This window comes from Bacillus sp. 0102A (assembly GCF_036765155.1).
Classification (GTDB): domain Bacteria; phylum Bacillota; class Bacilli; order Bacillales; family Bacillaceae; genus Bacillus; species Bacillus subtilis_G.
On the sequence record NZ_JBAIZW010000005.1, the window covers coordinates 1 to 57671 of the forward strand.

The window sequence follows — 57671 nt, forward strand, 5'->3', positions numbered from 1 at the left end:
AAAACAGGGCGTTTTTTACGGCTTCGGCACATATTTAAAAATCTCTTCGCTCTCAAAAAACTCAATCAAACGGCCGAGCCAATGATAATAATCGAGCCATTCCTTTAATTCCTTCAGCAGCTCATTCACTTTTTCTTCCGCTTCAGGGGCAAGCTCTTCATCCAAGACGCTGAGCAGCTCCCGATTGAGTTTTTTATGCATCATTTTGTTTTTGCTGACGACTTTGCTCCAAGTGGCTGTAAACAGCGTGATAAACGTTTGGTAGTAATCCTGCTCCACCTCATATAAATCTTTTCGCACGCCCTTTTCAAATACCTTCTCGGCAATGTTGGCATCAAGCATTTCCCGCACAACCTGGCTCATGCGAGTTTTGCTCATGCCGGTCGCTTCAGACAATTCGGTCAGCGTCATCGGTTTTCGATTCATATAAATAATGCCCAGCACACGTCCGACGGTAGAGGGCATTCCAAATGCATGCATGTTTTCCGCGATTCTTTCTACTACATGGTCTTCAGCTTGTTCAATGATCGTTAACGGATCTTTCTCCAACGGTTTCAATCCTTTCAGCTAACAATTCAGATGTCAATATACCACATTTTTGATACGGCGGAAATGCTGTAACAAGAGAATTTGGCAGGAAATTGGAGCAATAAGGAGATCATCGCAGGTCAATGGGGGTAAATCAGCATTTATACATACTTTATAAACAATATGAACAAATTGTAAACTTTTTATTTTATAAACTTTATTCTATAATGGGAAGCATTCAATTGTCTGAAAAATTAAATATAAACTGAACGAATTGAATAAATTTAATTTTGGAGGTGCGATGTTTGCTGACATTAGAAAATGTCTCGAAAACATACAAGGGCGGCAAAAAAGCCGTGAATAACGTGAATCTTAAGATTGCAAAAGGCGAATTTATCTGTTTTATCGGCCCGAGCGGCTGCGGAAAAACGACAACAATGAAAATGATTAACCGATTAATTGAGCCTTCCGCCGGCAAGATTTTCATTGACGGCGAAAACATCATGGAACAGGACCCTGTCGAGCTTAGGCGTAAGATCGGCTATGTCATTCAGCAGATCGGCCTGTTTCCGCATATGACCATTCAGCAGAACATCTCACTTGTTCCGAAACTGCTGAAATGGCCTGAGCACAAGCGGAAAGATCGGGCGCGTGAGCTTCTAAAATTGGTCGATATGGGACCAGAATATTTGGACCGTTACCCTCATGAATTAAGCGGGGGACAGCAGCAGCGAATTGGTGTATTACGGGCACTTGCCGCGGAGCCGCCGCTTATCTTAATGGATGAACCGTTTGGGGCGCTCGACCCGATTACGAGGGATTCCCTTCAGGAAGAATTTAAAAAACTGCAAAAAACCTTACATAAAACCATCGTATTTGTTACCCACGATATGGATGAAGCGATTAAATTGGCAGACCGGATTGTGATTTTAAAAGCGGGAGAAATTGTTCAAGTTGGAACGCCCGATGACATTTCGAGAAATCCGGCTGACGAATTTGTTGAGGAATTTATCGGCAAGGAGCGGCTGATCCAGTCATCCAGCCCGGATGTTGAACGGGTTGACCAGATTATGAACACGCAGCCTGTAACGATCACTGCGGATAAAACGCTTTCTGAAGCGATTCAGCTGATGAGGCAGGAACGTGTCGATTCGTTGCTTGTCGTTGATCATGAGCACGTTCTCCAAGGCTATGTGGATGTTGAAATTATTGATCAATGCCGGAAAAAAGCCAATCTCGTAGGAGAGGTGTTACATGAAGACCTATACACAGTATTGGGCGGCACATTGCTGCGCGACACGGTCCGCAAAATTTTAAAACGGGGTGTCAAATATGTCCCTGTTGTGGATGAAGACCGGCGCTTAATCGGAATTGTGACGAGAGCGAGTCTGGTCGACATTGTGTATGACTCCCTTTGGGGAGAAGAAAAGCAGCTCGCGGTATTGTCATAGGGAGGCGATAAGTCATGCATCATATTGTTCAATTTTTGCAAACCAACGGGGGAGAGCTCCTTTATAAAACATATGAGCATATCACGATATCGCTCATTGCTGTCATCTTAGGCGTAATCGTTGCCGTACCCCTCGGGGTTGTGCTTACCAGAATGAAGAAGGGGGCCGGCGCGATTATCGGTATTGTCAATATTATTCAGACGCTGCCGAGTCTGGCGATTCTCGCTTTTTTTATTCCGCTCTTAGGTGTCGGAAAAGTTCCGACTATTGTGGCCTTATTTTTCTATTCCGTTCTGCCGATTCTGCGCAACACGTATACTGGCATTCGTGGTGTCAACAAAAATCTGCTCGAGTCTGGTAAAGGCATCGGAATGACGCCGGCTGAACAAGTCCGTTTGGTGGAACTGCCGCTTGCCGCGCCTGTCATCATGGCGGGAATCAGAACATCGACGATTTACTTAATCGGCTGGGCCACGCTTGCTTCCTTTATCGGAGGCGGCGGATTGGGTGATTACATTTTTATCGGCCTGAATTTATATCAGCCGGAATATATCATTGGCGGCGCGGTGCCCGTCACGATATTGGCGATTGTGATAGATTATGTGCTGGCGGTGGCTGAACGAAAACTGACACCTGCCGGCATGCAGAGATTGAAGGAAATTTCATAAGGAGGCGGCTCATGAAAAGGAAATATCTCAAATGGATGATCGGTTTAACGCTCGCAGCCATGATGACGTTGAGCGGCTGTTCGCTTCCGGGCCTCAGCGCCGCTTCAGACCAGACCATTAAGATCGGCGCGCAAAGCATGAGCGAATCAGAAATCATCGCCAGCATGCTTGGCCAGATGATCGAACACTATACTGATCTGAAAACAACAACCATTAAAAATCTCGGTTCCAACGCGGTGCAGCAGCAGGCCTTAATGAACGGGGAAATTGACATCGCGGCCACAAGATATACCGGAGACGCGCTGACAGGCACGCTGAGAATGGAACCGGAAAAAGATCCGGACAAAGCGCTGGCGCTGACACAGCGGGAGTTTAAAAAAAGATACGATTTAAAATGGTATGATTCCTACGGGTTTGATAATACGTATGTCTTTACGGTCAGCCAACAGCTTGCGGATCAATATCACTTAGAAACCGTATCAGACGTTAAAAAATGGGCGCCGCAATTAAAGCTGGGCGTCGATAACTATTGGATGAAGCTGAAGGGGAATGGCTATGAGGATTTTACAAAAACCTACGGCATGGCATTCGGCGGCACGTATCCAATGCAGATCGGGCTTGTGTATGATGCGGTGAAAAACGGGAAAATGGACATTGTGCTTGCATATTCCACGGACGGAAGAATCAAGTCCTATGGGCTCAAAATGCTAAAGGATGATAAACAATTTTTCCCTCCGTACGACTGCTCTCCGGTTGTTCCGGAACATGTCCTGAAAGAACATCCTGAACTGGAAGGCATCATCCAGAAAATGATCGGGAAAATCGGCACAGCCACGATGCAGGAGCTTAACTACGAAGTCGACGGCAATCTAAAAGAACCGTCTGTTGTTGCCAAGGAATATTTAGAAAAGCATCACTACTTCGAATCGTGAAAGGGGGACGAAGCCAATGAACGTGCTTGAACAGTTAATGACGTACTATGCGCAAAACGGCAGCTACGTCATGGAAGAATTCGGCCGACACTTTCTCATGTCGGCTTACGGCGTCTTGTTTGCCGCCGCCGTCGGAGTTCCGGCCGGAATCCTTATTGCGCATTTTCGCCGCTTGTCAGCTTGGGTGTTTGCCGTAACAAATGTTATTCAGACAATCCCGGCGCTTGCCATGCTGGCCGTCTTGATGCTTGTTATGGGGCTCGGCGCAAACACCGTGATTGTATCATTATTTCTGTATTCCCTCCTGCCGATTATCCGAAACACGTACACAGGCATTGTCAGCATTGAACACGCCTACTTAGAATCGGGAAAAGCAATGGGCATGACGAAATTTCAGGTTCTCCGGATGATTGAGCTTCCGCTGGCGCTTTCTGTCATTATGGCAGGCTTGCGCACGGCTCTCGTCATTGCCATCGGGATTACAGCGATCGGCACATTTGTCGGCGCCGGGGGTCTCGGGGATATGATCGTCCGCGGATCAAACGCGACAAACGGAACTGCGATTATTCTCGCCGGCGCAATCCCGACTGCGGTGATGGCGGTAGGAGCCGATTTGATAATGGCCTGGCTGGAGCGGGCATTAAGTCCGGTCAAGAAAAAAAGAACCAGAGCGAAACGCGTTCAAACAGCGGCATAGAATAGAAAAAGAGGCTTGGATGACTCCAGCCTCTTTTTTTTATTTAAATTGTAAACTGATCCATTTTCTCATTAAGCTTCTTCGCCAGCTGCTCAAGCTCTTCGGCATTCTGGAGCACTTGATCCATAGAGTGGGCGGATTGCTCGGTAATCGAAAATGTTTCTTCAATCCCTGCGGCCGACTCTTCAGATACAGAAGCGATATTTTCAATCGATTGGTTGATGGTAATTGATTGGTTTGTTAACTGCTTCAGGCCATCTGTTACTTCTTTAATGCTGTCTGCAACGTGAGTGACGGATTGTTTGATATGCTGCATAGTCTGGCCGGTGTCTGTCAGGTTCTCTGTTCCTCTTTCGACTTCTGTAAAGCTGCTTTCTAAGTATTCAATGACGATGTGGATTTCCTGCTGTGTGCCGCCTACAATCCGGGTAATATCCTGCACGGAATCAGAAACGCCGTCAGCCAGCTTTCTGACCTCTTCTGCCACAACGGCGAAGCCTTTGCCGCTTTCTCCCGCGCGGGCAGCTTCAATGGCGGCGTTAAGGGAAAGCAAATTCGTTTGCACGGCAATGCCGTTGATGACCTGAACGAGCTTGTTGATATCCTGAGAATGCTGCTCCAGCGACTTCACTTTATGAACGGCTTCCTGAACGATATGATGGATGGTTTTCATTTGCTGCAATGACGTATCCATATTTGTGTTTCCGCTTACCGCGAGTTCGAGAACGTTTTGAGACGTATCGCTGATGGTCATGCCATGATTATAGGCTTTATCAATGCTTTCGGTGAATTCATTCATCGACTCGGCAATCGTCACGGCGTCTTGGGCCTGCTGTTCAGAGCCCTCAGCCATTTCGTTCATCGTTTCGGTAATATGTTTGCTGCCGGATCTCGTTTCATTTGTTGCGTTTGCCAGTACTTGTGAAGAAGAAAGAACCCGGCTTGAGATTTCTTTGGAGTATCCGACAATATCTCTCAGATTAACGACCATTTTTTGCAGCGCTTCGTTCAGATCGCCCAGCTCGTCTTTTGAGTTGAGAGGCTCCATGTCATTCGACAGATCTCCCTCGGCAATATGATTGGCAGACTCCTTCATGCGAATGATAGGCTTTACAATGTTTCGAGTGATATAAAGCCAGATGACAATACTGATAATAATCGAAGCTGCCAGAAGCAAAGCAGTGTAAATAAGCCCTTTATGATAGACGTCCTTCGTTTCTTTTACCGCTGTGTTGCTGCCTTCTTTATTAAAGTCAACAAGCTGAGTGAGTGATTTTTTCATATCCTCAAAGCTGGCTTCAGTCTGAACCAATAAACCTCTTGCTTTGTCCATATCATTCGTGCGGCCGCTTTCTATAATTTGCGCATGAATATCAGTATAGGTGTTCACTTCAGTTTGAAGCTGCTCGAACAGCTTTTGCTCTTTATCATTTGAAATCGTTTTTTGGTAGCTGTCAAGCTTTTGTTTGATGTCTTCAAGAATCTGATTCATTTCTTGATCAAGCGTATCCATTTTGCTTTTTTCTGTGTAAATCAGAAAATCCTTTTCTTTAGAAGACAGGTGCTCGGTCAAATAATTAACCGATGTAATTTCTTTGATGCCGTCAATCCATTTTGTGTTGATTTCATCTGTCTTTTGAATGATATGCTGCATATTTAAAGCGCCTATTCCGCCTACAAGTAAGTTGATCAGGATCAGTGTCAAAAATACCAGGCTGAATTTGCGGGAAATCGTCAGTCGCATATAGTGGTCTCCTTTAAAAACGTAATGTGTGGTTGTACTATATATCGGCTGAGAAATCGTTTTTTCACCTGAAAATGAAAAATAAAAAAACGGCCCTTCTCCCGACTTTGAGATCAGAACCGTTTTAGCAGTTAGTCAAGAAAGGAAGGGTCAATCCAATCCGTCGCCCATTTTGAAATCTCACCCAAAATGGGTGCTAACGCCTTTCCTTTATCGGTCAATGAATATTCGATGCGAACCGGAGTTTCCGGGATGACATCCCGCTTCACCACTCCTTCAAGCTCAAGTTCTTTCAGCCGTTCTGACAGAACTCTGCCGCTTAGATTTGGAAGTGCTGCTTCAATTTCGCTAAATCGCTGCGACCCGTTCAAGAGCTGAAATACGATCAAAGCGACCCAGCGTTTACTCAAGATGTCGACTGCTTTTTCAAATCTAGGACACATTTCTGATTGGTTCATACTTTTCACCTCGTCTGTCACTATTATAACGCAAATAACGAGGGAAGGTATGGAAGCGTGATTGATAAAATGCAGAAAGAGAAACAGGGGATTATGAAGAGGAGGCGCGCTTTTTCGCTTCCGAAGCTAAAAAATCAAAGTACTTGCTGAGATTTTCAATATCCTGCTTTGAGAGAAGTTCCCATTTTTCGCTATTGAAAATCGGGAGGTGCTCCGCTCCGCGAGTGACAGCCGTCTGGTAAATGTCATAAACGGACTGATAGCTTTCCGAAGCTTCGCGGATTTCTGCTGGAAAGGCCCGTATATGGCCTGCGGCAGCCATCAGGTTTTCGTAGGGCACTTTCAGTACGGCCGCCAGTTTTTTTATGGTTGCAGGTTTTGGCGTGCCCCGCTTGCCGTTTTCAATTTTTGAAATGGTGGCCGAGCTGATGCCTGAGTACACCGCAAGCTGATTCACTGTCAGTTTGCGGGCGCGGCGCAGCTCCCGTAATTGCTGTCCGAATGATGACATGGTGATCGCCTCGCATTTCTATCAAGAGTTAGTCATCAGCTGACCGTTTTTTGGCTTCGTCTGAAATAAATGAAAAATAATGATCCAGCATGAGCAGGTCTTCTTTATTGAGATACTGCCACTTTTCAGTCTCAAGAAGAGCAAGGTTTTTCAAGTCATAGGCCTCTGCTTTTTCAAGCAGCTTGCACTTCGTTTCATAAGGAGCCCTTGCTTCATGTGCTTCTTCGATGTAACCAGCCTTATACATAAGGCCTTCATAAGGAATTTTTAAGGCCTCCGCCAGTTTTTTGATAGTGGCGGGTTTTGGAACACCCCGTTTGCCGTTTTCGATTCTGGAGATGCCGGCCGCGCTTACGCCTGAATAAGTTGCCAGCTGGTTGACTGTTAATTTTCTCTCTTCACGCAATGCCCGCAATTGTTCGCCAAAGTTTTCCATTTGTCTCACCCCGTCCCTCACTGTTACTCATATTTTAGTATGTTTATTGACTAAAGGGAATAGGTAGGCTGGAAATGTATTGACAAAAGTTAACATAAGCCGTAATGTAAAAGTATAGAAAAAAGTTTTTTCAAGAACGGAAGGTGAGGAAAGTGCCAGTAGAAAAGATACAGATTAGACGTGATTATGTCTTGCAGTATATGGTCAATAACGATTATTCCCTTAACCAGCTTGCGCTGGAAATCGGAGTCTCACCCGCCACACTGAGTCGCGTGCTGAATGGAGAAAGACGGCCGGGACAGCTAGTGATCGGTAAAATGCTTCACTATTTTAATTTGAAATTCGAGGATCTTTTTTACTATGATTTCGTTGACAAAAGTCAATAGGAGATAGAAAACGCAAGGAGACCGAGCGTTTTCTATCCTAAGAATGATGTGTCAGCACAAACCCTGTCACCAGTTCGTTGCATGTTTTCCATTGTTTTGTAGGCAGCTGATGCCCCTGATATTCCAATCTGAAAAATTCGGCATGGCTGCAAGCTTTGCGGTAATAGCCTGAGGCTGGGAAGGTCCAGTCCCGCAGGCCGCCATACATAAACAGCATCGGCATGTGTAAATGAGGCAGCTGTTCAATGCAGTTGTAACGGAGTGAATCCTGATAATATTGATGCCAATGAGCCAGGTCTGCTTTTTTCATATGGCCTGTCAATATGGCTCGAAGCTCTTTGTTTTTTGTGTGGCTTGCGGCGAGGATTCGAATGAGTAAACCGGCGTTTTTCTCGAGCAGATACATCCCGGTCTTGTGAATTTTCTCCCCGATTACGTTATGAACAGCAGGATAAGCGCCGGACAGAACAAGATGCGACACTTTGTCCGGGTGGGTAAAGCCGATGTGCTGCGCGATTAAGCCGCCGGCGGAATACCCGAATAACACAGCCTTATCAATGTCCAGAGCATCCATGAATTGCACAATCTCGTTTGCATAATAAGGGATGGAGGCTGGCTGATCTGCATGATCGCTGTCACCGTGGCCGCTTAAATCGGGAAAAATCACCCTGAAATGCTCGGAGAGAAGGCGCTGATAATAAAAAACCTTGCGTCCCATGCCTGGCGGGTGGATAAAAATGATCGGAATTCCCTGTCCATATTCCTCATAATAAAGATGTTTTCTGCTGGCTATGCTGATAAGGGGCATTATTTTTCTCCTTTTGACTTTTTATATGAATAGGGTAACCAAGATAAAACGCCTTATCCCGTCTTTTGGCGTCTGATACAGCGTGACATGCCAACCCTTTTCATGTAAAATAGAAGTAATGTAGGCCAGTGAGTCTGGAGGTGTATGGGATGCACGCGGTTTTGATTACCTTATTGGTTATCGTCAGCATTGCACTTATTATTGTCGTTTTGCTTCAATCCAGTAAAAGCGCCGGATTGTCTGGTGCGATTTCAGGCGGAGCGGAGCAGCTCTTCGGGAAACAAAAAGCAAGAGGTCTTGATTTGATTTTGCACCGCATCACGGTTGTGCTGGCAGTCTTGTTTTTCGTGTTAACGATTGCGCTTGCTTATATCCTATAGGGCAATGTTTGTATAAGGTCTGATGTGAAGTCAGGCCTTTTTCACGTTTCTGGCTGATATTCAGAGCGTTTTTTTCTGATCAAACTGTGGAAAACTAAAATGATCGTGCAGATAGAAAAGGAGACATGAGCATGAAAGTTGTGACACCAAAACCATTTACATTTAAAGGCGGAGACAAAGCGGTGCTGTTGCTACATGGCTTTACAGGAAATACAGCGGATGTCAGAATGCTGGGGCGTTACTTGAATGAACGGGGCTATACGTGCCACGCGCCTCAATATGAAGGACATGGCGTTCCTCCTGAAGAACTTGTACATACGGGGCCTGAAGACTGGTGGAAAAACGTCATGGACGGCTATGAATACTTAAAATCTGAAGGCTATGAGAGCATTGCTGCCTGCGGACTGTCGCTTGGCGGGGTTTTTTCGCTGAAATTGGGTTACACTGTACCCATAAAGGGAATTGTCCCAATGTGCGCGCCGATGCATATTAAGAGTGAAGAGGTCATGTACCAGGGCGTCCTTTCATATGCTCGCAATTACAAAAAATTCGAGGGGAAAACCTCGGAGCAGATTGAAGAGGAAATGAAGGAATTCGAGAAAACGCCAATGAACACGCTCAAGGCGTTGCAAGATTTAATTGCCGATGTACGGAACAATGTCGATATGATTTATTCACCGACATTCGTGGTGCAGGCCCGTCATGATCACATGATTAATACCGAAAGCGCCAATATCATTTACAACGAAGTGGAGACTGATGATAAACAGCTGAAATGGTATGAGGAATCAGGCCACGTCATCACGTTAGACAAAGAACGGGACCTCGTCCATCAGGATGTGTATGAATTTTTAGAGAAGCTCGATTGGTAATTAACAGGAGGTTGGATAATGGAAAAAGAAGCATTTATGGAAAAGCTTCTCTCGTTTATGAAGGAAGAGGCGTATAAGCCTCTGACCGTTCAGGAACTTGAGGAGATGTTAAATATTACGGAAGCCGAGGAGTTTAAAGAGCTCGTCAAAGCGTTAGTCGCCTTGGAAGAAAAAGGGCATATCGTACGGACGAGAAGCGACCGCTACGGCATTCCTGAGAAGATGAATTTAATAAAAGGAAAGATATCAGCACATGCAAAAGGATTCGCCTTTTTGCTGCCTGAGGATACATCGTTAAGCGATGTGTTTATTCCGCCTAATGAGCTGAATACAGCAATGAACGGCGATATCGTCATGGTTCGGCTGAATTCACAGTCAAACGGCTCCAGGCAGGAAGGAACCGTCATCCGCATTTTAGAAAGAGCGATTCAGCGGGTTGTCGGTACGTATACAGAAACAAGAAACTTCGGCTTTGTCATTCCGGACGACAAAAAAATCACGAGTGACATCTTTATCCCGAAAAATGGGAAAAACGGAGCTGCCGAGGGGCATAAGGTTGTTGTCAAGCTGACAAGCTATCCAGAAGGCCGCATGAACGCAGAGGGCGAGATTGAAACCATTCTCGGCCATAAAAATGATCCGGGCATTGATATTTTATCGGTCATTCATAAGCACGGCCTGCCGGGAGAATTTCCTGCCGACGCCATGGAACAGGCATCAAATACGCCTGACACCATTGACGAAAAAGATCTGAAAGACCGCCGTGATCTCCGTGACCAGGTGATTGTCACTATTGATGGAGCGGACGCGAAGGATTTGGATGATGCGGTTACCGTGACGAAGCTTGATGACGGAAGCTATAAGCTCGGCGTTCACATTGCCGATGTCAGCCATTACGTAACTGAAAACTCGCCGATTGACAAAGAAGCGGTTGAGAGAGGGACGAGTGTGTATTTGGTTGACCGTGTCATCCCGATGATTCCGCACAGACTGTCAAACGGCATCTGTTCCTTAAATCCAAAGGTTGACCGCTTGACCCTTTCTTGTGAAATGACAATAAACAGCCAGGGGCAGGTGACGGAGCACGAGATCTTCCAAAGTGTCATCAAAACAACGGAAAGAATGACGTATTCAGATGTGAATCAAATTCTTGTTGACGATGACGAAGAGCTGAAGCAAAAATATGAGCTCCTCGTTCCGATGTTCAAAGACATGGAGCGTCTCGCAGAAATTCTGCGTGAAAAGCGGATGAACCGCGGCGCTGTTGATTTTGATTTCAAAGAAGCAAAGGTGCTTGTCGATGACGAAGGAGCGGTTAAAGACGTTGTCATCAGAGAACGCTCTGTCGCCGAGAAGCTGATTGAAGAATTTATGCTTGTGGCGAACGAAACGGTAGCGGAGCATTTCCATTGGATGAACGTACCGTTTATATACCGGATTCACGAAGAGCCGAACGCTGAAAAGCTGCAAAAGTTTTTAGAATTTGTGACGACATTTGGCTACGTGGTGAAAGGAACCTCGGGAGATATTCATCCGCGCGCGTTGCAAAGCATTTTGGACGCTGTGCGTGACAAACCTGAAGAAACAGTTGTATCTACTGTCATGCTCCGTTCGATGAAACAGGCGAAATACGACCCGCAAAGCTTAGGGCACTTCGGTCTGTCAACGGAATTCTATACACATTTCACATCGCCGATCCGCCGTTACCCGGACTTAATCGTCCACCGTCTGATCAGAACGTACTTAATCAACGGCAAAGTCGATGAAGCGACACAGGAAAAGTGGGCTGAACGCCTGCCGGATATCGCCGAACATACATCAACGATGGAGCGCCGCGCAGTTGACGCCGAGCGTGAAACGGATGATCTGAAAAAAGCGGAATTCATGATTGATAAAATCGGTGAAGAGTTTGACGGCATGATCAGCTCTGTGACAAACTTCGGGATGTTCGTCGAGCTGCCGAATACAATCGAAGGCCTCGTGCATGTCAGCTTTATGACAGATGACTACTACCGCTTTGACGAACAGCATTTTGCGATGATCGGCGAGCGGACAGGAAACGTCTTCCGCATTGGAGATGAAATCACGGTCAAGGTGGTCGATGTCAATAAAGACGAGCGCAATATTGATTTTGAAATCGTCGGCATGAAAGGCTCTCCGCGTCGTCCAAGGGAACTGGACAGCAGCCAGAGCAGAAAACGCGGAAAGCCTGCCAGAAAACGCGTCCAAAGCACCAATTCGCCCGTTTCTCCAGCTCCATCTGAGGAAAAAGGGGAATGGTTCACGAAGCCGAAGCCGAAAAAGAAAAAACGCGGCTTTCAAAACGCGCCGAAACAGAAACGGAAAAAGAAAAAATAACAGCTCAACCAGCAAATAGGGCCGCAGTGCTCTATTTGCTTTCTTTCGGAAACAGCTTTTCATTGTAGCGGTACGTGACATTTGATAAAATAGAGCGTATCGCAAAAGGTGGACAGTTTTTCCTTAGAGAGAGGAGGAGGTTCTGGCATGCCAAAAGGGTCAGGAAAAGTATTATCTCAAAATAAGAAAGCCAATCACGATTATTTTATAGAAGAAACCTATGAAACAGGTATCGCGTTGCAAGGAACCGAAATCAAATCGATTCGCGCCGGCCGCGTAAACCTTAAGGATTCCTTCGCCAAAATCGAGCGAGGAGAAGTGTTTCTCCACAATATGCACGTCAGCCCGTATGAGCAGGGAAACCGTTTTAACCACGATCCGCTTCGGACGAGAAAGCTGTTAATGCACCGCAAGGAGATTAATAAGCTGATCGGGCTTACAAAGGAAAAAGGCTATTCTCTCGTTCCGCTGAAGCTGTATTTAAAAAACGGCTTTGCCAAAGTGCTTCTCGGCCTTGGAAAAGGGAAGAAGAACTATGACAAACGGGAAGACCTGAAGCGGAAGGACGCGAAGCGGGAAATCGAAAGAGCGTTCAGAGACAGTCAAAAAGGCTTCTAAAGGCATCGTGCTTGATTCAAAAATCAGGCCTGTGCTATACTGTGTACACGATCAGATCACAACGCTATTCATTTGAAGGATTTGACAATTGAAAAGAGCCGTGATCATGTTATAATAAGACTGTAGCCAGTTTGAGTGAGAGCTTGATTATTTTCTCCCGTATTTCCCTTATACCAAGGGGACGTTACGGATTCGACAGGGATGGATCGAGCTTGAGCTGCGAGCCGAGAGGCGATCTCGTAAACACGCACCTAAATATAACTGGCAAAACTAACAGTTTTAACCAAAACGTAGCATTAGCTGCCTAATAAGCGCAGCGAGCTCTTCCTGACATTGCCTATGTGTCAGTGAAGAGCACATCCAAGTAGGCTACGCTTGCGTTCCTGTCTGAGAACGTAAGAAGAGATGAACAGACTAGCTCTCGGAAGGCCCGCCCGCAGGCAAGAAGATGAGTGAAACCATAAATATGCAGGCTACGCTCGTAGACGCTTAAGTAATCGATGTTTCTGGACGTGGGTTCGACTCCCACCGTCTCCATACATATTAAAAATAAAGCAGAACCTCTTAAGGGGTTCTGCTTTATTTTTTCTCCAGATCATAGGTACCAAAAAGTACGCACTTCTATTTCAATCCCAGCTGTTTCATACTGATTGCAGAGCAGATGTTTCACCAAACGCATTTCTATCAATCAATAAAAGGAATCAAAAACGGAGGGATGGACAAATGTAGTTGAATTTACAAGGAAAAAGCGCACTGGTGACCGGTTCGGCATCGGGGATTGGGAAAGCCATTGCCTCTTCGTTAGCCGAAGAGGGCGCGGCAGTGATCAGTACGGTCATGCCTTAACAGAGGGAAGGGAAACCATGCTGAATTCGCTTTATCCCGTTGAAAATCTGACTGTTCAAGAAGCTGAGGCACATTTTATGAAAGAAAACCGGCCGACACCCAACGTTCAAATACTGATCCGTCCGGAAGAAATCGCCCACTTCGTTACATTTTTAAGCAGCTCACTTTCCTCCGCGATCAATGGCGCGACGCTTCTGGCTGACGGCGATTTGGTCCGCAGTGTTCTTTTAAACCTTTCCCAATGGGAGAGGTTTTTTTATAAAACCTTTGTTTTCAGAAAAGTAAAACGATATAATATGTAATATATTGCATATTAATTGTCTGGAGGGTGTGCGTTGGCGACTCAAAAACAACGGATGTACGGTTTTTTTATGGTCATTGTCGGAGCTGCCTTTTGGGGATTGTCGGGAACGGCTGCCCAGCATTTGTTTGAAACAAGTGATGTGTCGGTGGAGTGGCTTGTCACCGTACGTTTGCTTTTATCAGGTCTGCTTCTGCTGATCATCATATCGGCCGGTAACAACAGACGTGCGGTGTGGGCGATATGGAAGGATCCAAAATCGGCTATCCAGCTGATTGTTTTCGGGATTGCAGGCATGCTGGGCGTTCAGTATACATTTTTAGCTTCGATCGGAACCGGAAATGCTGCTGTGGCTACGCTGCTACAGTATTTGGCGCCCGTTTTGATTATGATGTTTTTGCTTGTGACACGGAAGAATTCCTTTCAGTTAGCGGATATTTGCGCGCTTGTGCTGGCTTTGGGAGGCACTTTTTTACTGCTGACCAATGGTAGCGTCAATCATTTAACCGTTTCGTCCTTGTCTATTATATGGGGGCTGCTTTCTGCCGCGGCTTTGGCCTTTTATACGCTGTACTCCAGCTCTCTTTTGAAAAACTGGGGATCTGCTCTCGTGATTGGCTGGGGAATGCTGATCGGAGGCATTGGCATGAGCTTTATCCATCCCCCATGGGACGTTAATGTACAGGGATGGACGATGTCTGCGAGCGTTTTAGTCGGTTTTATTGTTATATTCGGAACGCTGTTGGGTTTTTATATGTATTTGACCAGTTTGAAATATTTATTTCCGCAAGAAGCGAGCATACTTGGGTGCACTGAGCCGGTTGCCGCAGTGGCATCTTCTATTCTGTGGCTCGGTGTGTCCTTCGGATTATACCAAGCGGCAGGGGCGGCGTGTATTTTGGTGATGATTTTTGTTTTATCGCAAAAAAAGAGTGCCGGCAAAACAGCGGCGTTAAAAAAACAAACCAATATTCAGAGGTGATGCTTTTATGCCAATTCCGTCAAATATCTCGAAGCCTGTCAGACAAACTGCTAAAACGATTGCATTGGAACAAATTCAAAAATGGATCGTAGAAGGCATTCTTGCTCCCGGAGAAAAAATCAACGACGACGAGTTAGCGAAAGCGCTTGGCGTCAGCAGAACGCCAGTCAGAGAAGCTCTGCAATTATTGGCGGTACAAGGTTTTGTTGAAATGTCACCGGGAAGAGAAACAAGAATCTCACAAATTGAAAAAAACGATGTTTTCAAGGTGTATCCGCCAATGGCGGCTCTGCAATCCACCGCTGCCGAACTGGCTATCGAAAACATTCAGTCATCGCACTTGGAGGAGATGGCTGCGATCAATCAGCAAATGAAGATGGCGATTGACCGAAATGAAATCTATGAAGCGCTTGGGCTTGATAAAGCGTTTCATGATGTCATGATTGATGCGGCCAATAATGAATATATCCGCAATTTCACATCTGTTCTTCATATGCATATTCTTCGACTCGAATATCTTTTTTTCAAATCGCCGCAAAATTCGATTGAAGAACATGAACAAATGATTCAGGCGTGTAAAGAGAAGAATCGGAAAAAAGCGGCCGAGCTGACATACAGCAACTGGATCAAGCCGATTCAGGATATTGCGGATAAATTGAGGTAAAGCAGGCAGAGACGGTACGGTCTCTGCTTTTTTCCGTTTTTGGGGCATACTATAGCAGATAAACGAGAAGCGTTCCGTACATTCATAGAAAAAGATTTTGTCAATGAACAAAACTGCTGGGAACAATCAAAGAACCATGCCAAGCATCGTGAAGGATGCTTTTCGCATTCATGACATCCATTTCCTTTGAAAAAGGCAATCGGATCAGGCATTTCTTCGGGGTTTCCTGTGCTGATCGGGGCATTGGCGGATCACACGGATTATGGTTTAACTGCAAGCATCGGGGGTTTTGTTATTAAGTTATATGAGGACGTTTTAAACAGGCTGAGAAATCCGCTTTGATGAAAAGGATGCCGGCGGACAACAAGTGCCGCATGTTCTTATTACCCGCAGATCAGCAAAGAGCTCTCCGCCTGTATTTCAGCTTGCGGACAGATTTTGAAAAGTAAGCTGTTTAAAGGGTTAAACAATCTTTAATTAAAGATGTTTTACTTGAAAGTAATTTTCACTATCTCTATAATAAAGACTAAGAGAGACAGAATAATCATAATGCATCTGTATGATAATAATTGATGTGTAATTTTAAAAAACGAAAGGGCTGGTAAATATGGCAAAAGTATTATATATCACTGCTCACCCGCATGATGAAGCAACTTCTTACAGTATGGCAACAGGTAAAGCGTTCATCGAATCTTACAAAGAAGCGAACCCAAATGATGAAGTTGTACATATCGATTTGTACAAAGAAAATATCCCGCACATTGACGCGGATGTATTCAGCGGCTGGGGAAAGCTTCAGTCAGGCACAGGCTTTGAAGAGCTTTCTGAAAGTGAAAAAGCGAAAGTCGGCCGTCTGGGAGAGCTTAGCGATCAATTTGCATCTGCTGATAAGTACGTATTCGTGACTCCTTTATGGAACTTCTCATTCCCGCCAGTGATGAAAGCGTATCTTGATTCTGTGGCGGTTGCAGGAAAATCATTCAAATACACTGAACAAGGACCTATTGGCTTGTTAACTGATAAAAAAGCGATTCATATTCAAGCGCGCGGCGGCTACTATTCAGAAGGCCCTGCGGCTGAAATGGAAATGGGCCACCGTTACATCGGCATCATGATGAATTTCTTCGGCGTTCCATCCTTCGATGGCATTTTTGTCGAGGGACATAATGCCGAGCCTGATAAAGCACAGCAAATTAAAGAAGATGCGATCGCGCGTGCGAAAGAAGCAGGAAAAACATTCTAATGAAAAAGCCTCCCCTGATAAAAGGGGGAGGCTTTTGTTTATTGCTCCAGCATAATGGTCCGTTTTTCATCGCTGCTTTTCATCGCGGCTTCAATGATGCGGATGACATCAATACCTTCTTCAGCAGTGACAGGCAGCGCGGCGCCTTCCCGTATGCTTTCCGCTATTTTGCGGTAATAGGTAAGGTAAGAGCCATTTACCGATGGAATGGTTTCTGTTTTTTTGTTCTCGCCATGAATGGTTGTCAGCTGTCCGTAAAAAGCGGGGTCATCCGCACCCCAGCTGTCATCCTCCGGTTTGCTTCCCGCTCTGAGTGCGTCTTCCTGTGCATCGATTCCGTATTTGATAAAGCTGGAATGCTGTCCATGGATTTGATAACGGGGGCCGTTTGCCGGAACGATCGATCCTCCGTAAAGAATGGCTTGGAGCTTGCCGTAATCCATTATCAAATGAAAATAGTCAACGGCTCTGGCGTTTTCACGCTGGGTCATCACGTTTGCCGTAACAGCTTTCGGCATTCCGAACAAATGGAGGGTTTGGTCTATGATGTGAGAGCCGAGATCATACAGCGTACCAGTGGCAGCGCCTTCTTTTTCCCGCCACCGTGCTTGAACCTCAGGACTGTAGCGGTCATAGGAGACTTGATATGTATTGATATCTTCAAGGGATCCATCAGCGATCAGCTTTTTAATCGTTAAAAAGTCGTTATCCCAGCGCCGGTTATGATAGACACTTAACAATACGCCTTTTTCAACGGCAGCCTGCTTTAATTTTTCCCCTTCTTCAGCTGTCGCTGTCATCGGTTTTTCCATTACAACGTGTTTTCCGGCCTGAATGCATGCCATGGCATGCTCGTAATGAAGGCCGCTCGGGGTGGTGACAATGACAAGTTCAATGGCCGGGTCATTTGTCATTTCCTCAAGCTCATGTACAACTTCTGCATCCGGAAAATCCCGTTTCACTTCTTCTGTCCGCGATGTCATGACTTTACTGATGTGATACTCATCCAGAACAGCAAGAAGCGGCGCGTGAAAAACCGAACCAGACAGCCCGTACCCTAATACCCCAACCTTTATCGTATCCACTTTTCTTCTCTCCTTTAAAAGCGTTTTCATAAAAGGTATATACCCTCCTGATCAAATGGTAAAACCTAACTGATCATTTTTTTGCCGCGTCAAGCTTAGACAACAGTTTGGACAATCAGTATAATGGGAATTAATATAAGAAACAGGGGTGTGCACATGGAGCATAACGAACATAAAACATTAAACCATAAAAGCTCAAAAGAAAAGGATCAAATCACAAACCGGCTGAAGCGGATAGAAGGCCAAGTGAGAGGTATTCAAAACATGGTGGAAAACGATAGGTATTGTGTAGATATTCTTGTGCAGATATCTGCTGTTCAAGCGGCAATGCAAAAGGTGGCTCTCCACTTGCTTGAGGACCACACCCATCATTGTGTAGCGGATGCCATCAAAAGCGGAGACGGGGACCAAGCCATTTCTGAGCTATTGGACGTATTTAAAAAGTTCACAAAATCATAAAGTCTTTTTATATTGTAATACCCTACGGGGGTATGGTAGCATGAAAACAGAAAGAACAAACAGGAGGAATTCATATGGACCAAAAAACATTGCAAGTTGAAGGAATGTCATGTCAGCACTGCGTGAAAGCAGTAGAAACGAGCGTGGGAGAACTGGATGGGGTCAGTGCTGTGCATGTCAATCTGGAAGCGGGAAAAGTCGATATTTCGTTTGATGCTGACAAAGTATCAGTCAAAGACATTGCGGATGCGATAGAAGATCAGGGCTATGATGTAGCCGATTGATTTAAGGTATCGCGCCTTTATGAAGGCGCGGTATTTCTTTCATTTTTATATACCCCCCTGGTGTATATAAAGGAGTGAGTATGTTGAGTGAACAAAAGGAAATTGCGATGCAGGTATCTGGTATGACCTGTGCGGCATGTGCCTCCAGAATTGAAAAAGGCCTCAAGCGGATGCCGGGTGTCACGGATGCCAATGTCAATATGGCAACGGAAACCTCAAATGTCACCTACGATCCTGCTGAAACAGGAGCTGCAGCGATTCAGGAAAAAATTGAAAAGCTGGGCTATCACGTCATAACAGAAAAAGCTGAATTCGATATTGAAGGCATGACGTGTGCGGCTTGCGCCAATCGGATTGAAAAGCGGCTTAACAAAATAGAAGGCGTCACAAATGCTCCTGTAAACTTCGCATTAGAAACGGTTGCGGTCGAGTACAATCCAAAAGAAGCGTCTGTCAGCGAGTTGAAAGAAGCGATAGATAAACTAGGATATAAGCTTAAGCTGAAAGGCGATGAACACCGGGATTCCGCAGCTTCTAAAAAGAAAGAAGAACGGAAGCAAACGGCGAGACTGATCTTTTCAGCGGTTCTATCATTTCCGCTACTTTGGGCGATGGTGAGCCATTTTACATTTACCTCGTTCATTTGGGTGCCGGATATATTTCTTAATCCGTGGATGCAGTTTGCGCTGGCGACTCCAGTGCAGTTTCTGATCGGCTGGCCGTTTTATGCGGGTGCGTATAAGGCGCTCAGAAACAAAAGCGCCAATATGGATGTGTTGGTCGCGCTAGGAACGACGGCTGCTTATGCTTACAGCCTTTATATTACGATCCAAAGCCTCGGTTCCCATGGCCATACAGCCGGCCTTTACTATGAAACAAGCGCGATATTGCTGACGCTGATTTTGTTAGGGAAGCTGTTTGAAACAAAGGCAAAGGGCCGTTCTTCGGACGCCATTAAAAAGCTGATGAAGCTTCAAGCGAAAACAGCGACTGTCGTAAGAGACGGACAGGAGCAAATCATTCCGATAGACGAAGTGCTTGTCAATGACATTGTTTACGTCAAACCGGGCGAACGAATTCCTGTCGATGGAGAAGTGATTGAAGGCCGCTCGGCTGTAGATGAATCGATGATTACAGGAGAAAGCCTTCCAGTTGATAAAAATCCGGGTGACAGCGTGACAGGCGCAACCGTTAACTCAAACGGATTTCTGAAAATCAAAGCTGTCAACGTCGGAAAGGATACCGCGCTTTCTCATATCATTAAAATCGTCGAGGAAGCACAAGGGTCAAAAGCGCCGATCCAGCGTCTCGCTGATCAGATATCTGGCATTTTTGTCCCCATTGTATTGGGGATTGCCGTTCTCACTTTCCTCATTTGGTATCTCTGGGTGGCTCCCGGTGATTTTGCAGAAGCGATCAGTAAGGTTATTGCGGTGCTCGTCATCGCCTGCCCTTGTGCGCTGGGCCTTGCCACTCCGACGAGCATTATGGCTGGATCTGGCCGCGCGGCTGAATTCGGGATTCTCTTTAAAGGCGGCGAACATTTAGAAAAAACACATCGTCTCGATACGATTGTTCTCGATAAAACCGGAACTGTGACAAACGGAAAGCCGCGATTGACAGATGCCATTCCATTCGGCCATTTTGAAGAAACAGAACTGCTTCAGTTTACGGCGGCAGCTGAAACGGGATCGGAGCATCCGCTCGGTGAGGCGATAGTCGCCGGCGTGAAAGAAAAAGGGCTAGAAATACCGAAGCTGATCCGCTTTGAAGCAAAGGTAGGCGCAGGCGTTTTGGCTAAAGCCGGAGGCAAAACCATTCTCGTTGGCACAAGAAAGTTAATGGAGAGCGAACAGATCGAACATGGGGATCTTCTTGCCCAAATGGAAGAACTTGAGGCAGAAGGGAAAACGGTTATGCTTGTCTCTATTGATGGTGAAGCCGCGGGGCTTGTAGCTGTTGCCGATACGATAAAAGACACGTCACGAGAGGCAGTGGCCCGTCTGAAAGCGTTGGGCTTGGATGTCATCATGATGACAGGTGACAATCGCAAAACTGCAGAAGCCATCGCGAAGGAAGCGGGAATTACGAGTGTCATTGCGGAAGCCCTTCCTGAACAAAAGGCGGCAGAAATTTCCCGCCTGCAAAAAGAAGGGCGCCAGACGGCCATGGTAGGCGACGGAATTAACGATGCGCCGGCGCTAGCTACAGCCGATATTGGCATGGCGATTGGAACAGGCACGGATATTGCCATGGAAACAGCGGACATTACGCTTATACGCGGCGATTTGAACAGCATTGCCGACGCAATCCGCATGAGCAGATTAACAATGAAAAACATTAAACAAAACTTATTCTGGGCGCTTGGCTATAACAGCCTCGGCATCCCGATCGCAGCGCTCGGATTTTTAGCGCCATGGATAGCGGGAGCAGCAATGGCATTCAGCTCCGTTTCCGTTGTTCTGAATGCGTTGCGTCTGCAGAAAGTAAAATAAATATGCCGGTTTTTCAGCTTATCGACAAACCCTCGCATTCGTTGTCAGGCCTGCGCGTTGGTGCTCAATGAAAGAATGGAACGGCAGTTAAATTCCAGACGTCCTGTCTAAAGGCCGCCGTCATCACACCCTGTGAAAGTCTGCTCCAATGCTCGTCCTTTCTAGATTTCAAGGGTGTTCAATCATGTTGCAACAATCGAAAAACCGGCGATATGCCGGTTTTTGTTTATCATTGACACTTTCTTGGTAAAAGCCATATAATAAATGTAATCAACTATATGATTATATGCTCATATATATAATTTCGTTGCCGACACTCATTGATACGCTTTGAAGAGGGAACCCTAAATCGGAAGGTAAGGTGAGACTAGTGAAACAGGAATACATTCTGGACGGTCTGGATTGCAGCAATTGTGCCCAAAAAATTGAAAACGGAGTTAAAGGCATAAAAGGCATTGACGGATGCGCAGTAAATTTTGCGGCAAGCACCTTGACTGTCTCAGCCGGTGGGAAAGAAGAGCAATGGGTCGCCAATAAGGTGGAGAAAAAAGTAAAATCAATCGATCCGCATGTAACGGTTCGCCAAAAGCATAAAAAGAAATCAGCTGAAGACAACTATCGCAATCGAATGATCAATATGCTGATCAGAATGGCGGTTGCTGTCATTTTAGGAGCAGCGGCATATGTCGTTCATTCCGGAACAATCGAATTTTTCCTTTTCCTCGCTGCCTATTTGATCATCGGCGGTGATATTGTCATCCGGGCAATCAAAAACATCAGCCGCGGTCAGGTGTTTGATGAGCATTTCTTAATGGCCCTTGCCACAATCGGCGCTTTTCTGATTAAGCAATACCCTGAAGGTGTTGCCGTTATGCTGTTTTACCAAATCGGTGAGCTTTTTCAAGGAGCCGCGGTCAGCCGTTCCAGAAAATCAATCAGTGCCTTAATGGACATACGGCCTGATTACGCCAATGTCAAAACAGAGAACGGCATCGAACTGGTTTCTCCGGAGGACGTAAAGATAGGAGACATCATTGTGGTCAATCCCGGAGAAAGCATCCCCCTTGACGGTAAGGTCGTACAGGGATCAGCGATGGTTGATACGTCTGCTTTGACAGGTGAGTCTGTTCCAAGAAAAGCTTCAGAAGGACAAGATGTGATGTCAGGCTTTATCAATCAAAACGGCGTTCTGCATATTGAAGTCACAAAGGGCTATCAGGAATCTGCAGTATCAAAAATATTAGATTTGGTTCAAAATGCGAGCAGCCGTAAAGCCCGGACAGAAAACTTTATCACGAAGTTTGCCAAGTATTATACACCTGCTGTCGTGATCATCGCGGTATTGCTGGCCTTTGTCCCGCCGCTGGTTATTCCCGGCGCCGCACTTTCCGATTGGGTGTACCGCGCGCTTATTTTCTTAGTGATTTCTTGTCCATGTGCGCTTGTTGTCTCTATACCGCTCGGTTTCTTCGGCGGAATCGGCGCAGCCTCTAAGGCCGGAGTGCTTGTGAAGGGAAGCAATTATTTAGAAGCCTTGAATCAAGTTAAATACGCGGTGTTTGATAAGACAGGAACATTAACAAAAGGCAGTTTTGAAGTGACAGAAATTAAACCCGCAGAAGGATTTACAAAGGAAAAATTACTTGAAGCGGCGGCATATGCTGAGCTTCATTCCCAGCACCCGATTGCCGAATCTGTGCGTAAAGCTTATGGGAAAATGCTCTCCTCTGACGCAATAGAGTCATATGAGGAAATATCCGGCCGCGGCATTTTTGCAAAAGTAAACGGAACAGAAATCCTTGCTGGGAATCAGAAGCTCATGGAAAGAGAACAGATTAAAGGCGTCCCGGATCAAAAAGCCGGAACAATCGTACACATTGCTGTTGATCAACATTATGCCGGAGCAATCATCATAGCGGATGAAGCAAAAGAAGACGCGGCACAGGCGATTGCTGATCTGAAGTCGCTTGGAATCAAACAGACAATTATGCTGACAGGTGATTCAAAACAAACGGGAGAAGCCGTCGGAAAACAGCTTGGCATCGACGAGGTATATGCGGAGCTGTTGCCGCAGGATAAAGTCGCGCGGGTTGAAGCATTAGAAGCCAAGCTTTCGCCAAATGAAAAACTCATTTTTGTCGGTGACGGCATCAATGATACGCCGGTGCTTGCGCGCGCGGATATCGGAGCAGCCATGGGCGGCCTTGGCTCAGACGCCGCGGTAGAAGCAGCAGACGTCGTGCTGATGACAGATCAGCCTTCAAAAATAGCCGAAGCGATTCGGATTGCCAAACGGACACGGCGAATCGTGTGGCAAAACATCGGCTTTGCTTTAGGCGTGAAAGCGATCTTTCTCATTCTTGGAGCATTCGGAATTGCAACCATGTGGGAAGCGGTTTTCTCAGATGTCGGCGTCACACTGCTCGCTGTGGCAAACGCCATGCGCGTTATGCGTCTCAAAAACAGGTAAATTGTCGGAGAGAATTCATTTTTTCGGGCTTTTCTTATCGGCGCTTGTCTTGTTAAAATAAAGAAGCGGGTCAATTGCGATCCGCTTCTTTTTTATAATTTTAAAACGATGAGGTGTCGGAGTGAAAAAGAAACAGCAGTCTTCTGCGAAATTCGCGGTCATCCTTACGGTTGTGGTTGTTGTCTTGTTAGCAGCCATTGTCATTATTAATAACAAAACGGAACAAGGCAATGAAGCGGTTTCTGGACAGCCGTCTATCAAAGGCCAGCCTGTGCTCGGCAAGGATGATGCACCGGTAACTGTAGTTGAATTCGGAGATTACAAATGTCCGTCTTGTAAAATGTTTAACAATGACATCTTCCCCAAAATACAAAAAGACTTTATTAATAAGGGCGATGTGAAATTTTCATTCGTGAACGTCATGTTCCATGGAAAAGGTTCAAGGTTAGCGGCTCTTGCATCAGAAGAAGTATGGAAAGAAGATCCTGACTCTTTCTGGGCATTCCATGAAAAGCTGTTCGACAAACAGCCGGATACAGAACAGGAATGGGTGACCCCGGGCGTTCTCGGTGATGTTGCCAAAAGCACCACAAAGGTCAATCCTGAGACGCTCAAGGACAATCTTGATAAGGAAACATTCGCTTCCCAAGTGGAAAGAGATTCCGAACTTAATCAAAAAATGAACATAAAAGCAACCCCGACGATTTACGTCAATGATAAAGTGATCAAAAAATTTGCGGATTATGATGAAATCAAAGAAACGATAGAAAAAGAGCTGAAAGGGAAGTAAATCATATGAAAAATAGAATTGTATGTTTATATGCTTCCTGGGTTGTCGCTCTTACCGCTATGCTCGGCAGCCTGTATTTCAGTGAAATCAAAAAGTTCATTCCATGTGAACTGTGCTGGTACCAGCGTATCCTCATGTATCCGCTCGTCCTGATTTTAGGAATCGCCACCTTTCAAGGGGACACACGCGTGAAAAAATATGCGCTTCCGATGGCGATTATCGGGGCATTTATTTCGATCATGCATTACTTAGAGCAGAAAGTGCCGGGCTTTTCCGGCATTAAGCCGTGTGTAAGCGGCGTGCCGTGCTCAGGCCAATATATTAACTGGTTCGGTTTTATGACCATTCCATTTCTGGCCCTGATTGCTTTTATCCTGATTATTGTTTTTATGTGTCTGCTGAAAGGCGAAAAATCTGAATAACCAAAAAGCGTCCGCGTATGCCGGGCGTTTTTTCATCTGTAAATGACAGCTCAATAGCGTTTGGTGTACTCCCTCTAGATTTATCTTTTTTTATCGTGAAAATGTTATTGATTTTACGCTTGAGCGATTATAAAATCTAGAGGTCGTCAGAAAATTTAACAAACATAAAGGGAGTCATCAGAATGGCTTGGGAGCTGCTCAGTGTGATTGGCATCATTGCGTTTGCAGTCAGCGGCGCAATTGTTGCGATGGAAGAGGAATATGATATTTTAGGAGTTTATATATTAGGGATTGTGACAGCTTTTGGAGGAGGAGCGATCCGCAATTTGCTGATCGGTGTTCCGGTGTCGGCATTATGGGAGCAGGGCGCGTACTTTCAAATCGCCCTCCTCTCCATTACGATTGTGTTTCTGTTTCCGAAGCTGCTGCTGAGGCATTGGAACAAGTGGGGCAACTTATCAGATGCGATCGGTCTCGCGGCCTTCGCCATCCAAGGCGCATTGTATGCCGTCAAAATGGGCCATCCGCTTAGTGCCGTGATCGTGGCTGCGGTTCTGACGGGAAGCGGCGGCGGAATCATCCGCGATCTTCTTGCCGGACGCAAGCCGCTTGTGCTGAAAGCAGAAATTTACGCGGTCTGGGCGGCTCTCGGCGGTTTAATCGTCGGCTTGGGCTGGCTGGGAAACTCATTTGGCTTGTACGTTCTGTTTTTCGTGCTCGTTGTTTGCCGCGTTTGTTCCTATATGTTTAATTGGAAGCTGCCAAACCGTTCTTTTCGCTTAGATAACTAACATCATAAAAAAAACCGATTTCAATTTGAAATCGGTTTTTTTGCATATAAATAACCCAAACCTTGATTGATATTGGGTAAATGTGCTAAGATAAATTGTATTTGCTTGTTTTTATCATATTTATAATATATATCCAATTTTATTTTACAGTATTTCATCTGAATTTGTCAACTATTTTCTGGAGGTGCCGTCCATGAATCAGCAGGATAAGGAATGGAAGGAAGAACAGTCAAGAATAGATGAGGTACTGCAGGAGCTCGGCCGAAAAGAGCGGTTTCTGGAAACGTCTGCAGGCGGGTTAAAGCATGATATTATCGGATTAAGAAAAAGCTTTTGGGAGGATGTTACGGTCAATCTTGATGATACCCATGAAGCGGTTGAAACAATGGCAAGCATTAAGCAGCAGGCGGAGCTGCTGTCTGATCGGGAACGAAATCATCGGCGTATGGATCAGCAGCTCAAACGAATTCATCAATTAAAAGCATCGCCTTATTTCGGCCGGGTTGATTTTATTGAAAACGGCGAGGAACAGGCAGAGCGAATTTATATCGGCTTAGCTTCTTGCATGGATGAGAAGGAGGAACACTTTCTGATCTATGACTGGAGGGCGCCGATATCTAGTATGTACTACAATTATTCCCCAGGAAAAGCGGAGTACGAAGTGCCCGGCGAAACGATAGAAGGCGAAATGGAGCTGAAACGCCAGTTTATCATTAAAAACGGCGATCTCAAGGCGATGTTTAATACTGATATGACGATCGGTGATGAAATGCTGCAAGAGGTCTTGAGCCATCAATCTGATACCCAAATGAAAAACATCGTGTCTACAATTCAGAAAGAACAAAATCAGATTATCCGTAATGAAAAAAGTAAATTTCTGATCGTGCAGGGAGCAGCTGGCAGCGGGAAAACATCGGCAGCACTCCAGCGTGTCGCTTATTTATTATACAGGCACCGCGGCGTTATTGATGCCGGACAAATCGTTTTATTTTCTCCAAACTTTTTATTTAACAGCTATGTCTCCTCTGTTTTGCCTGAGTTAGGGGAAGAGAATATGGAACAGGTGACGTTTCAGGAATATATCGAGCACCGGCTTGGCCGCAAGTTCCTATGTGAAAGCCCCTTTGATCAGCTCGAATATTGCCTGACCGAATCAACGAAAGGCGGTTTTCCGTCAAGACTTACGGGAATCACATGGAAGGCGGGCTTATCTTTTCAGCAATTCATTGATGAATACGTCAGCCGGCTGTCCTCCGAAGGGATGATCTTTAAAAACATCGTCTTTCGCGGACAAAAACTAATTGCAAAGGAACAAATTCATTCCTATTTTTACTCACTGGATCAACGCCAGTCCATTCCGAATCGGATGGAGCAAACGGCAAAGTGGCTGCTGAGTGAACTTCATACATTTGAGAAAAAGGAACGGCGTAAGGATTGGGTCGTTCAGGAAGCTGAGCTGCTCGACAAAGAGGATTACCTAGACGTGTACAAAAAACTCCAGGAAAGGAAACAGTTCAGTGAGAGCACGTTTAACGATTATCAAAGAGAGCAGCAACTGCTTGCCGCCATCATTGTGAAAAAGGCGTTCAACCCGCTCAAACAGGCGGTCAGGCTCTTTGCGTTTCTGGATGTCAAACAGCTGTATTTGCATTTGTTTTCCAGCTGGCGAGGGAAATTTCAGCATGCGGAGATGGCAGCGATAGGAGCGCTGACCCGATCGGCATTTGCGGAAAATAAATTGCTCTATGAGGATGCGGCGCCATTTCTTTATATGCAGGATTTGATCGAAGGCAGAAAGAAAAATACGAAGATCAAACATCTTTTTATCGACGAAGCTCAGGACTATTCACCGTTTCAGATGGCTTACATGAGAAGCATTTTTCCGGCCGCCAGCATGACAGTGCTCGGTGATATCAATCAGTCCATCTACGTCCATGCCATACATGGCGCAAAGCATATGGATGCGTGCTTTGAAGGTGAGCCGGCTGAATATGTTCATTTAAAGAGAACGTACAGATCGACAAGGCAGATTGTCGATCTAACAAAAGCGATGCTTCAGGACGGAGCGGATATTGAGCCTTTTAACAGAAACGGGGAAATGCCTCTCGTTTTCAAAACCGAAGGACGTGAGGACCTTTGTCAAAAGCTCACGAAAGAAATAGAACGGCTCAAGAAGCAAGGGCATGAAACGATCGCCGTCATTTGTAAGACTGCCCAGCAATGCATACAGGCGCACGCTTACATAAGCGAATATATAGATATCCGGCTGATTTATAAAGAAAATCAAACATTTCAAAAGGGAGTTTGTGTCATTCCGGTTTATTTAGCGAAGGGAATTGAGTTTGACGCAGTCCTTGTCTATGATGCATCGGAAGAACATTATCAAACAGAACACGACCGCAGGCTCTTATACACTGCCTGCACCCGGGCGATGCATACGCTGGCGGTGTTATATACAGGTAAGGCAAGTCCGTTTGTAACGGCCGTGCCGCCTCACTTATATCAGAATGTTGAGTGAAGAGAAGGGGAGCCTTCTCTTTTTAGCGTGCCGACAAACCCTCGCATTTGTTGTCAAGCATGCGTATTGGTGCTCACTTGAAAAAACTCAGCGGCTAAATGCTCGAGATCCTGCCCAAACGCCGCTGTCACCCCATCCTGCGGAAGTCTGCCCTAATGCGCGTCCTTCCAGAATTCAAGGGTTAAAGATGACAAAACCCTAAAGCTACGTTTAGGCTTTTGTCTGCAATTTGTGTAGAGAAGGACGTCCTTCTCTTTTTCTATTTAAATGAAAGAAACAAAGCGGTTTTATCATTAGGAATCTTAATAGTTATCATCATGTAAATATATTTTACTTAAACCTAGTATTCCGGTAAAGTTCAATTAGATGCAATTTTCGATCAGTTTATAACTTTGTGAGGTGGATACGTTGCAACTTCAAGTAATGAACAGTCCGTTTAATCAGGAGCAGGCAGAGCTCCTTAACCGCCTTCTGCCAACTTTGACCGAATCTCAGAAAATCTGGCTGAGCGGATATTTATCCGCGCAATCCGTTTCCGCCCAAGAAACCGCGGGGGCCCCTGCGGCTGCTGTGTCTGCAGAAGCGGCGGCACCGGCCGTTTCAAAAGAAGTGACCGTTCTTTATGGTTCACAGACAGGAAACGCACAGGGGCTTGCAGAAAATGCCGGAAAGCAGCTTGAGGAGCGCGGTTTTCACGTCACTGTCTCATCCATGAGCGATTTTAAGCCGAATCAGCTGAAGAAAATCAACAATCTTTTGATCGTCGTCAGCACGCACGGTGAAGGCGAGCCGCCTGATAATGCGCTGTCGTTTCATGAATTTCTGCATGGAAGACGGGCGCCTAAGCTTGAAGACCTTCGTTTTTCTGTTTTGGCGCTTGGTGACAGCTCGTACGAATTTTTCTGCCAGACAGGGAAGGAATTTGATCAGCGCTTAGAAGAAATCGGCGGCAAACGAATTTCTCAGCGCGTTGATTGCGATCTTGACTATGATGAGCCGGCGGCTGAATGGCTTGAGAGTGTATTTGAGGGCTTAAGTGAAGCCGGGGGCGGAAGCGCCGCACCTGCGCCAGGAGCAGCTTCGCCTCAAATCGGTGAGTCTTCTTACTCCAGAACAAACCCGTTTCGGGCTGAAGTGTTAGAAAATTTAAATCTGAACGGCCGAGGATCAAATAAAGAAACACGCCATGTCGAGCTGTCTCTTGAAGGATCTGGCCTGGCTTATGAGCCTGGTGACAGCCTCGGCGTCTATCCGGAAAACGATCCGGAGCTTGTTGAGCTCCTGCTTAAGGAAATGAATTGGGACCCCGAAGAAATTGTGACCCTTAATAAGCAAGGTAATGTACGCCCGCTTAAAGAAGCGCTGATTTCTCACTATGAAATTACTGTTCTCACAAAACCGCTTCTTGAACAGGCTGCCCAGCTGTCAGGGAGCGATGGGCTTAGAGAGCTTTTAGCCCCGGGAAATGAGGGGAGCGTAAAAGCATATCTTGAAGGACGCGATTTGCTTGATCTCGTTCGTGATTATGGCCCGTTCAGCGTATCGGCGCAGGAGTTTGTTTCGATTCTGCGAAAAATGCCGGCCCGACTCTATTCAATCGCGAGCAGTTTATCCGCTAATCCGGATGAAGTACATGTAACGATTGGCGCAGTCCGCTACGATGCGCACGGCCGTGAACGAAAAGGCGTCTGCTCGATTTTATGCGCGGAGCGTCTGCAACCGGGAGACACACTGCCTGTTTATGTCCAGCATAATCAAAACTTTAAGCTTCCGAAAGATACTGAAACACCGATTATCATGGTCGGCCCTGGGACAGGCGTCGCGCCGTTCCGTTCCTTTATGCAGGAGCGTGAGGAGACGGGAGTGGAAGGCAAAGCATGGATGTTCTTTGGCGATCAGCATTTTGTCACGGATTTCCTTTATCAGACAGAGTGGCAGAATTGGATCAAAGACGGTGTGCTGACAAAAATGGATGTGGCGTTCTCACGTGATACGGAAGAAAAAGTATATGTGCAGCACCGCATGCTTGAACAGAGTGCAGAATTGTTCGAATGGCTTCAAGAAGGCGCGGCTGTTTACATTTGCGGTGATGAAAAACACATGGCGCATGACGTCCATCACACATTACTTGACATTATCGAGAAAGAAGGCAATATGAGCCGCGAAGAAGCAGAAGCTTATCTTGCCAATATGCAGCAGCAAAAACGCTATCAGCGTGATGTATACTGATTTGACTTGAAAGGAGTTTTTCAACATGGTGACCAAAATCTTAAAAGCACCGGACGGCTCTCCAAGTGATGTTGAACGCATTAAAGAAGAAAGTGATTATTTGCGCGGCACACTGAAGGAAGTGATGCTGGACCGGATCAGTGCCGGAATTCCGGATGATGACAACCGCCTGATGAAACACCACGGCAGTTATTTGCAGGATGACCGTGACCTCCGCAATGAACGCCAAAAGCAAAAACTTGAACCGGCCTATCAGTTCATGCTGCGCGTACGTATGCCAGGAGGCGTCTCAACACCTGAACAATGGCTTGTCATGGATGACCTTTCCCAGAAATACGGGAACGGCACATTAAAACTGACGACACGTGAAACATTCCAAATGCACGGAATTCTGAAATGGAACATGAAGAAAACCATTCAGACAATCCACTCAGCTCTTTTGGATACGATCGCAGCCTGCGGAGACGTAAACCGCAACGTGATGTGCGCATCGAACCCTTATCAGTCTGAAATCCACTCAGAGGTATACGAGTGGTCTAAAACATTAAGTGACGATCTGCTGCCTCGGACGAGAGCTTATCATGAAATCTGGCTTGATGAGGAAAAAGTGGCCGGCACGCCTGAGGAAGAAGTCGAGCCAATGTACGGCCCGCTCTATCTGCCGCGGAAATTTAAAATCGGTATTGCCGTTCCGCCATCTAATGATATAGACGTCTTTTCACAAGATCTCGGATTCATTGCGATTGTCGAAGATGGCGAACTGATCGGTTTTAACGTGGCAATCGGCGGCGGAATGGGAATGACGCATGGCGACACAGCGACATATCCGCAATTAGCCAAGGTAATCGGGTTCTGCCGGCCTGAGCAAATGTATGACGTTGCTGAAAAAACGATTACGATTCAGCGTGATTACGGAAACCGTTCTGTCCGCAAAAATGCGCGATTCAAATACACCGTTGACCGCCTCGGTTTAGAAACTGTAAAAGAAGAATTGGAAAACCGTCTCGGCTGGAGCCTGGAAGAAGCAAAGGCGTATCATTTCGATCATAACGGCGACCGCTACGGCTGGGTGGAAGGCATTGAGGATAAATGGCATTTTACGCTGTTTGTCGAAGGCGGCCGTGTGACGGATTACGATCATTATAAACTGATGACAGGCTTGCGGGAAATCGCCAAAGTTCATACAGGCGAGTTCCGTCTGACATCCAATCAGAACTTGATTATTGCGAACGTTTCAAGCGACAAAAAAGATGAAATCAGTGCATTAATTGAGCAATACGGATTAACTGACGGCAAGCACCATTCAGCGCTCCGCCGCAGCTCTATGGCGTGTGTGTCGCTTCCGACCTGCGGATTGGCAATGGCTGAAGCAGAGCGTTATTTGCCGACCCTTTTAGATAAGGTTGAAAAGATCATTGACGAAAACGGCCTTCGTGATCAGGAAATCACCATTCGCATGACAGGGTGCCCGAACGGCTGTGCACGCCATGCACTCGGTGAGATCGGATTTATCGGAAAGGCGCCGGGCAAATATAATATGTATCTTGGTGCTGCATTTGATGGTAGCCGTTTAAGCAAAATGTACCGTGAAAACATCGGTGAAGAAGACATTTTAAGCGAGCTGCGCGTACTTCTTTCACGTTATGCGAAAGAACGCGAGGAAGGCGAGCACTTCGGTGACTTTGTCATTCGCGCAGGCATCATTAAAGCAACAACTGACGGCACGAATTTTCATAGCTGATAAAGAAAGACGAGAGACAGGGGTAGCTCCCTGTCTCTTTTTGCCTGAAATTTGCCCTGCTACAAAAAAATTCACTATGAGCATATCGTGAGAAATAATACCCTGAAAAGGGTACTATAAAAGAAGACAAGTGTGGAGGGAACTCGTGCTGACATCACATATCGGATGCAAGGCCGTCCCAGCCTCAGCCTCTTTTAGACAAGCAGATCCATCGACTATCTCAGACGAAGGAGGTCATGTATTTGGACATATTTTTAGTTGTTCTCGTTTTATTAACGATTATTGCGATATCCAATATCGTGAACCGGTTTATTCCGTTTATTCCCGTGCCTCTGATTCAGGTGGCGCTTGGGATTCTTGCGGCCTCATTTCCACAGGGGCTTCATTTTGAATTAAACACCGAATTGTTTTTTGTTCTGTTTATCGCGCCTCTTCTATTTAATGATGGGAAGAGAACGCCGCGGGCGGAGCTTTGGAATTTACGCGCTCCGATTTTATTGCTCGCACTCGGCCTTGTATTTGCGACTGTAATTGTAGGTGGATACACGATTCACTGGATGATTCCTGCTATCCCGCTGGCAGCGGCTTTTGGACTTGCGGCCATTCTTTCACCGACTGATGTCGTCGCTGTCAGCGCATTATCAGGAAGAGTGAAAATGCCAAAAGGCATTCTTCGCCTGCTTGAAGGGGAGGGGCTGATGAATGACGCATCAGGTCTGGTGGCCTTTAAGTTTGCGATTGCGGCAGCAGTGACCGGTGCATTTTCATTAGCACAAGCGGCTGTCAGCTTTGTCTTTATTTCTCTTGGAGGCTTGCTGTGCGGGGTTGTCATTTCGTTCGTCATTATTCGATTTCGCCTCTTCCTGCGCCGTCTTGGCATGCAGGATGTCACAATGCATATGCTGATTCAAATTCTGACGCCGTTTGTGATTTATTTGGCAGCGGAAGAAATCGCCGTTTCCGGCATTTTAGCCGTTGTGGCGGGTGGAATCACCCATGCTGTTGAACAGGATCGTCTGGAATCAACGATGGCCAAACTGCAAATCGTCTCCTCGAGTACATGGAACATTATTTTATTTATTTTGAACGGTCTGGTCTTCGTTATTCTCGGAGCACAGATTCCGGACGTCATTTCCGTTATCTTTAATGACACCGCAGTTAGCAACATGAAGGTAATCAGCTATATCCTTGTGATCACATTTACGCTAATGCTCCTCAGATTTCTATGGGTGCTGTTCTTCTGGAACGGAAAATGGTTCTTTAATAAGGACCAGAACATTTATAAACCGGGTCTTCGTTCGACGCTGTTACTTTCGATTTCCGGTGTGCGCGGAGCTGTAACGCTTGCGGGCTCTTTCTCCATTCCGTATTTTCTGGAGGATGGCACACCGTTTCCAGAAAGAAATCTAATTCTCTTTTTGGCAGCCGGCGTCATTTTATGCACACTTGTCATTGCCGCCGTTGTGCTGCCGCTTCTGACTGAAAAAGAAGAAGAAGACGAAAAACGAAATAAAAAGCTGCTGACGGCGAGACGCAAATTGATTAAAACAGCTCTCCAAACGATTAAAGAGGACATGAACGATACAAACAAAACAGCCTCTCTTGCGGTGATAGGCGAATACAACGAAAAGATGAAAAACCTTCGTTTTCAGCAATATACTTCATCTAATCGTATCAAAAAACAAGAGCGAAAAGTCCGGGCGCAAGCCATTATCGCTGAGCAAGAGGCATTGATGAAAATGCTGGAACGGGGAGACATCCCTGAAGAAACAGTAAACGTACTGCAAGAACGGTTTAATGAATTAGAAATTTTGTATGGCAACCCATTTAAAGTCGGATTATCAAATACAAGGCTCAAGCGGCTGATGTATTGGATTTTCTTCGGTGAACATAAAAAGCCGGAGCTGCCGATTTTAAATGAAGCGGGATTGATACAGGCAACGAGAGTGAAAACGGCAAAAGCAGCAATTGAATATCTGGAAAAACATAAGACGGAAGAACATAAAGAAGTGTTTTTATCTGTCATTACGTTTTATAAACAGTTAATTTTCAGGCTGGAACACAGCCATCATGAGCTGAGATCAAGCGCCCAATTTGAAATTCAGAAGCTGGAAGTGAAGCTGAAGGCTGTGCAGGCGATCAGAAATGAAATTCAAACGCTCTTCGAAAAGCGGGAAATTTCCCGGGACATCTCCCATGAACTTCGCCAATACATTAATGATGTGGAAGCCGCCATGCTTGAAGGCGGCGAATAGATGCAGCAAAAAAGCTGGCGTTAGAGCGCCAGCTTTTTTCTATATTAGGGACGATGGAATTCGAAAGTGCTGCCATCCCGGTCGAACCAGCCTCTGAAGGCCCAGTTGATCCAGCCGCCATCACCTTTGTTTGTAAAGGTTCCGTCTTCAAATACCCAAATGCCGTACGTAATGCCGTCGTAAACGGCTGAGCCGTAAAATTGCACACCGTTTAAGTGGTCTTCATATTCCTGGCTTAAATTAAATACCATGACGTTATATTTTTGGCCGGACGCGTAGAAGGAAGACTCCATGAGGTTTTTCACAAATCCATCCCGGTTCTGTGCGGATTTAATGGCATCGGCGATTTGGTTGGCAATTCCAAGTACATCCAGATTGACGTTTAAACCTACCTCAGCGGCAGATGTTCCGGCTGTTGTTGCCTGGAAATTTGAGCACCGGGATTTTCTTCAGCCGAAGCAAAGGATAAAGGGGCGATGGTCAAAGCGGCACCTAACGCAAGTGTCATTGGGATACGCATACGTTTCAATTTGGTTCCTCCTTTGTTTTGATTTGGTGACACTAATCGCATACCCTGCTTATTCCACTTTAATCTCAATATTGTTAAAATAGGAAAAAAATAGTGTTTCGCTCGTCCCATGCTGTGAAAAAAGAAGCAAAAAGAGTCACTTAAGCGTATTATTGGTATCGCCTAAGAGGAGTGTGAGATAATATAGACGCTTACATTTCAGTGAAAGGGTGGATGTTCAAGTGCCAACAAGTTTAAAAGATACTGTAACACTACATAACGGAGTTGAAATGCCTTGGTTCGGTCTTGGTGTTTTTAAAGTAGAAAACGGAAGTGAAGCGACTGAATCTGTGAAAGCTGCCATTAAAAACGGCTATCGCAGCATTGATACAGCGGCTGTCTACAAAAATGAAGAAGGCGTTGGCATCGGGATTAAAGAATCCGGTGTGGCAAGAGAAGAGCTCTTCATTACCTCCAAAGTATGGAATGAAGATCAAGGCTACGAAACAACCCTTGCTGCCTTTGAAAAAAGCTTGGAAAGACTTCAGCTTGATTACTTAGATTTATATTTGATCCACTGGCCTGGCAAGGATAAATATAAAGATACATGGCGCGCGCTTGAAAAGCTGTACAAAGACGGCAAAATCCGCGCAATCGGTGTCAGCAACTTCCAAGTTCATCATTTAGAAGAGCTGTTGAAAGATGCTGAAATCAAACCGATGATCAACCAAGTGGAATTTCACCCTCGTTTGACGCAAAAAGAATTAAGAGACTATTGTAAAAAACAAGGCATCCAGCTGGAAGCATGGTCTCCCCTCATGCAGGGACAGCTGCTGGATAACGAAGTGCTCGCACAGATTGCTGAAAGACACAATAAATCTGTGGCTCAAGTGATTTTGCGCTGGGATCTGCAGAATGAGGTTGTCACGATACCAAAATCCATTAAAGAACACCGTATCATCGAAAACGCTGATATTTTTGATTTCGAATTGTCTCAAGAAGACATGGACAAAATTGACGCGTTAAACAAAGATGAGCGTGTCGGTCCAAATCCTGATGAGCTTCTGTTTTAATAAAAAACTCCCCGTGACGGGGAGTTTTTTAGTGTGGTTTTTTCTGTTGAATGAAAAACAGCATCAAAAAGGAAATAATAACAATACAGACGACCCAGGCCCAGGCAAGGGCGTTGTTCCCGGAATCCAATGCGACATAAATAGCCGTCGGCAGTGTTTGCGTAACACTGGGAATGTTTCCTGCAAACATGAGTGTTGCGCCGAATTCTCCGAGCGCCCGTGCAAGGCTGAGGATGCTTCCGGTCAGCAATGAAGGATAGGCGAGCGGGACGGAAATATGGATAAACACCTTCCATCTGCTGGCGCCGTCTACCATTGCAGCGCCCTGTATATCGGGATCAATGTCAGCAAATCCAGTTTTGGCGGATTGATACATAAGCGGAAAGGCCACGACAGCCGAGGCGATCACAGCGGCCCACCAGGTGAAAATGACAGGCTGATGAAAGACCCACTCGATGGTTTGTCCGATGAAACTATGCTTTCCGAAAATGACGATCAAGATAAAACCGACAACAGTGGGCGGAAGAACGAGCGGAAGCATAAAACATGTTTCGAGCGCCGTTTTTCCGAAAAATGATGCCCGCGACATCCGTGCTCCAGCCAGTGTTCCGAGAATAATGACAACAATTCCGGCAACTGCCGCCACCTGAAAGGAAAGCACAACAGGTGTAAAAAACGCTGAAACGCTTATGCTACTCGGCAGTAAAACCATATTTTTTAAATACTTTCATTGCTTCATCAGATTGCAGGTAATCGTAAAATTCCTTCGCTTCCTTACGGTGTTTTGTATCGTTTACAATTCCTAATGGATAGACAATCGGGCTGTGTGTATTTGCTTTTGCTTCGTCAATGATTTTGACCTTTTTCGAGATCAGAGCATCAGTTTTATAAACAACGCCTGCGTCCACATTGCCTGTTTCTACATAAGAAAGGACTTGGCGAACGTCTTTTCCGTAAACGATCTTATCCTTCACATTGTCCCATAGAGAAAGCTTTGTCAGTGATTCTTTCCCGTAAGCTCCCGCCGGCACGGATTCCGGCGTTCCGAGGGCGATTTTTTCTGAATCCGCCAGATTGCTGAAGCTTGTCACAGGTGAATCGCCGTTTTTCGGCACGGCCAGCACGATTTCATTGCCGACTAAATCAGTGCTGTCTTTTTTTGCGATATCCCCATCATCCACTAGCTTTTGAAATTTATCCTCAGCAGCTGAGAAGAACAGATCAGCCCCTGCTCCTTGAGAAATCTGTTTTTGCAATGCGCCGGATGAGCCATAGTTATCTTGGATTGTAATATTTTGATGTTCTTTTTCGTAATTATTTTGGATTTCCTCAAGCGCATCCTGTGCGCTGGCGGCAGCTGAGATGGTTAACGTTACATTTTTCTCGCTGTCCGATGAAGACTGGTTTGCGGAGCAGCCTGCTGTAAGCAGAATAGCGGTTAAGGCTGCTGTTAACATGGAATACTTTTTAAACATGATTGCACCCCTTATAATTAGTTATATCTAATTATAACTGATTATGTTTGGTTTATGTGGGTTTTTTTACATTCCATCAAAAGGTATAATGAAGTAGGAGAGTGATGATGATGAATGAAACCTCTTCCTATACGATAGAAGAAGTTGCAGGTCTGCTGAAGGTATCAAAGCTGACCGTTTATGATTTGATTAAAAAAGGCGTGCTGCCTGCTTACCGTGTCGGAAGGCAGATGCGTGTGGATGAAGAAGATTTAAAGCAATATAAGATGAATATGAGAATGTCGCAGCCCATTTCTGCTGCCGAAGAGCCGAATCAGATGCAGGAGGCTGAGCCGGGCTGCAGAAAGAATGTCATGATCAGCGGACAGGACATTTCGATGGATCTGCTCAGCAAGCATTTGGAGAATGTGATTCAGGAGACGCCGCTCCGTAAATACAAAGGAAGCTTAAACAGCCTGATTGATATGTATCAAGGCAAGTGTGACATTGTCAGCCTGCATTTGTATGATGCGGAAACCAGCCAGTATAATGCGCCTTATGTAAAACGGATTTTGTCAGGTGAACCGTTTTGTCTGATTAATGTCGTTCTCCGCAAAGCCGGACTGTATGTTCAAAAAGGGAATCCGAAAAACATTCAAGGCTGGGATGACTTAAGAAGGGCAGATATCCGGATCATCAACAGAGAAAAGGGTTCTGGCGCAAGAGTGCTGCTTGATGAACAGCTTGGCTTGCTCGGTGTGAAACCGGCTGATGTAAAAGGATACGGCGATATCGTGACCGATCATTACGCTGTCGCTTCACAAGTCTCAAGCGGACAGGCTGACGCTGGAATCGGGGCGCAGCACGCGGCACATATGGGCAGTGTTGATTTTATCCCGCTTATCGACGAACAATATGATATCGTCATTTTGAAAAAACATGAGCAGCTGCTGAAAGCCGTGAAGGACATCTTGAATGCTGAGGAATACAAGGCGAATCTGTCTCATTTGAACGGCTATCAAACAAAACTCACCGGCAAAGTGATGTTGGAAACGTAAAAAATCCCTCAAAGAGGGATTTTTTTATTGAGTAAACCTGAGCAGGTCTCCGTTTAAAATTTTATCAGAGAGAGACAGCTCTTCGGTTGCTTTTTCTTTATATGGGAGGCACGCATCCTGATCTTCCAGCACTTCCCCTGTTTTTTGGCTGTAGCACGTGTTTTTCGTGTATACATAGTCGTTCGTAATAAAACTGCCGTTTCGCAGCACGGTGAATGGTGTGCGGTCGTTTGACAGCAAATCATTGCCAAATTGGATATCGCCTTTTGTCTCAATGCCGAGCAGATGCATCAGTGTCGGCTTGACGTCGACCTGCCCTCCGGCATCAAAGATGGTTTCCGGCTTTTGATCTGTGATTCCCGGAATATGTATGATAAACGGCACTCGCTGGAGCTGAACGTTGTCATACGGCGTGATTTCATCTTTTCCTAAAAACTTGGCCATCGCCTCGTTATGGGCTTCAGAAATGCCATAATGATCTCCCATGAATACAATCATCGAATTTTCGTATAAGCCTTCGTCCTTCAGCTTTTTGATAAAACGCTTCAATGCCTCATCTTCATAGCGCACCGTAGTCACATAGCGGTTTAACAGGTCGCTGCTTGAATCGTATTCATCAATCAGCTGATCCTTTTCATCAATTTCAAACGGAAAATGATTCGTTAACGTGATGAAACTGCTGTAAAACGGCTGCGGCAGGCTATTGAGCTTGCCGGCGGACTGCTCTAAAAATTCCTTATCCTTTAGGCCCCAGCTTGTCGATGTCCCGGGAGTGACGTGGAAATCATCAACATCAAAAAAGCGGTCAATCCCAAATGTATCGTACATCACATCTCGGTTCCAAAATGTTTTATGGTTGGCGTGAAAGACGGCTGAATAATAATCATGTTGTTTCAGCGATTTGTACATCGTATGAAATTGATGATCGCTTTTCGTAAAAAAGACGGCCCCGCTAAGAGAAGGATACAGTGAGTTGGCGACAATAAATTCTGAGTCAGATGTTTTGCCTTGTTCTGTTTGCTGATAGAAATGATCGAAAGAATAGCTTTTTTTGATGAAATCATTCATAAACGGGGTGATTTCTTTTCCATTTACCTTTTCATTCAGAACAAAGCTTTGGGTCGATTCAAGCGTTACAAAGATGACGTTGCGCCCCTTTGCCAGCCCGAACTTGCTTTGATCAGGCTTGCTGTAATCAGCCTCTGTATAGTTTTTAATCGCAGTCATGCTGTCTTCATCGGCAAATGCCTTCGCGCTTATATTCACAGTCTGAGAAATCGTATCGTATATATGAAACTGAAACAGACCGATGCTTTTGACGAGCATTTCCCGGTCAAAGGAATGTGCCAAAAGCTTCGGCTGCTGTACTTCTGCAAGTGCCAGAGTACATAAAATCATGCCGCAGGAAGCTGCATAGTACCGTTTAATCGTGCGGGGGACGGCTTTTGTCTGCGGGTTCTTCTCTTTACGGGCAATCAGCAGCAGACAAACCAAATCCGCAAACAGGGCGATAAACAGAGGGGTGAACAGTTCTTTTACACTGCTGCCCATATCGCTCATGTTACTGGCCTGAAACAAAACCGGGATGGTAATAAAATCGATATAAAAGCCGTAAAAAATCGTATTGGAGATCAAGATGACAGTTAGAACCAAATTGGCAATCAGCAAAAAGACCCGCTGCTTGTTATCTTTTAGAAACAAGCCAATCCCGAATAAAGGAAGGATAAAGCTGAGCGGATTGATGAGCAATATCAGCTCCTCCGACAGAGAATCAATCTGCAAATCAAACCCGAGTTTATAGATTACATACGTTTTGATCCACATGAATACGATCGAAATACATAAAAACCGCTGATTGTGAAAAAAGGTTCCTTTCATTAATATGACTCCTCACGTTTTCTTGATCATCTGCATGAAATGCTTCTTATGTAAAACCTACTAAAAACAGCCCGTTAAGACAAGTGTCAGCACTCACGTTTAAAACATGCGTCCATGAAACAGCATATAAAAGTAGTAACATGATGCAATTGTCAGGCCGGCTAACACAAGCTGCTCAGAAAAACTGCCTGTCTTCATATAAAATGGGAGTCTTACGCGAATCGTTGAAGGGAATAATAATTTAATTCCATTCACCGTCCAAGCGTCAAGAATCAAGTGACTCGCCATTCCGATCATCAGTCCGGTTGATATGTTTTTATCTGGAATATATGTGGCTGTGATAAAAAACATGATGAGCAGAAACAGCAGGCTGTGCGTAAACGTTCGATGGCCAAAAACGGAGCTGACCGCTTTCGATAGGATAGGAAATCTTCTCCCGATTTTGCTTTGCGTGTGGCAGATATCTGGAATCAATGCCCCAACCGCGCCGGACGCAGCCATAAGCACTGGATCAAATCCATAATAATAAGCCGCTGCCGTACAAGAAGCGATGCCTCCCATGATGTGTGTTTTTCCTGTCATTTCTCGCTTCTCCTTTTATCTTTTGCAAAAATGTCTGAATTACAAATATATCAAGAGAATGTATGTTTGATCAACAGGACTTTGGACGATAAAAAAATTTCCGCATAATTTTTCAAGGAAAAAGGCATCTTAATCGTGTACCTATTTTCTAAAAGAGGTGATACGAATGGATTTCTTTAATAAAGATAAAGGAAAACGTTCTGAAAAAGAAAAAAACGTAATCCAGGGAGCTCTTGAAGATGCCGGTTCAGCTCTAAAAGATGATCCGCTTCAAGAAGCTGTGCAAAAAAAGAAAAACAATCGATAACCCATGCGGATAGGGCTTGGCTCTATCCGTATTTCCATCTGTTCCCTTTGACAGATCATCCTTTCTTTGATAACCTTCTGGGAGTAACTGAATTATTAAATCCTCACTCTTTCTCAGTGAGGTAGAGGTTGCGCGGATGATGAGTAGCACATGCCAGGCTGACAGGGGCTGTTTAACATGTGTAAAAGGCATCAGCGCCGAAGTGTGGAGAAAGCCGATCCTTCTCTATGCTGGGACTGTATCTGAATAAGTGCAGGACTGCCGCGTGCTTTTTCGCGGAGGGCTATCCGGAGATCAAGGGTGTGTGTTTCTTTAAGCATGGACTTTTGTTCAGGCTTTTTTTGCGTTTACATGATCTCGGGGTCTGGTCCGTACAAAGAATCATGGAGGTACTGGAATGGAACAGACGAAAAAATGGGGTTTTTGGTTATTAACGGCGTTTGTCGTTGGAAATATGGTAGGATCGGGAATTTTCTCCTTGCCAAGCTCGCTTGCTTCAATCGCGAGTCCGCTTGGCGCCACGTCCGCTTGGCTTTTGACAGGTGCCGGCGTGCTGATGATTGCACTTGTCTTCGGGCATTTGTCCATCCGCAAGCCTGAACTGAAGGCGGGACCGCAAAGTTATGCAAGGGCGCTGTTCTCTGATCCGAAGAAAGGGAACGCTGCCGGTTTCACAATGGTGTGGGGCTACTGGGTGGCGAGCTGGATCAGTAACGTGGCGATTATCACAAGCCTCGCCGGTTACTTGACTTCGTTTTTCCCGATCTTGGTTGATAAACGTGAAATGTTTTCGATCGGCGGGCAAGAGGTGACACTCGGCCAATTGCTGACGTTTGCAGTATGTACGATCTTGTTATGGGGCACGCACACGATTCTCGTTACTAGCATTAACGGTGCAAGTAAATTGAACTTTGTCACGACGCTTTCTAAAGTACTAGGTTTTGTCTTCTTTATCGTTGCCGGATTGTTTGTGTTTCAAACGGCATTATTCGATCATTTTTATTTTCCGGTTCAAGGAGAAAACGGCACAAGCATTGGAATAGGCGGCCAGGTGCATAACGCGGCGATTTCTACACTGTGGGCGTTTGTCGGAATTGAATCAGCAGTTATCCTATCCGGCCGTGCGCGCTCTCAGCGTGATGTGAAACGCGCGACAATTACGGGATTGCTGATTGCTTTGAGCATTTATATTATTGTTACTTTAATTACGATGGGTGTTCTGCCGCATGATAAGCTTGTCGGCTCTGAAAAGCCGTTCGTTGATGTGCTGTATGCGATTGTCGGAAACGCGGGAAGCGTGATTATGGCGCTATTGGCTATCCTTTGTTTATTCGGAACGATGCTCGGCTGGATTTTGCTTGGCTCTGAGGTTCCATATCAAGCCGCTAAAGCGGGAGATTTTCCGGCATTCTTTGCAAAAACGAATAAAAAGGGAAGTCCGATTATCGCGTTAATGATTACAAACGTCATGTCACAGGTCTTCATCTTCTCGGTAATTTCCCGGACAATAAGTGACGCATTTACGTTTTTGACGACAGCGGCAACACTTGCTTATTTAATTCCGTATTTGGTATCTGCGATTTACAGCTTGAAGCTTGTCATCAAAGGTGAAACGTATGACCAGATGAGAGGTTCCCGTATAAAAGACGGATTAATCGCGATATTAGCGTGCGCATACTCATTGTTTGTGATCATAACAGGCACAGCGGATTTAACGACATTTACTCTCGGCATCGGTTTATTCTTTGTCGGCTTGATCGTTTATCCATTCGTTGTTAAAAAGTTCCGGAAAGCATAAAAAAAAGACACCTGATTAGTTTTATCAGGTGTCTTTTTTTATAAAATCACAATTTGCCGTGTTAGCAATCCGATCGTTAAAACAGCTGAAAGGAAAGCAGAAATAGAAAGAAAAACCTTCACGGATAATTGAATATGCAAAAAGCGTTTTTTCAGCCTTTCCAGCAAACCAAACAGAACGAGCACTAAGATAAATACAAGAAGTACACTAGAAAAAGGTTTTCCGATATAGAGCCCGTTAAAAAAACTGATCGCGATGATGATGCAGCTAAATATGAATTGCGTAAGAAAATATCCGATGTGGTTCAAAATGAGCCGCTCCTTATAGATGTGCAAAAGAGCCGCGGGCAGGCGGCTCTTTTGTTTATTTTGTTAAGCTTTCCGTAATAAACTTCAGCTGGCCTTCTAATGAAATCGGATCAGAGAAATAGAAGCCAATCGGGTCAATCTTGTAGACACGGTCGTGTTTAACGGCGTCAAGGTTCTTCCAAATGGAGCTGTCAAATACGCCGCCATCGTCGCCGCCTGCTTGCCATGGACCCGCGAAAATATAATCTCCCGCGAAGTCAGGGAGCTTCTCTAATGAAATACTTGTATATCCGGGACCCTGATCAATGGCTTTTTCCTTTGTCAGCTTTGTAGCCTGCAAGCCGAGATCTTTGTAAATGATGCTTCCGCCTCTTCCGAAATCTTTACCGAATACGTAGATGTCTTTTCCGTTCGTTTGCATAATGGAGACTGTTTTGTCACCGACAGCTTTTTTGATTTTTGTTTTAGCAGCCGCAACTTTTTTATCCCACTCAGTCAGCCATTTTTCTGCTTTATCTTCAGTTCCTGTCATTTTTGCGAATTCTTTCAGCTGCTCGATATTGTCAAGCTTATCGTATGTTACGGTGACAGTCGGCGCGATTTTTTGAAGCTTTTTAATATCAGCGTCTTGCGTTGTCCAGACGATAATCAAGTCAGGATTCAAATCAATGACTTTTTCAACGGAAGTACCGTCTCCGATGCTTGTAACGCCGTCGGTTTTTCCTTTGTAATAAGGGTTTTTAAATACATTCTCAGGCGCACCGACGACGTTGATGCCGAGTGTTTTGAAGTAGCCGTAGTAGCCGTCAGCCATGACAACCACCCGTTTAGGATGCTTAGGAATTTTCACATTTCCGTTTTCAGCCTTGTATGTAACGGTTTCTTCGTCTTTGGAATCAGAGGAAGAGCCTTTGCTTTCTGTGTTATTCCCGCAGGCTGCCAGTGCTGCAATCAATAACACGGCAAAAAATGCGGCTCCGAGTTTCTTATATATATGGGTCATATCTCATACCTTCTTTCCGAAAAATGGGTGATAAAGAGAATCATTATCAATGTGATTATACCATCGCAAGAGCCAGTTGACACGGTAATTTTGCAATTATATGCTCATTTTTGTTCAAAACGCTCTATTACAACAGCGGAAAAAAATGATATACTTGATCAGTAATTGATAATCATTATCATTATCGGAAAGGAAGTACGGCTGTTGAGTCAAAGTAAAAATATACAGACGATATCAGAAGAAAACCAATGGACGTCAAGGTCATTTGGCGCGGTCATTGTCCTTATTGCAGGGATGTGTTTACTATGCCTTGGCGCGCTTTTATCTATATCTCTTGGTGCTGCGGATATTCATTTGCGCACGGTGTGGGACGCCATCTTTCATTTTCAGCCGACAGAGACGTCCCACCAAATCATACACGATCTTCGACTGCCGAGAACGGCTGCCGCCGCGCTTGTCGGCGCTTTGTTAGCAGTGTCGGGAGCGATCATGCAGGGGATGACGAGAAACCCTTTGGCAGAGCCTTCGATTATGGGAGTTACATCAGGCTCTGCGTTTGCCATTTCAATTGCATTTGCCTTTTTTCCCGGGCTTTCGACGATGGGGCTTGTGCTATGGTCCTTTGCAGGAGCGGGGCTGGGGGCATCAACAGTAATGGGGATTGGCATGTTTTCAAGGGGCGGACTTACGCCAGTAAAGTTTGCTCTGGCGGGATCGGCAGTTTCTTATTTCTTTACAGGCATTTCAACCGCCGTTGCAATCCGCTTTGATGTCGCTCAGGATATCAGTTTTTGGTATGCAGGCGGGGTAGCGGGTGTGAAATGGTCAGGTGTCCATCTCTTGCTTCTCGCAGGGGCGGTCGGTTTAACGCTTGCGTTTATCATCGCTCGGTCTGTGACAGTGTTAAGTCTCGGAGACGAGCTGGCGAAAGGGCTTGGACAATATACATCAGCGGTGAAACTGGTTGGCATGCTTGTCGTTGTGATTTTGACGGGAGCTGCGGTTTCCATTGCCGGCACCATCGCATTTATCGGGCTGATCATTCCGCATATTACCCGGTTTTTGGTTGGTGTGGATTATCGGTGGATCATTCCTTGCTCGGCGGTGCTTGGCGCCGTTTTGCTAGTTTTTGCTGACATTGCGGCAAGACTCGTCAACGCGCCCTTTGAAACGCCTGTCAGCGCGCTGACCTCTCTTATCGGTGTTCCCTTTTTCTTTTATTTGGCACGTCGGGAAAGGAGAGGGCTGTAATGAAAACAAAAACGAAAAAACCGCTCGCTGTGATGGCTGTGACCTTTCTGCTCATCGTGCTGGTCTTTTTTATCAGTTTGAATTTGGGCGTCATCAAAATTGCACCGCTTAAAACGCTTCAAGTCTTTTTCGGCCAAGGAACGGCGCGTGATGAACTTGTCTTATTTGAGTTCAGGCTGCCCCGGATCATCCTTTCTTTGCTCGTTGGGGCAGGAATCGCTGTTGCCGGCGCCATTTTGCAAAGCGTTTCTCAAAATGATCTGGCTGAGCCCGGCATTCTCGGAATTAACGCCGGCGGCTCGCTTGCTGTTGTGCTTTTTATATACTTTTTTCAAGGGTCAGCTTCAGATCTCAGCTTTTTCGGAACATTTATGCTGCCGTTCAGTGCTTTGGCTGGCGCATTTCTCGCCGCGCTTCTCATTTATCTTCTGGCTTGGAAAAAAGGGGTGACACCGATTCGGCTGATTTTAGTAGGTATTGGCGTGAATGCTGGTTTTAACGCTCTGTTGCTGATTTTTCAGCTCAAGATGGACCCTCATGATTTTATGCAGGCCGCGGTTTGGATATCCGGCTCGATATGGGGGGCGAACTGGAATATGATTTGGGCGATCCTTCCTTGGATTGTGATCTTGCTTCCGTTTACTTTATATAAGGCACGCTACTTGAACATTTTGCAGCTCGGAGATCAGTTAGCGACCGGGCTGGGCACTGCTGTTGAAAGGGAAAGACGAATTCTCCTTCTGGCAGCGGTCACTCTTGCCGCTTCATGCGTGGCAGCTGCAGGGGGCATCGCGTTTCTCGGATTGATCGCGCCCCACGTGGCAAGAAGGCTTACCGGTCCGCGTCACCAGACGCTGATACCGGTCTCCGCCTTCATCGGCGCATTTCTGTTTTTGCTCGCTGATACGCTGGCGAGAAATGTATTGGCACCTTCGGAAATTCCGGTCGGACTTGTCATTTCCGTGCTAGGCGCGCCTTACTTTATTTATTTATTGATGAAAGCGAATTAGAGGAGGGGGCCGAATATGAATTCATTATCAACGGAACAGCTTGGAATCGGTTATGGTGACAGGGTGATTGTAGAAGATTTAAATATCTCGATTCCTAAAGGGAAAATCACTACCTTAATCGGCCCGAACGGCTGCGGGAAATCAACGATATTAAAAACAATGTCCAGAATTATGCGTTCACATACAGGTGCCGTCTATTTGAACGGCAAAGCGATTCATAAAATGTCTACAAAGGACATTGCGAAAGATATGGCGATTCTGCCACAGACACCTGAAGCGCCAAGCGGTTTAACGGTGTATGAATTGGTGTCGTACGGAAGGTTTCCGCATCAATCAGGATTCGGCAGGTTACATGATGAAGACCGCCGGATTATCAAATGGGCGCTTGAAGAAACAGGCATGGCTGAATACGCTGAACGGCCGATTGAGGCACTGTCAGGCGGACAGCGTCAGCGCGTGTGGATAGCCATGGCGCTTGCGCAAGGGACGGAACTGCTGCTGCTGGATGAACCTACAACGTACCTTGATCTCGCACACCAGCTTGAAATTCTGCAGCTGCTTGACAGGCTCAACAAAGAACAGGGGCGGACGATTTTAATGGTCATTCATGATCTGAATCACGCGGCCCGTTTTTCTCATTATATGATCGCGCTCAAAAACGGCACGGTCATCAAGGAGGGCGGCGCACTGGAGGTCATGACACCGGACATTTTGAAGCAGGTATTTCAGATTGATGCCGAAATCGTGACCGATCCCCGTACCAATAAACCTGTATGCTTGACCTATGACCTGATTAAAAATGAAAAAGCGCTTATTTCTGTGTAAGAAAAATCCCGGTTCAGAGCCGGGATTTTTTATTTTCGCCGTGAAAATACAATTTTTCTATTTGATTCCTTCATTTCAATAAAAAGATTGCAAGTCTTTTTGAATTAATAGATAATATTGGTTATAATGTTTCGAAAATATTACATAGTTTACAGAAAGAGGAGATCGTTGTGTCCAAGAAGAAAAAATGGCTTATTGGCGGTGCGATATGTGCCGGTGTGCTTGTATTAGCTGGGATCGGCGCCGGCGGTGTTTACTTTTTTACCCACATCAACCAAGTTGCCGTATCGTCGGAGCCCTATGCAGAATCGGTAGCGGTATACATGGGAGGAGAATCAGAATCAGGCCAAACGTTTTCTGGAAAGGTTGAACCTGAGAAGCAGCAGAAAGTATATATCGATTCTGAAAAAGGCAGCATTAAAAAAACATACGTCAAAGAAGGCGATCAGGTCAAAAAGGGCGATAAGCTTTTTGAGTATGAGGGTGAGGATCATTCTGACGAAGTTGAACAAGCCAATCTGCAAATCGAAATGACAAACCTGCAAATCAACCGCTTGCAAAAATCAATAACGGAAACGGAAAAACAGCTGAAAACGGCTGGAAAAGAAGAGAAATCACAGCTTCAAGATGAGCTTGATCAGGCCAATTTCGATTTGAAAACAAGCCAGCTTGAGCTGAAGCAGCATCAAAAAGAGCTGGCTGCCCTGACGAAAAACAAAGGTTCCAATGTCATAACAAGCAAGCATGACGGGATCGTTCAAAGCGTCAATCAGGATATCGCCGCCGGAGCAACGGGCGATCAGGCAGCAGGACCGTATATCCAGATTGTTTCGACGGGCAAATACCTAGTCAAAAGCCAAATCAACGAGCTGTTAATGGACACAATCAAAAAAGGCAGCAAAGTCAGAGTCACGCTGAAAACAGGCGGTGAAGGCGAGTGGAAAGGAAAGGTCACTTCGATCGGCAAGCTTCCAGCGGGAACAGGCGAGGGTGAGGAATCAGAAAGTTTTGCTGAAGAAGAAATGAACCCTCAATCCTCTAACTATCCTTTCACCATTTTATTAGACAGCCATAAAGGTCTCGAAGTCGGCTATCATGTCAACATCGAAGTGATGAGTGATGAGGCTGATGCGGACACGATTAAGCTGCCTTCCGACATGGTCATACAGGATGACGGAGAACCGTACGTGTGGAAAGCGGATGAGAAGCAGAAAGCGGTCAAGCAGCCTGTTGAAATCGGAGAGACTGATGAAAATGACATGGTGGAAATTAAGAGCGGCTTGACGCTGGAAGATTATGTGATCTATCCTGATCCCGCGGTCAAGGAAGGAAAGCAGGTTACAGTCAATGCTGACATTGAATAATATTTCGAAATCGTACAAGCTGGGAAAAGAAGAAGTTCCGATCTTAAAACATATTAATCTGACGGTCCAAGCTGGTGAGTTTCTGGCTATTATGGGGCCTTCCGGTTCTGGTAAGTCAACGCTAATGAATATCATCGGCTGTTTGGACAGGCCAACCTCCGGAACCTATACGCTTGATCAGATAGATATATTGAAAGGGAAAGACGGTGCCTTAGCCGAAATCCGCAACGAGTCAATCGGGTTTGTGTTTCAAACCTTTCATCTGTTGCCGCGTCTCACCGCGCTGCAAAATGTCGAGCTGCCGATGATCTACAATAAAGTGAAGAAAAAAGAGAGAAGGCAGAGAGCCTATGAAGCGCTGGAAAAGGTCGGGCTGAAAAACAGGGTCTCCTACAAGCCTCCGAAGCTGTCCGGCGGGCAAAAGCAGCGGGTGGCGATAGCGAGAGCCCTTGTCAATCAGCCGAGGTTTATTTTAGCTGATGAACCGACCGGGGCGCTTGATACCAAATCAAGCGAACAAATTTTGTCGCTGTTTTCTGAATTGCATCAGGAAGGCAAGACCATTATTATGATTACCCATGACCCGGACGTTGCCAAAAAAGCTGACAGAACCGTTTTTATCAGAGATGGAGAATTGGTATTAGATGAGAGAGGGGATATCAGCCATGCTTGAACATATTCGAATCTCCTTTCAATCGATTTTCTCTCATAAACTAAGATCCATTCTGACAATGCTCGGTGTCATTATCGGCATAGCGGCAATCATCGCGATTGTATCGATGCTGAAGGGTCAAAGCGAACAATTAAAGCAGAGCATGATCGGTATGGGAAATAACGGGATCAATGTTGTCTACCAGCCGTCAGGAGGAGAAGAGGAGGGCGGCGGCTACCAGGTTTCGTATACGACTGCACCGCCTGTAGCTGACGAAACAGTAAAGGCGATTAAATCTGATCCTATGGTCAAAGGATTATCGTTATATTACTTGTCTGAAGGCACGAGCGTCTTCCATTTGACAAACGTTTCGTACCCTCAGGTATACGGAGTTGACGGTGATTACTTTGATATGTTCCCAATCCGTATAACCGAAGGGAGAAAGCTGGCGGAAAACGAATTGAACAGCACACACCAAGTGGCGATGATCAATGAAGCTGCCAGAGATGAACTGTTTCCAGACGGAGACGCTCTGCATAAAAACATTGAGATGAATGGTGTGCCGTTTAAGGTCGCCGGTGTTTTCACAGAAAAAAAACAGCAGGAAAGCATGTTTGAAGGCGACTATGCGAACCCGGTTTTGTACATTCCGAAAAAAGTGTGGCCGCTCATTGAAGGATTTGACGCGCCGACACAGATTGCTGTGCAGGCTGATTCTTCTGAGCATATCCAAGAAGCCGGCGTAATGGCTGCTGATCTTTTAAACCAAGGACTGTCAGATGCTGAGTTGGAAAAAGCAGAGTATAGTGTGATGGACCTTCAGGAGATCGCGCAGGAAGTGGAGTCCTTTAATCAGTCATTTGCATTGCTGCTTGGCGGGATCGCCAGTATTTCACTTTTGGTCGGCGGTATCGGCGTCATGAACATCATGCTCGTTTCCGTCACGGAGCGCACGAGGGAAATCGGGATTAAGAAAGCGCTCGGTGCTAAGCGGCGTGTGATTTTATTTCAATTTTTAACTGAGGCGGTGGTGCTGACAAGCATTGGCGGAATACTTGGTGTGCTGGCGGGCTTCGGCATCGCTAAGCTACTGACGGTCGTTTTTCCAATGCCTTTTATCGTCTCCGTTCCGGCTGTTGTCGGGGCACTCATCTTTTCAATGGCAGTCGGCATTATCTTCGGCTTGCTTCCTTCCATCAAGGCATCTAAGCTTCAGCCTGTAGACGCGCTGCGCTATGAATAAAAAGAACGCATCCATTTGGAATGCGTTCTTTTTTTAGGTGGGAAGGGCCGAATTGCATTTGTCTAAAATCAGAAAAACGGCTGCGACAATCATTTCTTCTGTGGTGGACAGCCAGATGTCGCTGATCATTTCGTCTGTCGTATGAGCAGTCATCCACAAAAACAGCAGCTGTACGATGCCGGCTAGAAGAATGAATAAGCGTTTGTCTGTCTTGAAAAATGTAAAGCTATGTATCATCAGGCGTTCAAATGGTTCTAAGAATAGGCCGAGGACAAGAAATAAAAGGGCAAAAAGCAGGACGTGAGCCGCTGAGCGGTAGCTCGTTCCTGCGATGGAAAACAATATATAGATGACGGCAAAATAGGTCAACACCACTGCCGCCGCGGCCAAAAAGTATTTTATAGAGAGCCGCAATAATCGATTTGAAGACATTTGATGTTTCACTGGTTCATCTCCTTATAAAGGCCTGCAGAGAACGAGCGCTCTCTGCAGGCCGGCAGTTTTTTATTTACTGCATTTTTTTTTCACAACCGGATGTTTTTCTTTTGAAAGGATATCGGTAAAGTCTTTGCCTAATTCAAGATGCTGTTGAACAAGTGTCTCAGGAAGCATGGCAAGCCATTGGTTTAAAGATATATCGGCATAATGGTCGTCTTTGAAGATCTCTAAAAAGACTAGCGGTTCATCTCCAGTGTTTTCAACGTAATGCCCCATTGCAAACGGAACATATCCAACATCACCGGCTTGGTAGTCGAACGTTCTCGCATGGCCGTCAGATGCAAAAACGGTCATTCTTGCTTGGCCGGAGATGTAGTATTGCCACTCGTGCGTATTCGGATGCCAGTGCAGCTCTCTCATGGCGCCGGGTTCCACTGTTACGAGAGCGGATGCGATCGTTTTAGACACTTTGAAGTTTGTTGAATCTGCAATGTATACTTTTCCTCCCTCTGATTCAATTGGCTCTTGTTCAAGAAGACGATGGGTAAACGGATAAGGCGCTTCACCGTTCGGCCCTTCTACAATGTCATCTTTCAAATTTCCTGGGACAGGCTCTTCAAATATATATTTCTCTTCGCCTGGCAAATTGGCAATATCTTCTTGTGTTACGCCAAAGTTCGCAGCAATGACTTCCTTAGGTGTATGGGCAAGCCAGTCTGTCAGCTGGAACGTGCTGTTTTCAGAGAAAGATCCATCGTCAAACACGAGCAGGAACTCAGCTCCTTCATCCAGCGCTTGAATAGAGTGCGGCAGGCCTGACGGGAAGTACCAAAGATCTCCTTCGCCTACATCATCAATAAAGCTGCGCCCTTGTTCATCCACAATCGTGACTCTTGCACGTCCGTAAATCATATAAGCCCATTCTGCTTCCTTATGCCAATGCAGCTCGCGAATGGCGCCAGGTTTCAGCCGCATATTTACAGATGCGAGGTTTTCTGAAATCGGCAGCTCACGTACGGTGACTTCACGTGCATATCCGCCTTTTTCTAATCGGTTGTGAGTATCAGAGAACGAAAACTTCATATTGCTTACGGTACCATGATCAGTCTCCGGCGGAATGAGCATATCAGGATTTTGGCGGTCTCTTTCAATATTGCGCGGGATTTTTACTGTTGCTCCTTTGTCTCCTCTGATTGGCTGCGGAATGTCGTTTTGTTTTTTCATGAAATGTTTCCTCCTTTAATTTAAACGCGATAGCAGAAAGAGAAGGTGAAAGGCCTTTCGTTTTCCCTCCTGTCTTGTTAAGTGAAAAAAACCAGTGAAAAGTCAACTTCGATTGAAAATTAATTTTTTGCTTTCTGATCTTTTAGTTCTGTCATCAGTTCGATAAGCTGATCAAACTTTTTCTCAAATCGGGTCAGCAGGTACATTGCAATCAGCGCAGGGAATCCCAGATTGCCGATCTGTTTTACGACTTCCTCTATAAAAACCTGATCCATGGAAAATACCTCCCTTCTTTTTTTGAAGTCATGTATGTAAGTGAAGGAAATTCAAGAAAACGTAAACTCGCGGCTGGCGTATTTAAAACAAGCGCTAGTCAGAAAGTAGTAGTTTACTTTTTTTTGCTTTCCTTCATTTAATTTAGTAGGGAGGCGGTTTGATGGACTATCAAGGTCTTTTGCGATCAAAATGTAAGGAGATAATGAAGCATCCCATCGTGAAGCATTTTTTGAGCAATCCTCAGCATTACCGTTTGTTCAAAAACGTAATGGAAAGCCCGAACGAAAAAGATGCAAAATCATTGGACGAGCAATTTAAACAATTTTATAAGGAAATCCGCATCGTCAAGTATATGAATTCAATGATTCGCATCTTTTCTATTGATTTTGATAAGCGGGTTCGCAAAAACCAAAAACGGTATCCGCTGACGGTCGATCATCCGGAAACGGGAGATCGACTTCCTTCCGAAACAGGAAGCGATGCGTTTGAAGCATTTTTAGATATGCAGGATGACTTGAGCCAGCATGTTCATGATTATCAGCTCTACCAAGCGATCCAGAAGCTGACTGACAAACAAAAAAGCGTGCTGACGAAAGTCTATCTTCACGGTGCCACGATGCAAGAGATTGCCGATTCATTAGGGGAGTCACGGCAAAACATCTCCAACATTCATAAAAAAGGGCTTGAGAATATCAGGAAACAGCTAGCGGCTCAAAAAAAGGGGGAAAGTAAGCTGTGAACGGCGAGTTTGAACAAAAGAACCAAAAAGACGATAAATTTGACATTGAACATCTGATTGAATGCTTTTCACCGATGATCAGAAAAAAACTCAGCAATACGTCCTATCAAGAAAGAGAAGATTTAGAGCAAGAGCTGAAGATCAAAATGTTTGAAAAGGCTGATATGCTTTTGTGCCAGGACGTTCCGGGGTTTTGGGAGTTTATTTTGTATATGGTAGACGAGAACTCATAACCATTTATCATCTGAAAATACGAGAAACGGGAACTGCCACGTTCCCGTTTTCTCCTTCTCCTGCCCCGGCAAGACGCCTTCTATTCAAAAATGCACCAAAAATAAACGATATAATGATAAGATGAAAAAAACAGTGACAGAAAGGAACATAAAAGTGGAAAATGCGTCAATTTTAATCGTAGACGATGAGAAAGCGATTGTGGATATGATCAAACGCGTTCTCGAAAAAGAAGGTTATCGAAATTTACTGGATGCGGCAAGCGCAGAAGCAGCGATTCCGGTTGTGAAGGCCAATAAGGTAGACTTGATCGTGCTGGATGTCATGATGGGCGGGATGTCCGGTTTTGAAGCCTGCACGCTGATCAGAGAGTATTCAGAGGCTCCGATTTTTTTCCTGACGGCAAGATCATCCGACGCGGACAAATTGTCGGGCTTTGCGGTTGGGGCTGATGACTATATCACAAAACCATTTAATCCGCTGGAATTAGCGGCGCGAATCAGAGCCCACCTCAAGCGCACATACCAGTCGAAAGAAACAAGTTCAAATCAAACCTATACATATGATTATTTTACATTTTCTCCGCAAAATGCCGAGCTGATTGTAGGCGGAAGTGCTGTCGCTTGTTCAGCCCAGCTTTTGCAGCTTTTGCAGTATTTTTGTGAACACCCTAATGTGGTGCTTTCCAAGGATCAAATTTATGAAAAAGTGTGGGGCTATCCTTCCTATGGCGACAACAACACCGTCATGGTTCATATTCGCAAGCTCAGGGAAAAAATTGAGCGCGATCCGAGCAATCCGGAGTATATTGTAACGGTTCGCGGTCTAGGATACCGTTTTATCCCGAATCCTGAAGGCAAGCGGTCATGAGGTTAAGATGGAAATTTTTGTTTCACTTTTTCGGGCAGATGCTGATTGTGATCCTGCTTCTCACAGTTATGCTTGTTGCTTCTTTTTTCTATTTAGACGCTCGATTTAGCGATGCGGAATCGAATTCTGGGCTGACGAAGGCTACAACCGACACACTTGAGGCTTACCTGGACATAAACGAAGACGGGGCATGGGAAGTGGATAATTTTCTGAAGAAATCTGTCGATAAACAGGACGGATGGATGCAAATCATTGATTCCAAAGGGAAAACCGCTTATTCCTACAGTGTGCCCAAAGACGTGCCAAACACCCATACCAAGAAAGAGCTTCTATCTATTTATAAAACCAAAAAGCTTAATCATTATAAGGTGAATTATTGGGCCATCAATATTGAAGACAAGTCGTACCTTTTGTTATCAGGCTGGAAATTAAAGAGCGAACAGCTGCTGACTTCCATTGGAAAACGCGAACAAAAAATAGACGTTCCAGCACATTATAAGCCGAGTACCATCGACTATATTAAGAAGGAAAAAGGTGCCATTTACCTATTAGACAGCAATGGAAACATCCTTGACAGCGTCAACAGCACAAAAAGTGAAAGAAAAACGATGAACCAGCTGGAGCTGCTCAAATACAGCTCCAAACCTTGGAACTATAAGCGGGAAATTTCCGTTAAGATCCTTGATCAAGACAGATGGATGGTTGCTACGGTGCCGAACCCTGTCTACGTCACCGATCAGGAGTTTAACAAATCATTTCTGAAGGTTGTTCTAAAGGCGATGTTTCTGATCATGGGTGTTCTGTTCCTGTATATCATTTGGATGACAGTTTGGTATATGTTCCGATTCGGGCTGCCGATTTTTCACACGATTAAATGGCTGGTCAACCTATCAAAAGGGAAGCTCGAGGAACCGAAAAACCGGAGCGGCCTTCCTGTCAGCAAAAACAAAAAGGGGAAAATCAAACAGCCGTATCGCTTCTTCGGTGAGATTTTTGAATCCATGGATCAGCTGACTGAAACGCTGAGACGGGATAAGAGAAATAGAGAAAAAATCCAGGCGACAAGGGAAGAATGGATTGCCGGTTTGTCGCACGATTTAAAAACACCGCTCAGCAGCATTTACGGCTACAGCATGATGCTTGAGTCTAAGCAGTATGACTGGTCGCCGGAGGAAGTGAAAGAAATGGGGCAGGTTGTCAGGGAAAAATCTGAATACATGTCCAAGCTGATTGAAGACTTAAATTTAACGTATCGGCTGAAAAATGATGCCCTTCCAATTGAGAGAAATCTGACAAGCCTGATCCCGTTTTTTAAAAACGTTATTGAGGATTTTAAGAAAAATCCGTTTTCTGAAGGGTATGATATCTCCTTTGTATCCAAAGAAGAGCATATTGAATTTGCGCTTGATGAAGGGTGGTTCAGGCGTATATTAGAAAACCTCCTTGGAAATGCAGTGAAGCACAACGACAAAGGAACAGAGATTCAGGTCATTCTGGAACAAACTAAAAATCATATTTCGTTGAAGGTTAAGGATAACGGGAAGGGAATGGATGAAGAAACGATCACCCATTTGTTTAACCGTTACTACAGGGGGACGAACACAAAAGATTCATCTGCCGGAACGGGTCTCGGACTCGCCATTGCCAAGGAGCTTGTCCATCTGCATCACGGAACGATTCACGTGAACAGCAGAATGAACATTGGAACGGTCATTACCATCCTTTTTAAAAAGCAATAAACATGTGGTTTGGCCGCCTCTTTGACGGGAATAACAATATATAGTCTTAAGCTAAAGAGGTGTAACACATGGATGCAGTATTGGAAGCAGACACTCGGGCAGTCATTGGTGAAGGCCCGCTATGGGATGAAGAAAACGGCCGTTTATATTGGGTTGATATCTTAGGGAGCGAGCTCCACATCTTCGACTCTGAAGAAAAAATCAACCGGTCGATCAAATTCAAGTCCTTTGTGACGGCGCTTGCGAAATATTCCAAGGATGAACTGATGATGACGATGAAGGACGGATTTTACCTGTATCATCTTCAGGATGACAGCTTGGAAAAGATCAAACAGCCGAAGGATATGGATGAGAGCCTGCGTTTTAATGATGCGAAATGTGATCCGTGCGGAAGGCTTTGGGCGGGGACGACGAGCATGGAAGGCGAACAAAAACGGGCCTCGCTATACCGTTTGGATCAAGACGGCAGTCTTGTCAAAATCAAAGATCAAGTCTCCACCTCGAACGGTTTGGATTGGGACCGCGAGCGGAATTTAATGTATTACATCGACACGCCGACTCAGGAAATTGTTCGCTACAGGTTTGATCCTGAAAGCGGAAATGTCTCGAATCCAGAACCTGTCTATCGTTTTGATCAATCAGAAGGATTGCCGGACGGCATGACAATCGACCAAAACGGCATGCTGTGGGTGGCGCTGTTTGGCGGCAGCCGCGTTGTTCACATTGACCCGTTTCAGAAGAAAGAAATCGGTTCAATCAGCGTACCGGCTAAATATGTCACGTGCTGCGCGTTCGGCGGCAGAGACTTAAAAACCCTTTACATCACAACGGCAACGGAACAAATGACAGAAACAGAAAGATACGAGCAGCCTCACGCGGGAGGACTGTTTTCAGCAAAACTGGAAACAGGCGGATACCAGCCCGTTCCATTCGCTGGAGACGTATAAAAAAACGCATCCGAAACATGGATGCGTTTTTTTGCATATTAGAGAGAACGGATAATGCCGCCTTCTACACGCTGTGCCGTACCGTTAATGGCGGATGCGGCGCCAGATGCGAGAAATACGATCGTGTTGGCGACTTCTTCTGCTGTCGCGTATCGCTGAATAAGAGAAGTCGGCTCATTGACTTTGAAATAGTCTTTGATGAATGTATCTGTATTCTGGCCGGCTGCCTGTGCGGCGCCCTCCATGTAGGATGCTACGCCCTCTGTCCAAGTAGGTCCCGGAAGCACTGAGTTGACCGTCACATTCGTGCCTTTTGTCATTTCAGCCATTCCTCTTGAAAGGCTGATCAGCGCCGTTTTTGTCATTGAGTACGGAATCATCGTTGGAAGCGGTTTGATGCCTGCTTCACTTGCGATATTTAAAATGCGGCCGCTGTTTTTGGCAAGCATTTTTGGAAGGAAGTGGCGGCTT

At 45.5% G+C, this 57671-nt stretch carries 56 protein-coding genes, 1 other RNA gene, 3 pseudogenes and 1 riboswitch (1 of these 61 running past the window's edge); of the genes and pseudogenes, 42 read left to right on the forward strand and 18 right to left on the reverse strand.

Annotation, left to right across the window (positions count from 1 at the left end; translation table 11 throughout):
* Window positions 1-15: 15 nt before the first annotated feature.
* On the reverse strand, window positions 16-549 hold the full coding sequence (locus V6D41_RS12385) for a GbsR/MarR family transcriptional regulator (protein WP_333518391.1): 534 nt from the start codon (window positions 547-549) through the stop codon (window positions 16-18).
* Between the two features lie 284 nt (window positions 550-833).
* On the opposite strand from V6D41_RS12385, the gene opuBA reads away from it, so the two are divergent.
* From opuBA to opuBD, 4 genes are read left to right on the forward strand one after another with little or no spacing between them, the layout of a single operon-like run.
* A complete protein-coding gene (gene opuBA / locus V6D41_RS12390) occupies window positions 834-1979 on the forward strand; it encodes a choline ABC transporter ATP-binding protein OpuBA (RefSeq protein ID WP_333518392.1) in 1146 nt (381 codons plus the stop codon).
* Window positions 1980-1993: 14 nt separating this feature from the next.
* Window positions 1994-2647 carry a choline ABC transporter permease OpuBB gene (gene opuBB / locus V6D41_RS12395; protein WP_333518393.1) on the forward strand — a complete coding sequence of 218 codons (654 nt, stop codon included), beginning with the start codon at window positions 1994-1996 and terminating at the stop codon, window positions 2645-2647.
* Between the two features lie 11 nt (window positions 2648-2658).
* Window positions 2659-3579: a choline ABC transporter substrate-binding lipoprotein OpuBC gene (opuBC, locus tag V6D41_RS12400; RefSeq protein WP_333518394.1), complete on the forward strand. Its 921-nt coding sequence runs from the start codon at window positions 2659-2661 to the stop codon at window positions 3577-3579.
* A gap of 16 nt (window positions 3580-3595) precedes the next feature.
* Window positions 3596-4276 (forward strand): choline ABC transporter permease OpuBD, encoded by a 681-nt coding sequence (opuBD, locus tag V6D41_RS12405; protein ID WP_333518395.1) that lies wholly within the window; start codon window positions 3596-3598, stop codon window positions 4274-4276.
* A gap of 43 nt (window positions 4277-4319) precedes the next feature.
* Here opuBD and V6D41_RS12410 read toward each other — a convergent pair whose 3' ends face one another.
* The 4 genes from V6D41_RS12410 to rghR form a co-directional block, all read right to left on the reverse strand.
* A complete protein-coding gene (locus tag V6D41_RS12410) occupies window positions 4320-6020 on the reverse strand; it encodes a methyl-accepting chemotaxis protein (protein WP_333518396.1) in 1701 nt (566 codons plus the stop codon).
* Between the two features lie 131 nt (window positions 6021-6151).
* The gene (catR, locus tag V6D41_RS12415) at window positions 6152-6478 is read right to left on the reverse strand and encodes a catDE operon transcriptional regulator CatR (RefSeq protein WP_003220037.1); all 327 of its coding nucleotides are present in this window, start codon (window positions 6476-6478) and stop codon (window positions 6152-6154) included.
* Between the two features lie 91 nt (window positions 6479-6569).
* Window positions 6570-6989: a helix-turn-helix domain-containing protein gene (locus V6D41_RS12420; protein WP_333518397.1), complete on the reverse strand. Its 420-nt coding sequence runs from the start codon at window positions 6987-6989 to the stop codon at window positions 6570-6572.
* A 28-nt stretch (window positions 6990-7017) separates the two neighbouring features.
* Window positions 7018-7425: a transcriptional repressor RghR gene (rghR, locus tag V6D41_RS12425; protein ID WP_087991152.1), complete on the reverse strand. Its 408-nt coding sequence runs from the start codon at window positions 7423-7425 to the stop codon at window positions 7018-7020.
* A 152-nt stretch (window positions 7426-7577) separates the two neighbouring features.
* Here rghR and V6D41_RS12430 point away from each other — a divergent pair, with 152 nt between their 5' ends.
* Entirely contained in the window at window positions 7578-7811 is a 234-nt protein-coding gene (locus V6D41_RS12430; protein WP_009968172.1) for a helix-turn-helix domain-containing protein, read from the forward strand.
* A 37-nt stretch (window positions 7812-7848) separates the two neighbouring features.
* Here the strand turns inward: V6D41_RS12430 and V6D41_RS12435 are convergent, their stop codons facing one another.
* On the reverse strand, window positions 7849-8619 hold the full coding sequence (locus tag V6D41_RS12435; protein WP_333518398.1) for an alpha/beta fold hydrolase: 771 nt from the start codon (window positions 8617-8619) through the stop codon (window positions 7849-7851).
* 149 nt (window positions 8620-8768) lie between these two features.
* Here V6D41_RS12435 and secG point away from each other — a divergent pair, with 149 nt between their 5' ends.
* The 11 genes and pseudogenes from secG (at window position 8769) to azoRB (ending at window position 16883) form a co-directional block, all read left to right on the forward strand.
* Entirely contained in the window at window positions 8769-8999 is a 231-nt protein-coding gene (gene secG, locus V6D41_RS12440; protein ID WP_003220028.1) for a preprotein translocase subunit SecG, read from the forward strand.
* A gap of 131 nt (window positions 9000-9130) precedes the next feature.
* Window positions 9131-9871 (forward strand): alpha/beta hydrolase, encoded by a 741-nt coding sequence (locus tag V6D41_RS12445; RefSeq protein ID WP_333518399.1) that lies wholly within the window; start codon window positions 9131-9133, stop codon window positions 9869-9871.
* A gap of 18 nt (window positions 9872-9889) precedes the next feature.
* Window positions 9890-12229, forward strand: coding sequence for a ribonuclease R (rnr, locus tag V6D41_RS12450; protein ID WP_333518400.1), 2340 nt, complete (start codon window positions 9890-9892; stop codon window positions 12227-12229).
* A gap of 147 nt (window positions 12230-12376) precedes the next feature.
* The gene (gene smpB / locus V6D41_RS12455; protein WP_333518401.1) at window positions 12377-12847 is read left to right on the forward strand and encodes an SsrA-binding protein; all 471 of its coding nucleotides are present in this window, start codon (window positions 12377-12379) and stop codon (window positions 12845-12847) included.
* Between the two features lie 177 nt (window positions 12848-13024).
* Window positions 13025-13387: a transfer-messenger RNA gene (ssrA, locus tag V6D41_RS12460) on the forward strand.
* A gap of 216 nt (window positions 13388-13603) precedes the next feature.
* Window positions 13604-13693, forward strand: coding sequence for a hypothetical protein (locus V6D41_RS21540; RefSeq protein WP_442893065.1), 90 nt, complete (start codon window positions 13604-13606; stop codon window positions 13691-13693).
* Window positions 13681-13917, forward strand: a pseudogene (locus tag V6D41_RS12465) (SDR family NAD(P)-dependent oxidoreductase); the annotation flags it as partial. The gene V6D41_RS21540 and the pseudogene V6D41_RS12465, both read left to right, overlap by 13 nt.
* Window positions 13918-14028: 111 nt before the next feature.
* Complete coding sequence (locus V6D41_RS12470) at window positions 14029-14976, forward strand: EamA family transporter (protein WP_333518402.1); 948 nt, start codon at window positions 14029-14031, stop codon at window positions 14974-14976.
* Between the two features lie 7 nt (window positions 14977-14983).
* Window positions 14984-15640, forward strand: a complete 657-nt coding sequence (locus V6D41_RS12475; RefSeq protein WP_333518403.1) for a GntR family transcriptional regulator — start codon at window positions 14984-14986, stop codon at window positions 15638-15640.
* 103 nt (window positions 15641-15743) lie between these two features.
* A pseudogene (locus V6D41_RS12480) lies at window positions 15744-15934 on the forward strand (FUSC family protein); the annotation flags it as partial.
* 313 nt (window positions 15935-16247) lie between these two features.
* The gene (gene azoRB / locus V6D41_RS12485) at window positions 16248-16883 is read left to right on the forward strand and encodes an FMN-dependent NADH-azoreductase AzoRB (RefSeq protein WP_003235159.1); all 636 of its coding nucleotides are present in this window, start codon (window positions 16248-16250) and stop codon (window positions 16881-16883) included.
* A gap of 38 nt (window positions 16884-16921) precedes the next feature.
* Here the strand turns inward: azoRB and V6D41_RS12490 are convergent, their stop codons facing one another.
* Window positions 16922-17998, reverse strand: coding sequence for an oxidoreductase (locus tag V6D41_RS12490; RefSeq protein ID WP_333518404.1), 1077 nt, complete (start codon window positions 17996-17998; stop codon window positions 16922-16924).
* A gap of 126 nt (window positions 17999-18124) precedes the next feature.
* Between V6D41_RS12490 and csoR the strand changes: the two genes are divergently transcribed.
* From csoR to V6D41_RS12545, 11 genes are all read left to right on the forward strand, one after another.
* On the forward strand, window positions 18125-18427 hold the full coding sequence (gene csoR / locus V6D41_RS12495) for a copper-sensing transcriptional repressor CsoR (protein WP_087991139.1): 303 nt from the start codon (window positions 18125-18127) through the stop codon (window positions 18425-18427).
* A gap of 74 nt (window positions 18428-18501) precedes the next feature.
* Window positions 18502-18711 (forward strand): copper chaperone CopZ, encoded by a 210-nt coding sequence (gene copZ, locus V6D41_RS12500; RefSeq protein WP_087991138.1) that lies wholly within the window; start codon window positions 18502-18504, stop codon window positions 18709-18711.
* An 83-nt stretch (window positions 18712-18794) separates the two neighbouring features.
* Window positions 18795-21206 (forward strand): copper-exporting P-type ATPase CopA, encoded by a 2412-nt coding sequence (gene copA, locus V6D41_RS12505; protein ID WP_333518405.1) that lies wholly within the window; start codon window positions 18795-18797, stop codon window positions 21204-21206.
* Window positions 21207-21567: 361 nt separating this feature from the next.
* Window positions 21568-23676: a heavy metal translocating P-type ATPase gene (locus V6D41_RS12510; protein ID WP_333518406.1), complete on the forward strand. Its 2109-nt coding sequence runs from the start codon at window positions 21568-21570 to the stop codon at window positions 23674-23676.
* A gap of 121 nt (window positions 23677-23797) precedes the next feature.
* Window positions 23798-24466: a DsbA family protein gene (locus V6D41_RS12515; protein WP_333518407.1), complete on the forward strand. Its 669-nt coding sequence runs from the start codon at window positions 23798-23800 to the stop codon at window positions 24464-24466.
* Window positions 24467-24471: 5 nt separating this feature from the next.
* The gene (locus tag V6D41_RS12520; protein ID WP_087991134.1) at window positions 24472-24888 is read left to right on the forward strand and encodes a disulfide oxidoreductase; all 417 of its coding nucleotides are present in this window, start codon (window positions 24472-24474) and stop codon (window positions 24886-24888) included.
* A 182-nt stretch (window positions 24889-25070) separates the two neighbouring features.
* Entirely contained in the window at window positions 25071-25679 is a 609-nt protein-coding gene (locus tag V6D41_RS12525; RefSeq protein ID WP_087991133.1) for a trimeric intracellular cation channel family protein, read from the forward strand.
* Window positions 25680-25872: 193 nt separating this feature from the next.
* Complete coding sequence (helD, locus tag V6D41_RS12530; RefSeq protein WP_333518408.1) at window positions 25873-28197, forward strand: RNA polymerase recycling motor HelD; 2325 nt, start codon at window positions 25873-25875, stop codon at window positions 28195-28197.
* Between the two features lie 408 nt (window positions 28198-28605).
* Window positions 28606-30426: an assimilatory sulfite reductase (NADPH) flavoprotein subunit gene (locus tag V6D41_RS12535; protein WP_333518409.1), complete on the forward strand. Its 1821-nt coding sequence runs from the start codon at window positions 28606-28608 to the stop codon at window positions 30424-30426.
* A 25-nt stretch (window positions 30427-30451) separates the two neighbouring features.
* Window positions 30452-32167 (forward strand): assimilatory sulfite reductase (NADPH) hemoprotein subunit, encoded by a 1716-nt coding sequence (cysI, locus tag V6D41_RS12540; RefSeq protein WP_333518410.1) that lies wholly within the window; start codon window positions 30452-30454, stop codon window positions 32165-32167.
* 242 nt (window positions 32168-32409) lie between these two features.
* A complete protein-coding gene (locus tag V6D41_RS12545; RefSeq protein WP_333518411.1) occupies window positions 32410-34422 on the forward strand; it encodes a Na+/H+ antiporter in 2013 nt (670 codons plus the stop codon).
* A 44-nt stretch (window positions 34423-34466) separates the two neighbouring features.
* Here the strand turns inward: V6D41_RS12545 and yvgO are convergent.
* A pseudogene (gene yvgO, locus V6D41_RS12550) lies at window positions 34467-34951 on the reverse strand (stress response protein YvgO).
* A 221-nt stretch (window positions 34952-35172) separates the two neighbouring features.
* Here yvgO and pgoN point away from each other — a divergent pair.
* On the forward strand, window positions 35173-36003 hold the full coding sequence (pgoN, locus tag V6D41_RS12555) for a glyoxal/methylglyoxal reductase (RefSeq protein WP_333518412.1): 831 nt from the start codon (window positions 35173-35175) through the stop codon (window positions 36001-36003).
* 28 nt (window positions 36004-36031) lie between these two features.
* On the opposite strand, the gene modB is transcribed toward pgoN, so the two are convergent.
* Window positions 36032-36715 (reverse strand): molybdate ABC transporter permease subunit, encoded by a 684-nt coding sequence (gene modB, locus V6D41_RS12560; RefSeq protein WP_333518413.1) that lies wholly within the window; start codon window positions 36713-36715, stop codon window positions 36032-36034.
* The gene (modA, locus tag V6D41_RS12565; RefSeq protein ID WP_333518414.1) at window positions 36696-37478 is read right to left on the reverse strand and encodes a molybdate ABC transporter substrate-binding protein; all 783 of its coding nucleotides are present in this window, start codon (window positions 37476-37478) and stop codon (window positions 36696-36698) included. Before modA ends, modB begins: the two co-directional genes overlap by 20 nt.
* Window positions 37479-37588: 110 nt before the next feature.
* Between modA and V6D41_RS12570 the strand changes: the two genes are divergently transcribed.
* A complete protein-coding gene (locus tag V6D41_RS12570) occupies window positions 37589-38515 on the forward strand; it encodes a substrate-binding domain-containing protein (RefSeq protein ID WP_333518628.1) in 927 nt (308 codons plus the stop codon).
* A 24-nt stretch (window positions 38516-38539) separates the two neighbouring features.
* Here V6D41_RS12570 and V6D41_RS12575 read toward each other — a convergent pair whose 3' ends face one another.
* Window positions 38540-40393: an LTA synthase family protein gene (locus V6D41_RS12575; RefSeq protein ID WP_333518415.1), complete on the reverse strand. Its 1854-nt coding sequence runs from the start codon at window positions 40391-40393 to the stop codon at window positions 38540-38542.
* 99 nt (window positions 40394-40492) lie between these two features.
* Entirely contained in the window at window positions 40493-40975 is a 483-nt protein-coding gene (locus V6D41_RS12580) for a metal-dependent hydrolase (protein WP_148964096.1), read from the reverse strand.
* Between the two features lie 166 nt (window positions 40976-41141).
* Here V6D41_RS12580 and sspJ point away from each other — a divergent pair, with 166 nt between their 5' ends.
* On the forward strand, window positions 41142-41282 hold the full coding sequence (sspJ, locus tag V6D41_RS12585; protein WP_010330072.1) for a small acid-soluble spore protein SspJ: 141 nt from the start codon (window positions 41142-41144) through the stop codon (window positions 41280-41282).
* A gap of 114 nt (window positions 41283-41396) precedes the next feature.
* Window positions 41397-41576, forward strand: a riboswitch (Lysine riboswitch).
* 103 nt (window positions 41577-41679) lie between these two features.
* A complete protein-coding gene (locus V6D41_RS12590) occupies window positions 41680-43080 on the forward strand; it encodes an amino acid permease (RefSeq protein WP_333518416.1) in 1401 nt (466 codons plus the stop codon).
* A gap of 38 nt (window positions 43081-43118) precedes the next feature.
* Here V6D41_RS12590 and V6D41_RS12595 read toward each other — a convergent pair whose 3' ends face one another.
* Both V6D41_RS12595 and V6D41_RS12600 read right to left on the reverse strand, forming a co-directional pair.
* A complete protein-coding gene (locus V6D41_RS12595) occupies window positions 43119-43388 on the reverse strand; it encodes a hypothetical protein (RefSeq protein ID WP_333518417.1) in 270 nt (89 codons plus the stop codon).
* A 55-nt stretch (window positions 43389-43443) separates the two neighbouring features.
* The gene (locus V6D41_RS12600) at window positions 43444-44391 is read right to left on the reverse strand and encodes an iron-hydroxamate ABC transporter substrate-binding protein (RefSeq protein WP_333518418.1); all 948 of its coding nucleotides are present in this window, start codon (window positions 44389-44391) and stop codon (window positions 43444-43446) included.
* 204 nt (window positions 44392-44595) lie between these two features.
* Between V6D41_RS12600 and V6D41_RS12605 the strand changes: the two genes are divergently transcribed.
* The 6 genes from V6D41_RS12605 (at window position 44596) to V6D41_RS12630 (ending at window position 50736) form a co-directional block, all read left to right on the forward strand.
* Entirely contained in the window at window positions 44596-45642 is a 1047-nt protein-coding gene (locus tag V6D41_RS12605; protein ID WP_333518419.1) for a FecCD family ABC transporter permease, read from the forward strand.
* Window positions 45642-46652 carry a FecCD family ABC transporter permease gene (locus V6D41_RS12610; protein WP_148964092.1) on the forward strand — a complete coding sequence of 337 codons (1011 nt, stop codon included), beginning with the start codon at window positions 45642-45644 and terminating at the stop codon, window positions 46650-46652. The genes V6D41_RS12605 and V6D41_RS12610 overlap by 1 nt, the downstream gene beginning before the upstream one ends.
* A 15-nt stretch (window positions 46653-46667) precedes the next feature.
* Entirely contained in the window at window positions 46668-47477 is an 810-nt protein-coding gene (locus tag V6D41_RS12615) for an ABC transporter ATP-binding protein (RefSeq protein ID WP_333518420.1), read from the forward strand.
* Window positions 47478-47647: 170 nt separating this feature from the next.
* Window positions 47648-48841, forward strand: coding sequence for an efflux RND transporter periplasmic adaptor subunit (locus tag V6D41_RS12620; protein WP_333518421.1), 1194 nt, complete (start codon window positions 47648-47650; stop codon window positions 48839-48841).
* Window positions 48825-49514, forward strand: coding sequence for an ABC transporter ATP-binding protein (locus tag V6D41_RS12625; RefSeq protein WP_087991119.1), 690 nt, complete (start codon window positions 48825-48827; stop codon window positions 49512-49514). The genes V6D41_RS12620 and V6D41_RS12625 overlap by 17 nt, the downstream gene beginning before the upstream one ends.
* Complete coding sequence (locus V6D41_RS12630) at window positions 49507-50736, forward strand: ABC transporter permease (protein WP_333518422.1); 1230 nt, start codon at window positions 49507-49509, stop codon at window positions 50734-50736. Before V6D41_RS12625 ends, V6D41_RS12630 begins: the two co-directional genes overlap by 8 nt.
* 33 nt (window positions 50737-50769) lie before the next feature.
* Here V6D41_RS12630 and V6D41_RS12635 read toward each other — a convergent pair whose 3' ends face one another.
* From V6D41_RS12635 to V6D41_RS12645, 3 genes are all read right to left on the reverse strand, one after another.
* Window positions 50770-51180 carry a regulatory YrvL family protein gene (locus V6D41_RS12635; protein WP_333518423.1) on the reverse strand — a complete coding sequence of 137 codons (411 nt, stop codon included), beginning with the start codon at window positions 51178-51180 and terminating at the stop codon, window positions 50770-50772.
* Window positions 51181-51240: 60 nt separating this feature from the next.
* Window positions 51241-52398, reverse strand: coding sequence for an oxalate decarboxylase (gene oxdC / locus V6D41_RS12640; protein ID WP_333518424.1), 1158 nt, complete (start codon window positions 52396-52398; stop codon window positions 51241-51243).
* Window positions 52399-52517: 119 nt separating this feature from the next.
* Window positions 52518-52673 carry a YvrJ family protein gene (locus V6D41_RS12645; protein WP_003221632.1) on the reverse strand — a complete coding sequence of 52 codons (156 nt, stop codon included), beginning with the start codon at window positions 52671-52673 and terminating at the stop codon, window positions 52518-52520.
* 203 nt (window positions 52674-52876) lie between these two features.
* Between V6D41_RS12645 and sigO the strand changes: the two genes are divergently transcribed.
* The 5 genes from sigO (at window position 52877) to V6D41_RS12670 (ending at window position 57200) form a co-directional block, all read left to right on the forward strand.
* Window positions 52877-53413, forward strand: coding sequence for an RNA polymerase sigma factor SigO (gene sigO, locus V6D41_RS12650; protein ID WP_202328044.1), 537 nt, complete (start codon window positions 52877-52879; stop codon window positions 53411-53413).
* The gene (gene rsoA / locus V6D41_RS12655; protein WP_148964084.1) at window positions 53410-53646 is read left to right on the forward strand and encodes a sigma-O factor regulator RsoA; all 237 of its coding nucleotides are present in this window, start codon (window positions 53410-53412) and stop codon (window positions 53644-53646) included. The genes sigO and rsoA overlap by 4 nt, the downstream gene beginning before the upstream one ends.
* A 154-nt stretch (window positions 53647-53800) precedes the next feature.
* Entirely contained in the window at window positions 53801-54514 is a 714-nt protein-coding gene (gene yvrH / locus V6D41_RS12660) for a two-component system response regulator YvrH (RefSeq protein ID WP_087991174.1), read from the forward strand.
* The gene (locus V6D41_RS12665; RefSeq protein ID WP_333518425.1) at window positions 54511-56253 is read left to right on the forward strand and encodes an ATP-binding response regulator; all 1743 of its coding nucleotides are present in this window, start codon (window positions 54511-54513) and stop codon (window positions 56251-56253) included. The genes yvrH and V6D41_RS12665 overlap by 4 nt, the downstream gene beginning before the upstream one ends.
* Window positions 56254-56321: 68 nt before the next feature.
* Window positions 56322-57200 (forward strand): SMP-30/gluconolactonase/LRE family protein, encoded by an 879-nt coding sequence (locus tag V6D41_RS12670; protein WP_333518426.1) that lies wholly within the window; start codon window positions 56322-56324, stop codon window positions 57198-57200.
* 38 nt (window positions 57201-57238) lie between these two features.
* Here the strand turns inward: V6D41_RS12670 and V6D41_RS12675 are convergent, their stop codons facing one another.
* Window positions 57239-57671, reverse strand: the 3' portion of a protein-coding gene (locus tag V6D41_RS12675) for an SDR family NAD(P)-dependent oxidoreductase (RefSeq protein WP_333518427.1). 359 nt of this gene lie beyond the right edge of the window; only the last 433 of its 792 coding nucleotides appear in the window; its start codon lies beyond the right edge, outside the window; its stop codon occupies window positions 57239-57241.

Coding starts and splice junctions, on each gene's coding strand:
- V6D41_RS12665 (WP_333518425.1), top strand. CDS start 54,511: ATGAGGTTAAGATGGAAATTTTTGTTTCACTTTTTCGGGCAGATGCTG.
- sigO (WP_202328044.1), top strand. CDS start 52,877: ATGAAGCATCCCATCGTGAAGCATTTTTTGAGCAATCCTCAGCATTAC.
- V6D41_RS12670 (WP_333518426.1), top strand. CDS start 56,322: ATGGATGCAGTATTGGAAGCAGACACTCGGGCAGTCATTGGTGAAGGC.
- V6D41_RS12445 (WP_333518399.1), top strand. CDS start 9,131: ATGAAAGTTGTGACACCAAAACCATTTACATTTAAAGGCGGAGACAAA.
- V6D41_RS12525 (WP_087991133.1), top strand. CDS start 25,071: ATGGCTTGGGAGCTGCTCAGTGTGATTGGCATCATTGCGTTTGCAGTC.
- csoR (WP_087991139.1), top strand. CDS start 18,125: ATGGAGCATAACGAACATAAAACATTAAACCATAAAAGCTCAAAAGAA.
- modB (WP_333518413.1), bottom strand. CDS start 36,715: ATGGTTTTACTGCCGAGTAGCATAAGCGTTTCAGCGTTTTTTACACCT.
- secG (WP_003220028.1), top strand. CDS start 8,769: ATGCACGCGGTTTTGATTACCTTATTGGTTATCGTCAGCATTGCACTT.
- rnr (WP_333518400.1), top strand. CDS start 9,890: ATGGAAAAAGAAGCATTTATGGAAAAGCTTCTCTCGTTTATGAAGGAA.
- copZ (WP_087991138.1), top strand. CDS start 18,502: ATGGACCAAAAAACATTGCAAGTTGAAGGAATGTCATGTCAGCACTGC.
- modA (WP_333518414.1), bottom strand. CDS start 37,478: ATGTTTAAAAAGTATTCCATGTTAACAGCAGCCTTAACCGCTATTCTG.
- rghR (WP_087991152.1), bottom strand. CDS start 7,425: ATGGAAAACTTTGGCGAACAATTGCGGGCATTGCGTGAAGAGAGAAAA.
- V6D41_RS12435 (WP_333518398.1), bottom strand. CDS start 8,619: ATGCCCCTTATCAGCATAGCCAGCAGAAAACATCTTTATTATGAGGAA.
- V6D41_RS12590 (WP_333518416.1), top strand. CDS start 41,680: ATGGAACAGACGAAAAAATGGGGTTTTTGGTTATTAACGGCGTTTGTC.
- catR (WP_003220037.1), bottom strand. CDS start 6,478: ATGAACCAATCAGAAATGTGTCCTAGATTTGAAAAAGCAGTCGACATC.
- V6D41_RS12420 (WP_333518397.1), bottom strand. CDS start 6,989: ATGTCATCATTCGGACAGCAATTACGGGAGCTGCGCCGCGCCCGCAAA.
- azoRB (WP_003235159.1), top strand. CDS start 16,248: ATGGCAAAAGTATTATATATCACTGCTCACCCGCATGATGAAGCAACT.
- V6D41_RS12600 (WP_333518418.1), bottom strand. CDS start 44,391: ATGACCCATATATATAAGAAACTCGGAGCCGCATTTTTTGCCGTGTTA.
- sspJ (WP_010330072.1), top strand. CDS start 41,142: ATGGATTTCTTTAATAAAGATAAAGGAAAACGTTCTGAAAAAGAAAAA.
- V6D41_RS12610 (WP_148964092.1), top strand. CDS start 45,642: ATGAAAACAAAAACGAAAAAACCGCTCGCTGTGATGGCTGTGACCTTT.
- V6D41_RS12520 (WP_087991134.1), top strand. CDS start 24,472: ATGAAAAATAGAATTGTATGTTTATATGCTTCCTGGGTTGTCGCTCTT.
- smpB (WP_333518401.1), top strand. CDS start 12,377: ATGCCAAAAGGGTCAGGAAAAGTATTATCTCAAAATAAGAAAGCCAAT.
- V6D41_RS12575 (WP_333518415.1), bottom strand. CDS start 40,393: ATGAAAGGAACCTTTTTTCACAATCAGCGGTTTTTATGTATTTCGATC.
- helD (WP_333518408.1), top strand. CDS start 25,873: ATGAATCAGCAGGATAAGGAATGGAAGGAAGAACAGTCAAGAATAGAT.
- cysI (WP_333518410.1), top strand. CDS start 30,452: ATGGTGACCAAAATCTTAAAAGCACCGGACGGCTCTCCAAGTGATGTT.
- V6D41_RS12570 (WP_333518628.1), top strand. CDS start 37,589: ATGAATGAAACCTCTTCCTATACGATAGAAGAAGTTGCAGGTCTGCTG.
- V6D41_RS12490 (WP_333518404.1), bottom strand. CDS start 17,998: ATGAAAACGCTTTTAAAGGAGAGAAGAAAAGTGGATACGATAAAGGTT.
- oxdC (WP_333518424.1), bottom strand. CDS start 52,398: ATGAAAAAACAAAACGACATTCCGCAGCCAATCAGAGGAGACAAAGGA.
- V6D41_RS12580 (WP_148964096.1), bottom strand. CDS start 40,975: ATGACAGGAAAAACACACATCATGGGAGGCATCGCTTCTTGTACGGCA.
- V6D41_RS12475 (WP_333518403.1), top strand. CDS start 14,984: ATGCCAATTCCGTCAAATATCTCGAAGCCTGTCAGACAAACTGCTAAA.
- V6D41_RS12625 (WP_087991119.1), top strand. CDS start 48,825: ATGCTGACATTGAATAATATTTCGAAATCGTACAAGCTGGGAAAAGAA.
- V6D41_RS12630 (WP_333518422.1), top strand. CDS start 49,507: ATGCTTGAACATATTCGAATCTCCTTTCAATCGATTTTCTCTCATAAA.
- opuBC (WP_333518394.1), top strand. CDS start 2,659: ATGAAAAGGAAATATCTCAAATGGATGATCGGTTTAACGCTCGCAGCC.
- V6D41_RS12615 (WP_333518420.1), top strand. CDS start 46,668: ATGAATTCATTATCAACGGAACAGCTTGGAATCGGTTATGGTGACAGG.
- opuBD (WP_333518395.1), top strand. CDS start 3,596: ATGAACGTGCTTGAACAGTTAATGACGTACTATGCGCAAAACGGCAGC.
- V6D41_RS12645 (WP_003221632.1), bottom strand. CDS start 52,673: ATGGATCAGGTTTTTATAGAGGAAGTCGTAAAACAGATCGGCAATCTG.
- opuBB (WP_333518393.1), top strand. CDS start 1,994: ATGCATCATATTGTTCAATTTTTGCAAACCAACGGGGGAGAGCTCCTT.
- V6D41_RS12410 (WP_333518396.1), bottom strand. CDS start 6,020: ATGCGACTGACGATTTCCCGCAAATTCAGCCTGGTATTTTTGACACTG.